The sequence below is a fragment of the Archangium violaceum genome (assembly GCF_016887565.1).
GTDB classification, from domain to species: Bacteria; Myxococcota; Myxococcia; order Myxococcales; family Myxococcaceae; genus Archangium; species Archangium violaceum_B.
On the sequence record NZ_CP069396.1, the window covers coordinates 3,958,847 to 4,014,522 of the forward strand.

The following is a 55,676-nucleotide window of genomic DNA, read 5'->3' on the forward strand; positions in this document are numbered from 1 at the left end:
CTGGGCGGCGTGCTGGGAGGGAGTTGGGGTCCGGTGAGGGGTGCGCACCAGGGCACGCTGCTCCCGTGCGGACTGGGCATTTCGGAAGCTCCAGACACCCGTGATGGCGGCCAGCGGGATCATGAGACCGCAGGCCCAGAGCAACTTCCGGCGAGCGGCGCGCTCTCCATTGAGGTCGGGGGTGAAGCCCTGTGAGGGCGGCGTGCGGTCCTTCATCGTGCGCGACCTCCCGTCGAGTCATCAGGAGTTCAACCCGCGCTGAGGAGCCTTCCAAGGCAACCAGAGGTGAGCCGTGTTCTTGACCAACACTTCAGCCGAAGAACCTGGTTCCTGATGTCGATAAACGCACGGCTGACGATCTCCCAGTGACTCATTCAATGGAGAGTGACGAACGAGTCTCCGAGAATTGCTGCCGATGCTTCGGGCTACGTATGCCTGAGCCGTCTCCAGGGAGGGTGCATGCAACGCTCGAGGAACATCGGTGCTGCGCGCTTCTTTTGGTTTCGCTCGGTTGCTACCGTTGCCGTGATTCTGACTACAGGGTGCTCGGAATCAGGCGAGGTTCCTGGTCGTGGTGGAGGAGATTCCTCCGAGCAGTGTCCCGCGCCGCTTTCCCACAAGGAAATCAAGGAGCGTTGTAGCGAGGGCTTCACGAAGTGCCTTGGTTCGCGGATTCAAAGCATCCCCAGTGGGACGGCAGGTCACAGCCTGTGTCACGTCTGTCAGGATGAGTGCATGCAGAATCAGGGCGAGTGGCCGGACTTTCTCGATGATGGAAGACCCTGCCGGTGATGCTGTCCAAGAGCTCGGAGCGTCGGTTCGAAGAAGTGGCACGGGCAATCGATCAACTGCTCGTGACAACCTTCAATGATGCCTTCGAGGTGCTCGAACCCAAGCTCGAGGCACTGGAGAGGCAGCTGTTGCTTTCTGTGGTGAAGACGGACTTCGAGCGGTGTGAGGTGAGACGGCGCATTGCCGAGACGCTCTTCACCGAGGCTTTTGGGCGGAATTGCCCATGGCCTGTCTTCGAGCGCACCTTGCGGCGCATCCAACGTTTGGGCTACTCCCATTCAGAGCGCCGTTACCACGTCGCATGTCTCTACGCGCAATGGTGTCGCTGGCACCCGGAACACGATGACCGCGAGGCCCGCCGGATGTTGGACGAGGCCGAGCAGCGCATTCGTCGGCTCCCTCGCGACCACTGGCGTCGCAAGGGCTTGTTGAAGAAACTTTCGCAGCTCCGGGCCCGGACCGGTTTCCAGTCCGGGCCGGGTGCCTAGCGCATCTGCGGGCGCGGCGGACCGAAGTTGGGCCGGTTGAAGAAGCCGGACAGGTGCGCCACGCGGAACTTCGGATCCGTCTTGTCCGTGGGCAGCATGGACAGGCCCGCGCCCAGCAGACCCAGCCGCTTCACGAACTCCGGCTCGGCGCGCAGCTTGAAGTCCATGTCCGGCTGGCTCACGTCCAGCCGCTGGCCCAGCTTCACCGTGCCCGACCCCTGCACCTCCAGGTCCTCGCTCTTGGCCTGCAGCGCCTCCACGGTGGCCAGACCCTTCTCGATGCGGATGCGCCCTTCGATGTCCCCCAGGGCGATCTTCGGCAGGTCCATCGGCGTGGGCTGACCGTACATGGGCACGGTGATGGTGCCGCCCTGAATCAGCAGCTCCTTCGTGTCCAGCGTGAGCTGGCCGTTGGCCTGGCTCAGGTCCGGCTGGCCTCGCGTCTTCGGCAGGGTGAGCGTGAGCGAGCCATTCAGCTTGCCCGTCAGGTCCATCCCGCTGAAGCCCTTGAGGTTGCCCTTCGAGGTGTCCAGGTCCGACAGCTTCACCACCGCTTGCACGTCACCCAGCCCACCCACGTTGCCGCTGACGCTGCCGCCCATCAGGTCCAGGTGGAAGGCCACTCCCAGCGGCAGCAGCGCGGGCCGCACCGCCACGGAGTCCAGGGTGAGCGGCTCGCCCAGCTCCTCGGGGCCGGGCAGCATGCTCGCGCCGCTGGCGAGCATGCTGTGCAACTCGGGCGTCATCCCGTTGGGCACCTTGCTGATGCGCACGTTGGTGGCCGTCAGCCCCCGCAGCCCCGGCCGCAGCGAGCCGATGCGCAGCGCGTACCCCGCGTCCGCCGCCGCGTCCACGGCGCGCCGCCGCAGCGTGTCGTACGGGAAGGTGATGAACAAGCACACGAAGAAGGCCACGAGCGAGAACGCCCCGTAGCCCAGGCCGAGTTTCCAGCGGGCGGTCTTGATCTCTGCAGCCATGGTCATTGCTTCAGCTTGTAGGTGGCGACGGTCGTCCACGCCGTCAGGTTCTCGGAGGCGGCGTGCGGCTCCAGGCGCAGGCTCTTCACCTTCACCACGCCCGGCCCGCTCTCCACCGACGACAGGAAGTCGTGCAGCTTGCGCAGGTCCACGTCGGTGAACGTCAGCTCCACCGAGCTCTCGATGATCTGCCCGTCACCGATGCCCACGTCGTTCTTGGGCGTCATGTTGGGCACCGTCAGTCCGGCCCGGGTGGCCTTGTCTTCGATGTAGCTCATCAGCCGTACGTTGCTGGCGGTGAGCTGCTGCTCGATGGCCTGCCGCGCCTGGGTGGCCTGCTGGTAGCTGGCCGCCAGCGTCTGGACCTCGCGCAGCTTGGCCATCTTCTGCTCCGTGCGCTTGCGGTAGCTGTCCGCGCTGTTCGAGAAGGAGAACAGGATGACGAACAGCACGAAGACCAGCACCGCGCCTCCGGTCGCCATCACCATCCGGCGCTCCCGGATGCTCAACCGCTCGAACCAGGTGCGGGCCTCGTTGAGGAGTCCTCGAATCTTTTCCATGTCTAGCTCTCCCCTCCCTGGACCTGCTCGGGGCACTGCACCTGGATGTCCAGGCGGAACGTCACCTTGTTGCCGTCCCGGGTCTTCTCCACCTTGCCCTCCTTCACTTCCTTGAAGCAGCGGTGGCCCTTGAGGGCGGAGGCGATGGTGTCGATCTGCTTGGAGCTGTCCGTCTCCCCGCGCACGCTGATGCGCTCGAGGTCGATGTCGATGCGGTCGAACGTCACCTGCACGTCCGCCGGCACCCGCTGCGTCATCTCCGCCAGCAGGTTGACGGCCGACAGCTTCGGCAGCGCCGCGGCGGGGCTCTCCACGCCCTTGAGCCGGTTGAGCGCGAGGTCATAGTTCTTCTCGCACGCGCCGAGGATGTTCTTGGTGACGGTGCACAGCACCTCGTCCACCTGGGCCTCGCGCCGCGCCAGCACCGAGTTGCGCACCACGCCGCTGGCGATGAGCAGCAGCAGCAGGGTGGCGGCGAACGAGGCGAGCAGTCCCAGCTTGTCCTTCACGTAGTCGTAGTCGCCCTTGAAGGCGAACTCGCCTCGGCGCAGGTTGAAGCGAGGCGCCCTGGCGCCCGTGGCCTGTCCGCGCAGCGCGAGCGAGTACGCCTGCATCACCGCCGGCTGCTCCGTGGCGGGCACCACGGTGGAGACCTCCTGCGGCAGCGCCAGTACGCGCGTGGGCAGCCCCAGGTCCTTGCCCAGCTGCTCGGCCAGACCCGGCATGCGCGCGGTGCCGCCGCACAGCAGCACGGCGCCCACCTGACGGCGGGTGCGCGCGGTGAAGGACTTGAAGGACGGACGCAGCTCGCGCAGCACCGGCTGCAGGCCGCGCACGAAGGCCGCCGCGGCGCGCTCCCCATCCGGCCCCTGGGCCTGGGCCGCGCTCGCCAGCGCTCCGTGCGACTCCTTCCAGTGGTGCGCCTCCGGCAGCGGCGTCTGGAACTCGGCGGCCAGCGCGCGGTCGAGGCCCTGTCCACCACCGGAGAAGGTACGCGCGAACTCCACGCCCAACCCGGGCCGGCCAATGGCCAGCGTCGTGCGCTCGTGGCCGATGTCCACGATGGCCACCGTCTCCGAGTCCAGGTCCGCCAGGAGGCTCGCCTGCTGCAGCAGCAGGTTCTGGTAGGTGATGCCCGGGTGCGTCACCACGCGCGGGTCCACCCCCGCCTCGTTCAGCACTCCCAGCAGCGTCGCGAGCTCCTCGCGGCGCACCACGCCCACCAGCAGCTCGCTGCCCTTGTCCTTCACCTGCGTGGCCACCTGGTAGTCGAAGACGGCCTCGCCCAGGTCGAACGGAATCTGGCTCTCCACCTCGAAGGGGATGGTGGCTTCGATCCGCTTGGGGTCGGTGAAGGGCAGGGAGAGCTGGTGCGTGGCCAGCGACTGACCGGGCAGCGACACCACCACCTGATCGGCGTGCTGCAGCTCCGGGTTCGCCAGCAGCTCGCGCAGGGCCGCGCGCAGCGTCTCCTGACGGTCACCCTCGGGGGCGCGGCGCACCTCGGCCCAGGCCTTCACGGCCGAGCTTCGCGTGTTCGCGTCGAGCAGCAACCCCTTCACGGAGTGGCTGCCCAGGTCCAGACCAAGAATCCGGGCCATTCGTTATTCCTCTCTCCAATACAGGAGCTTGCCAAGTCCGTCGTCGAGCTTGATCACGGCGCTGATGGTCTTCTGGACCGAGCCCGCTTCTCCGACGGACTTGATGCTGAAAGTGGTGCTCTTGTCGCCGAGCAGGCGGTTGCCGGCCACGTTCGCCTTGAGCGTCGGGTTGACGGCGATGCCCGCGCCCTCGATGGCCGTCACGAAGTCCGCCACGCTCGTGCCGAAGAAGCTGAAGGCACGCGCCGCGCGGATGCGGCTGATGAGCTCCTGGACGAAGACAGGATCCTTCAGCCGCGGGTCCGGCCGCGCCGGGTCCGCCGCCGACAGGATGGCCATGTACATCATCAGCGGGTCATCCGTGTTGACGTTGGGCTTGGAGTTGACGTCCGGGTACACCGTGAGCCGGTCCCGGAAGGCGGCCATGAAGCGGTCGTTCACCCCATGCACCCGGTACAGCTCGTCCATGCTGTCGAAGCGCGCGTTCTTCGGCTGGTAGCGCGGCTCGTAGCGGCTGTAGGGCCCGCCCTCGTCCGAGAAGCCACTGGAGAGCGGATTGACGGGATCGTTGAGGTTGATGGCCGACTGCACCTGATCCTCGTCCACCCAGTCCTTGAGGGCGATGACCACGTCCTGCGGCGAGACGCGCACGCCGTTGGCGTCTTCGCGCGAGAACAGGAACTCGAAGCGCTTGTCCCCGAGCAGGTCCATCAACCGCATGGCGGTGGGGAGCGCATCACCGCTGCCCGCGTTGAGGCGGTGCAGGTTGAGCTTCTCCTCCTCGTCGGAGATGGTGGCCAGGAAGCAGCCACTGAAGCCGCCGAAGGAGCGCCTCTCCGGCCCCAGCGCGAGCTCGGTTTCCGCCTTCTCGTCGTCCTCGTGGAGCGCGGGCCGATCGGAAACCTCCTCGCTCGCGCCCTCGCCCTCCGCGCCACCGCCCGCCACCATGCCCTTGAGCATGTGGCAGTCCACGCGCGCCAGCTTCCACAGCTGGATGTTGAGCGAGGATGCCGGCTGCTGGCCGCCGGGCGGCGTGGTGCCGCCACCGAGCAGGCTGCCGGCGATGGCCCCGAGATTCGGGATGGGCGTCTGGTCCACCTGCTTCTGGAAGCGCAGCAGCAGGCGCGAGAGCGCCACACCGGAGCGCGCCATGTACGTGGCCTGAAGCTCGTCGCGCTGGTTGGACGCCAGCTGGAGGTCCACGCGCGTGTTGTAGGCGAACTCCGTGGCCACGACGGTCAGCAGGGTGATGGCGACCACCGCGATGATGAGCGCCACGCCGCGCTGACGGCGGTGCTTGCGGGCATCTCGGCGGGGAGCGTCCACCCGCCGGGCCTTCTCGTGCTCGGGGCTCGTCATGGTCAGTACCTGGGCAGCTCCGTGTTGAGCATCACACGGGTCTGGGTGGTGTAGCGGACTTCCTTGTTGTCATCGTCGAGCGCCACCACGGTGATGCGCACGCGCGTGGGCAGCTTGGACTTCTGATCCACCCGGCGGGTGTCCCACTCGTCCACCCACTCCTTGCGGTCGGAGTCCCAGTACGAGAATTCGAGCTTCTTCACGCCCTCGAAGAGGACATCCGTCGTTCCGCCGCGATCCATCCGGTCCTCAACATTCGGATTCTCGCGTCGCATCAGGTCCTGACGGTTGCCGGCCCCTCGTTCCGAGGACGACTGGAGGGAGTACTCCACGATCGCCTGGTCGGACTCCTTGGCGTCCGTGTACATGCGCTGGTGCGCGAAGGTGGTGAAGAGCAGCCGGTCCTCGTCTCCCACGAAGTTGGTGGGCCGGTCGTTCTGGTCGCGGTAGCGCCGGGCGTCGTAGCGGTCGCTCACGAAGGCGGAGCCGATCTCCCGCGCCATGCGGTTCATGGCCACCCGCACCTCGCGGTAGTGGTCGGCCTCTCCCTCGACCACTTCCTTGGCGTGGAAGCCCGTCTGGAAGGCCATGGCCACCATCGCGCCCATGAGGGCGGTGATGGCCACGGCGATCATGACCTCCATCAGCGTGAAGCCACGCATCGAGCGCCTCATCGCGTCACTCCTCCGCCGGGAACCACGCCGCCGCCACCGTTGCGCTGCTGGAGCCAGTCGCTGCGCTTCATCAAGGGCTGACCGCTCGTCGGGTCCACCATCTGGCCGTTGGGGCCGGGCACGGGGTTGGGCACGATCTGGCCGGAGGCCGGGTTCACCCACTGGTTGTTCACGCTGTCGGGCTGCCTGCCCTGCTGCGGCGTGAAGGCGCTGCTGCCGTTGCGGTCCGAGCCGGGGCCCAGCGACACCACGTGCGTGACGACGTCCAGGCTCTCCACCTGCGTGCCCTCGCGCCAGTAGACGGTGAGGTGCACCTCGCGCACCGTCTGGGTGATCTGCTGCACCATCTGGGTGAACATGGGCTGGGCCATGCCCATCGCGGCGCCCGCCATGGGGTTGGCGGTGGTCTGCGAGGAGCCGCCCTTGTCGTCCTTGCCCCCGCTCCCGCCGAACATGGAGGCCAGGCCGCTCAGGTCCCCGCCCTCGCCGATGGGCAGGTTGAAGATGGCGCCGATGAGCTGATCCGGCGTCACACCCTCGGTGTTCGGGGCGATGATCTTCGCCCGCCACTTGAAGTTGTCCCAGCCCTCCTGGGAGAAGTCGCCGGACTCCTCCTTGTCGTCGTTGGAGAAGCCGTCGTCGTAGAGCTGCTGCTCCAGGTCCGTCATCTTCGAGCGGGCCAGGAGCGTGGCCACGGTGAGCTTCTTGGCGTAGGCGTGGTTGGCCACCGCGCCGGAGTTGATGTCGAAGATGGCCATGAGCGCCAACGCCAGGATGGCGAGCGCCACCACCGTCTCCAACAGGGTGAAGCCACGGGTGCGTCTCATGACCGAGGCACCTCCAGAGCCTCGCCCACGATCTCGACCTTGCCGGTCAGGGGCGAGACGGCGAGCGTCCAGACGTTGTCACCCTGGCGCACGTAGACCTGGGCCTTCTCCGTGTAGCCCTGGGGGAAGAAGTAGAGGTAGGCGACACCCTTCTCGACGGTCTCGCGCTGGTGGCGCGTCCACACGGAGACGGTGACGCCCGAGGGCAGCTCGCGCGGTTTGATCTCCTCGGCCGTGAAGGCGGAGAAGCGGGCGGCGTTCTCCACGCGGCCCTCCTCCTGCGCGAGGATCTCATCCAGGCCGGGCTCGTCATCGCTGTCACGCGCGTAGTTGCGGCGCGTGTCGGAGCGGCTCTGGTTGCGCTTCGCGTCCTCCTGCTCGCGCGCCTCGTCGCGCAGCATCGTGTCCCGGTCTCGCGCGGTGGTGACGTTCCCCGCGGCGCACTCGGCGCGGTAGCGCGTGGGCCCCTCTTCCTCGGCCTTCGGATCCGCCAGCTCGAAGACGAGCCGGCACGTCTTCCCGGAGAGCGCGGCGGTGTCGTACAGCGAGCGGATGGTGCCGGCCAGCTCGGCGGCGGACGCCTTGGCCTTGGCGCCGGTGATGGAGCCGATGGACAGGGTGACGGCGGCGAAGAGCACCGCGGCGATGCCCAGCGAGATGGACACCTCGATGAGGGTGAAGCCGCGCTCCCGCGCCCTGCTGCGTGCGAGCCCGCTCATGGCTGACCTCCCCGTGCCGCCTCCTGCTGCTGCTCGGGCGTGCCCAGGATGGCGTTGTTCAGCACGCCACCGCTGATGAGATCCGCGTCGTCACCGGAACCGCCGGGCAGGCCGTCGGCGCCATAGGACATGACGTAACCCTTCCCGCCGTCCATCCGGTACTGGTACGGGCGTCCCCAGGGATCCACGGGCATCTCCTTCAGCAAGCCCACCTGGACGAGGGGATAGAAGTTCTCCGCCTGGGAGGGGAAGCGGCCGGTGATGCGGTGGAAGGACTTGAAGTAGCCCTCCAGGCCGCGGATCTCCGCGCGCGTCTGACGCTGCAGCGGGCTGAGCGTCGAGTCGAAGGTGAGGCTGGCGATGCCGAAGGCGCCCGCCGTGGCCACGAGGATGACCCCGCCGACGAGGAGCCGTCCCACGCGGGACGGGCGCACCGTCGCTTCGGCCTGCTGCTGCGTGGGAGCGTGCTCTGGGGTCGTCATGGGGTCCTCTCGCGTTTCCTTGCTACTTCTGGGCCGCGCCGTCGCGCGAGGAGATGTCCGCGTCGGGACCCTCGCCGCCCTGCGTGCCGTCGGCGCCGTAGGAGATGATGACGGGCTTGCCGCCCTCGTTCATGTACACGTACTCGTGGCCCCAGGGGTCGGTGGGCACGCGCTCCAGGTTGTTCGTGTCCACCAGCGCCTTCAGGCCGGTGCCCGTGTCGGGGAACTTGCCCTTCTTCGTGTAGTAGAGCTTGAGGGCCTGCTGGATGTTGCCGATGTCCAGCCGGGCCGTGTCCTGCTTGGCCTCGTCCAGCTTCGGAATCACCGCCACGCCCACCGCGGCCATGATGAGACCCAGGATGGTGATCACCACCATGATCTCGATGAGGGTCATGCCGCGCTGGCGGCGGCGCTGCTGCTGGGTCTTCTTGTCGCTCATGTCTTTCCTCATGTTGTCAAAATGTCCTAGGGCTGAGTCGCGCTGCTGGTGGCCGCCGTGCCGGCCTCGGAGTTGGAGGAGTACAGCGCCACCCCCACGGTCAGCAGCGTCGCCGTCAGGGCGAGCAGCGCCGCCAGGGTGACGCGCTGGATCCACCGGTCGAGCGAGTCGTTCATCGTGAAGCCTCCGTCACCGGATGGCCGAGTTCACCTGCAGAATCGGCATCAGGACCGAGAAGGCCACGAATGCAATGATTACGCCCATGAACACGGTGAGGATGGGCTCGAGCATGGAGGTGAGGGCGCCGATGCGCACGTTCACCTGGTTCTCGTAGCTGTCCGCCACCGACAACAGCATGTCCTCCAGCTGGCCGGAGCGCTCGCCAATGGAGACCATGTGGTAGACGAGCGGCGGGAACTCGCCCGAGCGCTTGAGGGGCGCGGCGATGCTCTCGCCCTCCCGGACGGCGTCGCGGGCCTTCTCCACCACGTCGGACAGCACCGAGTTGGTCACCACCGCCTTGGTGATGTCCATGGCCGTCAGCAGGGGCACGCCGCTCTTGAGGAGCGTGGCGAGCGTGCGGGCGAAGCGCGAGATGGCCAGCAGGCGCAGCAGGCTGCCGAAGATGGGCGCCTTGAGGGCGAAGCGGTCCCACACCGGCCGGCCCTTCGGGCTGCGGAAGTACGTCATCAGCGAGAAGACGATGAGGCCGACGAGCGGGAAGAGGATGAACCACCAGTCGCGCAGGAAGTTGCTGCCCCAGATGAGGATGCGGGTGGTGATGGGCAGGGTGGCCTTCATCGTGGTGAAGATCTTCGTGACCTTCGGGATGACGACCACCATCAGCATGGTGAGGATGCCCGCGCCCACCAGCATCATGATGGCGGGGTAGGTCATCGTGCCGATGATCTTCTGCTGCAGCTTGGACTGGCTCTCGGTGAAGTCCGCCAGGCGCAGGAGCACCGTGTCCAGCGCGCCCGAGTGCTCGCCGGCGCGAATCATGTTCACGTAGAGCGCGCCGAACACCTTCTGGTGCACCGCGAGCGCGTCCGCCAGGGACGAGCCCTCGTTCACCCGGCTCTTCACCTCGGAGAGGATGAGCTTGAGCTTCTCCTTCTCCACCTGGTCCACCAGCGCGCTGAGCGACTCCACCAGGGTGACGCCCGCGCCCAGCAGGGTGGCGAGCTGGCGGGTGGTGATGGCGATGTCGTCGGTGGTGATGCGACCGCGCGCCATCTTGCCGAAGTTCACCTCGCGGTCGGCCTGGGCCGCGTTGGCGCCCTTGCGCACGCCGGCACGGCCGCCCTCGGCCTGACCGATGACCTCCGTCAGGAACTTGCCGTCCTTGCGCAGCTGGGAGCGCAGCGTCTTGGGCGAATCCGCCTCAAGCATTCCACGGATGGATTTTCCGGCCTGATCAAGGGCCTTGTACTCGAAGACTGGCATGGTGGCTCGCGCAGTAAAACCACACCCCGCGCCACTCCCTTCCGGGAGGGCCGGGGCGGGTGTGCTTTAGAGATCCTCCTGGGTGATGCTGAGGACCTCGGCGATGGTGGTCTCTCCCAGGGCGATCTTGCGTGCGCCGTCGTCCAGCAGCGTCTTCATGCCGCTGGCCACGGCGGCCTTCTTGATGGTGGAGGCGTCCACGTTCTTGAGGGCCAGCTGGCGCACGGTCTCGTCCACGAGCAGCAGCTCGTAGATACCGGTGCGGCCGCGGTAGCCGTTCTGGCCGCAGGAGGGGCAGCCGGTGGCCCTGTAGATCTTCTCCACCCCGTAGCGCTCCTTGAGCGTCGCGCGGGTGAGGGTGATCTCCTTGAGCTCCTCGTCGGTGGGCGTGTACTGCACCCGGCAGTCCGGGCACACGCGGCGCACCAGGCGCTGGGCGAGGATGGCCGTGAGCGAGGAGGCCACGAGGAAGGGCTCCACGCCCATGTCCACCAGACGGGTGACGGCGCTGGCCGCGTCGTTGGTGTGCACCGTGGAGAACACCAGGTGGCCCGTCAGCGACGCCTGGATGGCGATCTCCGCCGTCTCCTTGTCGCGGATTTCGCCCACCATGATGACGTCCGGGTCCTGACGCAGGAAGGAGCGCAGGCCCTGGGCGAAGGTGAGGCCGATCTTCGGGCTGATGGCCATCTGGCCGATGCCCTTGAGCTGGTACTCGACCGGGTCCTCGACGGTGAGGATGTTGAGGTCCGGGGTGTTGATGCGCGAGAGCGCGCCGTAGAGCGTGGTCGTCTTGCCGCTACCGGTGGGGCCCGTCACCAGGACGATGCCGTGCGGGCGGCGGATGACGTGCTCCATGCCCTCGAGCGTGTGGGCCGCCATGCCCAGCTCGGTCAGGTCCAAGAGCGTGGTGTTCTTGTCCAGCAAGCGCATGACGATGCGCTCGCCGAAGGTGGTGGGGATGGTGGACAGACGGATGTCGATGTCGCGGCCGGCCAGCTTGATGCGGATGCGGCCGTCCTGCGGCAGGCGCTTCTCCGCGATGTTCAGCTGCCCCATCACCTTCACGCGGCTGACGATGGCGCTCTGGTAGCGCTTGGGCGGCTTGATGATCTCCTGCAGCACGCCGTCCACGCGGAAGCGCACCATGAGCTCGCGCTCCATGGGCTCGATGTGGATGTCGCTGGCGCGCTCCTTGGCGGCGCGGAAGAGCACGGAGTTGACGAGCCGGATGATGGGCGCCTCGTCGCTCTCCGCGTCGAGGATGTCCTTGGGCTCGTCCAGCTCGTGGGCGAGCGAGTCCAGGTCCGTCGCCTCCAGCTCGTCCACCAGCTGTTCGGCCTCGTTGGTGGCGCGGTCATAGACGCTGTTGATGGCGTCCACGATGGTGGAGGCGAGCGCGATGCGCGGGTGGACGTTCTGCCCCAGCAGCATCCGCGCATGGTCCAGCACGGTGGTGTCCAGCGGATCCGCCACGGCCAGGGCCACCGCGTCCCCGTCCACGGACAGGGGGAGGATGCGCGCCTGCTTGGCGAAGTTGATGGGCACCCGCTTGATGAGCTCCGCGTCCACCTCCTCGAGGAAGATGCGCGCCAGGTAGGGCAGGTCCAGCTGGAGGCCGAGCGCCTTGGCCACGTCCTCCTCGCCGAGGGCCTTGATGCCCACCAGGATCTCCCCCAGCCGGCCGCCCTTCTCGGCCTGGAGCTGGAGCGCCTCCTGGAGCTTCTCCTCGGAGAGGCCACAGGTGTGGCGGAGGATCTCCCCCAGCGGTCGGCCGCACAGGTAGGCGGGACCGTGGGCGACGACCTGGGTGGCGGTGTCGGCGGGCTTGGCGAGCGGGGCGTCAGCGAGCAGGCTCATGGTCTATCTCTCGTTCCCCGAATCCGGCTGGATGCGCAGACGCTCCTGATCCTCCGCGGGAGGCGCAGGCGGAGGTTGTACGGGGGGCTCCTCCGACGGCACTGGGGATACGGAACCCTCCTGCGGGGGCGGGACTTCCCCGGCCCGGGTGGGCGCCGAGCCGGCGGACGAGGGGCCGGCGGGAGCCTGGGAGCCCTCGGGCCGGATGACGCGCTCGCCCGGCAGACCGGGGCCGCCGTTCTCCACCTTGCTCTGCTCGGTGTACAGCACCTGGCGCATGCGGCTCAGCGGTCCGGCCTTGCGGGTGAAGTCCACCGGCACGTCGTAGCCGGCCACCTGCCCGTAGAACTGCTCCACGAACTGCTGCCGCTCGGCCATCTTGCGCTCGAAGATGCGCCGGAAGTCCGACTGCTCGCGGATGATGTAGGGCGTGAGGAAGAGCAGCAGGTTCGTCTTCGTCTTGCGCGTGGTGGTGTCCCGGAAGAGGTGGCCGAGCAGGGGCACGTCACCCAGGATGGGCACCTTGACGACGGACTCGATGGTGCGGTCCTGCATGATGCCGCCGATGACCACCGTCTCCTGATCCTTCGCCACCACCGTCGTCTTGGCGCTGCGCTTGGAGGTGGTGGGACCGAGCACCTGATCCGTCGAGGCGATCTCCTCGGTCTGCTCGGTGATGGTCATGCGGATGAAGTCGCTCTCGTTGATCTGCGGCTTGACGGTGAGCTTGAGCTCCACGTTCTGGCGGGTGATGGGGGCGTAGAGGCTGCCCAGGCCGCCCAGGGCGCCCAGCAGCGAGGAGGAGACGCCGCCGGCGGTGCCCGTGGTGCCGATGCCGGTGCCCAGCGAGGTGGGCGTGAAGCCCGACTGGAAGGGCACGTTCTGGCCCACGGTGATCTCCGCCTCCTCGTTGTCGCTGGTGAGGATGTGCGGGGTGGAGAGCACGTTGGCATCCGAGCTCTGCTGCATGGCCTGCAGCACCACGCCGAAGGCGGGGATGTCGATGCCCAGGTTCTTCAGCTCGGGGATGACGGGGCCCTGGATGCCGGCGAGGAAGCCGCCGAAGCTGGCCAGGCTCGCCAGCGAGAAGGAGGGGGGCGTGCCGCTGGTGCTGTACTTGGTGCCGACGATGCCCGAGCCCTGGCCGAGCGGCGTGCTCAACGAGTAGCCGGTGTGGAGGTTGAGGCCGAAGCGGTTGCTGCGGTCCAGGTTGACCTCCATGATGACCGCCTCGACGAACACCTGGCGGCGCGGCTTGTCCAGCTGCCGGATGACCCGGACGAGGCTGCGGTAGTCGCTCTGGCTGGCGATGATGACGAGCGAGTTGGTGCCCTTGTCCGCGGAGATCTTCACCTCACCGGCGAAGAGCTCGGCGGCGCTGGTGCCGCCACGGGGAGCGCCCGGGGTGGGCGGGGCCGGGATGGGGTTGCGAGGCCGGGTGGTGCTGCCCTGCGACAGCGTCTGCAGCGTGCTGGCCATCTCCTCCGCGTTGGCGTTCTCCAGCGGGTAGACGTTGATGCGCTCGGTGCCGGCGGTGGGGATGTCCAGCTCGCGCACCAGGCTCTGGATGCGCTCGAAGGCGGCGGGGCTGGCCACGACGATGAGCTTGTTGGTGCGCTCGTCGGGGATGATCTGCGAGAAGGTCACCGGGCCGTTGGCCGAGCCCTCGGCGCCGCCGGGAGGGGGCACGCCCTCCATTCCGGGCGCGGGCTGACCGGGCATCACCGCGGGGGCACCCCGCTGGCCGGGGCGGCCACCGCCACCACTCTTCTGCTCGAAGAGCTTCTGCACCGTGCCGGCGACGTCCTGGGCGGTGGCGTACTGCACCGGGATGATGCGCACCTCGTCACTGGCCGCGCGCGAGTCGAGCTGGTCGATGAGACGCTCGAGCCGGTGCACGTTGGAGCCCACGTCGTTGATGATGATGATGTCCGGCGGGTACGGGATGGTGTCGCCGTCCTTGGACACCAGCTGCTGCAGCACGCCGCGGAGGGGCTCCACCTCCACGTTCTTGATGCGGAACAGCTTGGTGATCATCTGCTCGTTGGTGGTGTAGCTCGCGTCCGGATCCACCAGCGTGGGGATGGGGTTCTGCTTGGCGGCGCGCTTGTCGACGATCTTCAGGAAGCGCCCGTGCTGGTAGACGGACAGGCCGTTGGCGTCGAGCGCCGCGAGGAAGGCGGCGTAGAACTGGTCCGCGTCCACCTCCACCCGCCCGTTCTCCGGACCGATGATGGAGATCTTCCCGCGCACGTTCTCCGGGAGGATGAAGGTGCGGCAGGTGGCGTCCGACACCGTCTGCACCAGCTTCTCGATGTCCACCTTGTCGAAGTAGATGCCGTAGCGGGCGCGGCGACGCACCTCCTCGCACGTGGGCGTGGGCCGCACGGTGGCGGCGCCGGCCTCGGGGCCGTTGGCGTTCTGCGGGGAGATCTGCCGATCGCCCGTATCTCCGGCGGGAGGCGGGCCAGGGCGGCGCTGCGCCAGCGCGGGCATGCTGCTCAGCCCGAGGCACAGCAGGAGCAACCAGGACGGAAGCGTCTTCATGGAGGGGCGGGGTACTGCGGGTGGTGTTAGCGGATGGTGTAGTTCTTGCGGATGCTCGAGCCATTGCGCTCCAGCTCGATCTCGATCCGCGAGGCTTCCTTCAGCTTGGTGTAGACCTCGAGGGCCTTCTCCGGGCTGTTGAGCTCGAAGCCGTTGATGCGCTTGATGACGTCGCCGTTCTGGACGCCGATCTTCGAGTAGATGGAGTCCGGGCGGATGGAGAAGAGCTTGAAGCCCTGCGCCTGGCCGTCCTTGAAGGCCGGCACGATGCGCGCCTGCATGGCCACGTCGTTGAGGTTGGCCAGGGTGCGGTCGATCTCCGTGCGAGGCACCTCGTAGTCGTTCTCGCTGAGGGCCTTGATGCCGTTGCCCATGCCGTTGCCGGGCGGCGGCTGCACGGGCGTGGTGACGGGCGGGGTGTAGGCGGCCACGGGCGCGGCGCCATCCCCGGGCTGGCCGTCGATGAACTCCTTGCGGCCATTGTTGAGGATGATGACGCGCTCGCGCTCGATGTCGATCACCTCGGCGCCCTGGATGCGGTCACCCACCATGTACGTGGTGGAGCGCTGGTTGTTCATGTCCTGCACCGAGGCCACCGACCACAGCTTGTCGCTGGCCACCAGGGTGCCCAGCAGCTTCACCCTCAGGCCGCTCTTCACCGGCGCGGCGTCGGGATCCACCACGGGGGTGACGGGCTCGCTGACGATGGGGTCGGGCTCGGGCACGGCCACGCCGGTCAGGTCCGACACGCGCTTGAGATCCAGCGACGCCAACATCTCCAGGGGCTTCGCCTTCTGCGGCGCCGACACCTGGCCCGACGGCAGCGGGGTGAGGGCGGACTCCACGAACAGGTTCACCGTGCGCGCCGCCAGCAGTGCGACGAGCAGGATGAAGACCAGGTTCACGGTCCAGAAGTACTTGCGGAAGAAGAGTTCCATCACGCGTCCAGAAAAGGCCTGCTCGGGATTGAGCAAGTGGGGTGCCATCCACGAAGGGGAGCGGGCAACCCGAGCCTTACAGCCAAGTGCTTGAAATCATTCCGGAATAAGCCAGGCCGTCCGGAGCAGGAGTCAGGGCCGCGACGGCGTGGGACAAAATGTCAGCGGCCGGGAGGATGGCATGACGGGCTGTCACTCGGCCGGGTTGGAGCCGGGACCCTCGTCACCACCGCCGCCGGGGGAGCCGGAGGCCTCGCGCTCCAGCTTCCGGTAGATGGTGCGGGCGGCGATGCCCAGCAGACGGGCGGCCAGCGTCTTGTCCCCCTTGGTGTGGCGCAGGGTCTCGTGGATCACCCGGCGTTCGATCTCCTCCATGGGGGTGCCGATGGGGATGACGAGTTGTCCGGCCGAGCCCAGGGGCCCTTTGCGTACCGCCTCGGGGAGATCCGCCACCTCCAACACGTCACTCTTGGCGAGCACCACCGCGCGCTCCACGGCGTGCTCCAACTCTCGTACGTTGCCCGGCCAGGCGTAGTTCTCCAGGACGCTCACGGCGTCGGGCGAGAAGCCACGCAGGGCCTTGCCATTCTTGGCGGCGAAGCGGCGGAGGAAGGCATCGGCCAGCAGGGGGATGTCCTCGCGGCGCGAGGCGAGCGCCGGGACGCGCACCTCCACCACGTTCAGGCGGTAGTAGAGGTCCTCGCGGAAGCGGCCCTCGGCCACCTCGCGCTGCAGGTCCTTGTTGGTGGCGGCCACGATGCGGACATCCACCTTGACGGTCTGGGTGCCACCCAGCCGCTCGAGCTCCCCTTCCTGCAGCACGCGGAGGAGCTTCACCTGGGCGGACAGGGGCATCTCACCCACCTCGTCCAGGAAGAGGGTGCCCCCGTTGGCGCGCTCGAAGCGGCCCTCGCGGCGGGCCACCGCGCCGGTGAAGGCGCCGCGCTCCACGCCGAAGAGCTCCGCCTCGAGGATGCTCTCGGGGAGGGCGCCGCAGTTGATGGCGACGAAGGGTCCCCTGGCGCGGTTGGACTGCTCGTGCAGGGCGCGCGCGGCCAGCTCCTTGCCGGTGCCGGACTCGCCCAGCAGCAGCACCGTGGCGGTGGAGGGCGCGGCCTGGCGCAGGGTGTCCATCATCGCCCGGAAGGCGGGGGACTGGCCCACCATGGCGCGCCCACCGGCGTTGCCCATCTCCGCCAGCTTCGCCTTGAGGACGCGGTTCTCCGCGGCCAGCTCGTGCCGCTCCAGCGCCTTCTGCACCGACTTCACCAGCGAGTGGCGCTTGAGGGGCTTGGTGATGAAGTCGTAGGCCCCGTCCTTCATGGCGGCCACGGCCGTCTCCACCGTGCCGTAGGCCGTCATCAGCACCACCTCCACGTCTGGCCGGATGGTGCGCGAGGCCTTGAGCAGCTCCTGCCCATCCATGCCCGGCATCATCAGATCCGTCACCATCACGCTCACCTCGGGCCGGCGCAGCAGCTCCAGGGCCTCGGTGCCGTTGCTGGCGGTGAGTGTCTCCAGGCCCTCGCGCTGGAAGATGCGGGCGACGGAGTCCAGGTTGGCCCGGTCGTCATCGACGACCAGGACAGTGGTCGGGGGGGTGGTCATGGTGCTGGCGCCTTGCAATCCCTATTCCTCGTCCTCGGCCAGCAGGGGGCCACTCATGCGGCCGAGGTCCTCGCGGTTCACCTTGTCCAGGTTGAACCGCCGGGCGCTGGAGATCATCCGGGACACGGTGGGGTCGAACTCGGCGGTGCCCTCCTTCTTGAAGCGTAGGAAGTTGATGCGGGCCACGACGAAGTTCTTGAGGTAGGGGCTCTGCAGGCCGCGCTCCTTGAGGGAGGTCACCACGGAGGCCACGGCGTCATCCAGCTCCAGGAGCTTGTCGGCGCGGGCCTCGCGCACCCGGAGGGCCTCGGCCATGGGCAGTTCCAGGAAGGACTCCACCCGCTTGATGAAGGGGTTGTAGGCGCCCCCGGAGAAGCGCGGCCGCTTCTCGTAGGCGGCCCCGAGGGTGAGGAAGGCGGGCTCCTCGAAGAGGTGGGCGAACTCCGACTCCCGCCCGGCGCGCGCCCCGGTGAGGCCCCGGTGCATGCGGATGACCTCGAGCGAGCGCTCCTTCAGGTTGTGCGCCTTCTCCGTGTTGAGGGCGAGGATCTGATACGCCACGTCCTCGTCGGGCAGCACCAGGGCCATGATGGACTTGCCGCCCAGCAGCTTCGAGGCCTGGAGCCGGTGGTTGCCGTTGGGCGTCCAGTACCTGCCCTCCTTGCGGATGGCGATGATGGGATCCAGGAAGCGATCCAACCGCTCCATGGCGCCCGCGAGCCGCTTCACATGGGGCTCGGAGACGTCGCGCTGGTACGGGGTGGGCTCCACCTTGTCGATGGGGAGGGCGGCGAACACCACCGTGTGCCCGCCCAGGGGGTCCCTGTAGACGCTCAGCACCTCGCCACCATCCTCCGAGATGCCTTGAATCAGCTCGGGAGACGGCATGTAGGACTCGCTGGCCACCTGCGCGGGGGTGAGACCGCGGGAGGCGGGCTCGGCCTTCTTGCGGCGGGGCCGACGGGTGGTGGTGGTTGTCTTGCGCGCTGCCTTCGCTGCCATGGACGTCCCCCTCGTCAGGAGGCGGGGACTCTATGCCAGCCGGGCTTCGGGTCACATCCCGGATTGGGGCCGTCTGTCCTCATGGACCCCTCCCACCTCCGGGGAGGGCCTGAACATCGGAGCCACCGCCATGAAGAAGGAAATGATCGTCCGGGCCTGGAAGGACCCCGCGTTCCGCGCCAGCCTCTCCTCCGAGGAACGCGCCTCCCTCCCCGAGAGCCCCTCTGGAGAGTCCCTGTCCGAGCTGGATGAGACCGAGTTGCGTCGGATCATCGGCGGGGCGTTGGTGAAGGATACGGGGACCCTCCCCCCGGGTACGGGCTGTACGGACGGCCGCCTCACCTGCGGTATCATCAACTGCTCGTTCACGAAGGCGGAAGCCGCCATCTGAGCGCATGAGCGTATACGCACTGGTGGGGGCTCGACCTGCCGCCGAGCCCCGGCCGTGTCACTCGCCACCGAAGGGGTCGCTGAACCTCGGGTCGTTCACGAAGTCCGTGTCGGTGAGGCTCTCCAGGAAGGCGATGAGGTCGGCGCGCTCCTGGGCGCTGAGCTCGAAGGGGCGCACCAGCGGGTTCTTCAACGGGCTCGCCCGGCCGTCTCCCACGAAGGGGCCGATCGTCACGTCACGCCCACCGGCCATGTAGAACTCCAGCACTTCCTCCAAGGTGGCCACGCTGCCGTCGTGCATGTAGGGCGCCGTGAGGGCCACGTTGCGCAGGGCCGGCACGCGGAAGCGCCCCATGTCGCGCGGGTCGCGGGTGAACTCGAAGAGGCCGGTGTTGTCCCCCGGGTAGCCGCCCTGCCCATCCACGTTGTAGAGGCCCGTGTTCTGGAAGTCCCGCTGCAGCTGCTTCGTGTCCTTCGAGCGGAAGGAGTTCGTCAAGTGCGGCCCGCTGTGGCAGTGGTAGCACTCGGCGCGCTCGGAGAAGAACAGGTCCATGCCCCGCTTCGCGGCGCCGGACAGCGCATCGAGGTCACCCTGAAGGTAGCGGTCATAGGGTGAGCTGCCAGAGATCAACGTGCGCTGGAAGGACGCGAGCGCCTTCACGACGTTGTCCTTGCTGACGGGGTCCTCGTCTTCCGGGAAGGCCTCGTGGAACAGGGCGGGGTAGCGCGCGTCCTCGCGCAACCGTTGGAGCACCTCGTCCAGGTGCCCGTTCACACCCAGCTCCACCGGCACCTCGCCAAAGAGCGGCACCAGCGCCTGCTTCTCCAGCGTGTCGAGCACGGGGTTGGCCCAGGTGTACGTGGCGAGCCAGGCCACATTGGCCAGGCCCGGAGAGTTGCGCGCCACGTGCTCCCCCGTGGAGCCGGTGGGCGTCGTCTTGCCGTCGCTGAAGGCCCGCTTCTGCTCGTGGCAGCTCCCGCAGGACATGGTGCCGTTGCCGGACAGGCGCTTGTCGTAGAAGAGGTAGCGGCCCAGCGTCACCTTCTCCTCGGACATGGGGTTGTCCTCGGGGACGAAGGGCTCCGGGAAGCCCGCGGGCAGTTGCCACGCGTAGGGCTTCGTCTCCGCTCCACAGGCGGCGAGGAGGAGCACCGCCAGCATCGCGATGCTCCATGCTGAGAGGGGTCGGGATGGCATGTGCTCACCGGACGCGGATGAACGAGGCGGGCACGGTCTGCGCGGTGCCATCCGCCGCCAGCCCCACCTGCTCGAAGAGCGCCGGGCACTCGGGGTCGGTGGTGGACGACATGCAGCCGGCGACGAAGTCCGTCTTGTGATCGATGGTGTGATTCAGGTCCGTGTCGGCGTAGAGGGCCGCCAGGTCGAGCGCCACCTGGTTGTGCTCGGGGTTGAAGCCGCTCAGGGCCACCGTCGTCTGGTTGGAGGCGGCACAGGTATAGCCCTCGACCGTGTTGCCGGTGCAGCCGGACGCGCCCAGATGGAAGAAGAACTTGGGGTTCTTGCTCGTGCTCACGTCCAGGTGCAGGAACTTGTAGCCGTTCATCCAGCCCCACGACATGGCATCATTATTGAGTGGAGGTGGCGCCGTGGTGCCGTTCAGGTGGTTCAGTTCCTCGGGCACCCCCACCTTGAACTCCAGGCCTGTGTAGTCATCGAAGTCCGGTGCCTGGCCCACCACCTCGAAGCGCGTCTCCGGGGTGCCGGTTTCACAGGTGCCGGTGCGGTCCTCGAAGTCGAGCAGCGCGATGGCATCTCGCTGCCACGTCCCGTCCTGCTCCAATGCGAGCGCGTGCTTCTCCCCATTGGCGCGCACGAGCGTGACGTCCCTCACGTACATCTTGAAGTCGATGAGCCGCACCGTGGAGCCCGTCTTCCCGAGGCTCGGGTAGCTCGCATCGCAGCGCAGCGCCTGCTCGCCCACCTGGGGGCTGAACCTCACGGAGAACTTCTTTCCGGCGGATTCGCCTCCACAAGCCTGGAGGAGCGAGAGCGTTGAGAGCAGCAGGAGTGGCGGGAGGGGCTTCTTCGGGACCTTCATCGTGCACCTCGGGGCGTGCTGGATGTCTCCAACTCGGGAAGTGCCGCCAGCGATAGCAGGGGGCGCGCCGTCCTCCTCTGCGGCATGGTGTCGCATCGAGGTGTGCTTCGTTGGCTACCGGGTGGACGGGATTCAGGTCTTCCCAGGGCCACTTCCAGTCAACTGGAAGTGAAGTGTGATTTATCTTACATATTGGGTGTTCTTGCTTCCGGTCGACTGGAAGTCCGCTGGGAAGCCGCCTGCTTCCGGGGGCTTGGACGCGCTTCTGTCACCCCATGCACGTTTCCCTGGTGGAACTGGCGCTCTAAGATGCCGGGCCGCATGGCCCCTTCCCGCCGCCCGTCCCGCAAGCCCGCTGAGCCGTCCGAGGAGTCCGGTTCGGATCAGCAGAACACCCGTATCAAGGCCGCCAGCGCGGTCCGCCGCGGCGCTCCCCGCGAGGAGGAGGAGTACGCCGCCGAGGAGGAGAGTGACGAGGGCGACGAGGGTTCCTACGACGATCCGAGCACCGCCGAGGAATCGATGCCCTCCCTGGACGAGGAGGACGACAACCCGGACGCCACGCGCGCCGGCCCGCCCCTGAAGTTGGAGATCATCGAGGGCCCGGATCGCGGCCAGCGCAAGCGCTTCAAGAGCGTGCGCATGGTCATCGGGCGCGGGCAGGACTGCGAGCTCACGCTCACCGATCAGTCCGTGTCGCGCCGCCACGTGGAGCTGGTGTTCGGCGGTGAGAGCGGCGTGCTGCTGCGCGACCTGGGCAGTGGCAACGGCACCAAGGTGAACGACGAGCGCGTGGACGAGCGCAAGCTGGTCCACGAGGACGTCATCAGCCTGGGCCGGACGAAGATCCGCCTCATCGACCAGCAGGAGCTCATCAAGCGGATGCGCGCCGCCGAGGAGGAGGAGGCGCGCAAGAAGAAGGAGGCCGCCGAGCTCAAGGCCCGCCAGAAGGAGGAGGCCGCGAAGAAGGCCGCCGAGGGCGCATCGGCCGAGGGTGCGGCAGCCGCGGGCGCGGCGGCCGAGGGTGGCGAGCCCCAGGGCAACGGCGAGGAGAACAAGAAGACACAGGTCCGCTCCGTCCATGACATCCCGCGCCGCAATGCACCCAAACGCCGCATGGGGCTCATGGTGGCGGGAGCGCTGGTGCTCCTCATCGCCCTCCTCGGGGGCGGTGTCCTCTTCCTCAAGCGGGGCCCGCCGCCCCCGCCGCCTCCCAACCCGAAGGAGGTGCAGGCCCGGTCGCTGATGGATGACGCGCGCAAGGCCTTCCGCGCTGGCAACTACGAGGAGGCGGTGAAGCTGGCCGAGGAGGCCGAGTCCCTCTTCCCGGGCATCGACGCGGAGGGCTTCCTCCCGGTGGCACGCGCGGAGCTGGCCATCGTGCGTGCCTTCGCCCAGGTGCGCGCGCTGATGGACGAGAACAAGTTCGACGAGGCACGTGAGCTGCTGGAGCAGACGCCGCACGGCACCGCGCAGCTCACGGAGGAGATGCGCGAGAAGCTCGAGGCCGAGCTGGAGACGCGCGAGCTCGAGTACCTGGTGAAGCAGGTGGAGGCGGCGCTGGAGGCCCGCGACGTGGAGGGGGCCCGGGCGCTCATCCAGCGGTTGCCCATGGAGCAGCAGCCGCTCTACCTCGGGAAGCTGGCCGAGCTGGAGAAGCTGCTCGCCCAGGAGGCCGCCGACTCGCTGGCCAGGGACAAGGCGGCCAGGGCCGCCGCCGCCCGGCGGGCCAAGGAGCAGCGCGAGGCCTTCATCGCCGCCGCCTTCGGCGTGGTGGAGACGCGCTTCAACGCGAGCGACTTCCCCCGCGCGGTGCTCGAGTGCGACCGGGTCATCGACGCCAACCCCGGTGACAAGGAGATCCGCGAGCGGGCCAAGCTGCTCAAGAAGCTCATCCCCCAGTTCGCGCGCGTCTACCAGGACGCCCAGCGCAAGGTGCAGCAGAACGCGCTGGAGTCCGCGGCGCGTCCGCTGCGCTCGTCGGCGGAGCTGTACCGGCAGATCGGCCTCAAGGGCCCCTTCGGCGATATCATCAATGGCCAGCTCGCTGGCTCGTCGGTCGTCGCTGGCAAGGCGGCGCTCGCGCGCAACGACCTGGCCAACGCCGCCAGCTTCTTCGGCGAGGCGCTGCGCTTGCGCCCGGACGACCCCAAGGCCCAGGAGGGGATGGCCGCCATCCAGGGCAAGCTGGAGGACCTGTTCAAGCAGGCCTACTTCCAGCGGGACAGGGATCCGGAGGGCTCGGCGCAGAAGTTCCGGTTGATCCTCCAACTGGCGGCCGAGGGGTCCGAGGTGAAGACCAAGGCGCAGACGCAACTCGAGGCGCTCGAACAGCAGCCGTGATGGGGTAGGGTCAGCCCCCCAACAGGTTCGTGGAGGAGTGGGATGAACGAGTCATCTTTGCGGGAACTGGGGCTGGACCTCCTGGAGGACCGCCAGTTCGAACGGGCCCTCGCGGTGTTCGCCGAGGCGGTGCGCCGGGTTCCCGCGGATCACCGCTCGCGGATGATGGCCGCGCGGTGTCTGGTGGAGCTGGGAGAGCGCGAGCGGGCCGTCACGGTCTACCACGCGTGTGCCGAGGGTCTGCTGCGGCGTGACTACCTGCTGTCCGCCATGGCGGCGTGCAAGCTGGGCCTGGCCCTGGCGCCCCAGGAGAAGCGGCTGCGCGAGACGCTGGTGCGCCTGCATGCCCGCGCGGCGCGCAACGTGGCCAAACGCGCCTCGGTGCCCCCGCCGCTGCCCCCGGAGACGCTCTATGACGGCAAGGTGGACACGGACCTGATGGCCCTGTCCGGCGAGGAGCTGAGCGACCGCGCCATCGAGGTGCTCGCCGCGCCGGACCCCGGTGGAGCCGCCAACCCGAACGACCGGCCGCCCCTGCCGCTCTTCGCGGACCTGGAGCGCGATGCCTTCATCGAGCTGGTCATCCGCATGGGCTACCGCTCCGTCAAGCCCGAGGAGGCGGTGAGCACCGAGGGCGGGACCCTGGATGGGCTGAACGTCATCGTCGCCGGCAAGGCGGAGGTGACGCGGCGGGTGGAGGGCGAGGATCGGACGCTGGGCTTCCTCGGAGGCGGCTCCATCTTCGGTGAGCTGTCGCTGCTCACCGGCGCTCCGCCGACGGCCACCGTCACCGCCGTGTCCGACATGGAGGTGTTCGAGCTGCGCCGCGAGCACCTCAACGCGGTGGCCAAGAACTTCCCCTCGGTGCCGCAGGTGCTGGCCACCTTCGCGCAGAAGCGCATGGAGCGGAACCTGACGGCCACCTCGCCGCTGTTCCAGCCCATGCCCGAGTCCGAGCGTGACGCGCTCCTGCAGCGCTTCGCGTTCCGCTCGCTGCAACCCGGGGAGAAGGTGCTCATCGAGGGGGAGCACTCCTCGGGCCTCTTCCTGGTGCTCGCGGGCGAGCTGGTGGTGCAGAAGGACGATCCCGCCGGCGGCACCGTGCGTCTGGGCGTGCTGCGAGAGGGCGAGGTGGCGGGGGAGATCTCCCTCCTCACCGGCCTGCGCGCCACGGCCACCGTGGTGTCGCTGCGCAAGACGGCGACGGCCTTCCTCGAGCGCGCCTCCTTCAACGAGCTGGTGAAGACGTACCCTCACATCAAGAAGTACCTGGAGCAGCTCTCGGATCGCCGGCTGAAGCAGATTGGCGAGGCGCTGCGGCCCTCGGAGATCATCGACGCGGACGAGCTGTTGATGGAGAGCGAAGGCACGACGGCCTGAGGCCTGGGAGCGGATGATGACGCTGTCGAGAGGGCACGTGCTGGGGTTGGTGCTGGCGCTGCTGGCCGCGGGGGCGGTGCTGGCCTTGTGGCCCCAGGCGGAGCCCGGGGTGAAGGACGCCATCACGCGCAAGGTGGTGCAGATGACGGCCGCCGCCGAGCGCAAGGACATGGCCGAGCTGATGGACGGCGTCTCCGACAGCTTCCGCTCGGGCGAGGGATGGAACAAGCAGCAGCTCAAGGGCGTGCTGCTGGGCCAGGTGCTGCGGGGCAGCTGGGTCCGGGTCTTCGTGCGCGACCTGCATGTCACCGAGGTGAACCCCACGCGCGGTGACGTGCAGGTGAAGATCATCTTCGGCCGCTCGGAGGCCGAGCAGCTCGAGCAGCTCGCCCAGGACAGTGTGCTGAGCGCCTACCTCATCGAGGGCACCTTCGAGAAGCAGGACGACGGCGAGTGGCGGGTGGTGCAGGCGAAGCACCGCTCGCTGAGTCCCACCGAGCTCTTCTGAGTCTCTACTGGAGCAGCGCCTCGGCCTCGGTCCTCCAGGCCTTGGCGATGCTGGACTGGCCCGCGTCCACCAGGCGCTTCTCCACGTCCGAGACCTTCTCCTTCAGCGTCTCCCTGGGCATGCCCTGGAGCCGGGAGCGGCTCATCCCGAGGAAGTAGCTCTGGCAGCCATTGGCGAACTCGCCCTTGGCGAAGAGCAGGTCTCCCAGCGCCTCGTAGGCCTCGGGCATGCTGCCCATGCCGTTCTCCGGCGCCACCTCCACCAGCAGCGGCCGGGCGGCGTCATAGTCCTTGCGCGCCATCAGCAGCGACGCCTTCGCGTACTGCGCGCGCGCCATGCTCACGCCCCTCACCGCCAGGGCCCGGTCATACGCCGTCATCGCGTCGTCCGTGCGCGACAGTGCCTCCAGCACCCGGCCTCGCGCCAGCCAGTAGCGATCGTCCCGCTCCAGCGCCGCCACCGTCTTGCCCTCGGGCGCCGGCACCTGGACGTCGCGGAAGACGGCCTCGTACCCATCCAGCAACGCCAGCGCGCCCTCGCCATCCCCCGCCTGTTGCAGCGCTGGCGCACCGTCCAGATAGAGCAGGGGGGCCGTCCGCCGCTTCGCCACCGCCTCCTGGAAGGCCGCGCGAGCCCCCGGATCCTTGTTCAGCGCCAGCGCCCGCGCGCGGATGAAGAGGGCATGGTGCTCGTCCGGTGACGTGGCGAGCGCCTCCTCCGCGTCCTTCCGGGCCTCGTCCGTGCGCCCCTCGGCCAGCGCGAGCGCCGCTCGCACCGCACCTGCCCGGGCCTTCAGCGCCGGGGTGAGCTCGGCCTCGCGGGCCTTCATGTCGGACACCGTCTTCGCCGCCTCGTCCCGTCCCCCGCCCTGGTACAGCCGCGCGAGCGCCAGCGACAGCCGGGCGCGCAGGTGGTCCGGATTGGCCGACGTGGCCTTCTTCAGCGCCTCGGCGGCCTGGGCGTACATGCCCTCGTCGAGCAGGGCCTCGCCATGGGCCACGGAGTAGCGCGGCTCCCGCCACGCCGTCTCACTGGCCCGCGCGAAGGCCTGCCTCGCGTCCGACAGCCGCCCGCGCGCCAGCAGCGTCTGGGCCTCGGCGAGCGCCAGCTTGGGGCTCTTGGCGCCCTGCGTCTTCAATTCCTCCAGATACTTCTCCGCCTCCGTGGCCTTGCCCTCGGCCACCAGCAGCATCGCCCGCGCGCCGTAGCGCTCGCCCGAGCGCGAGTCCAACGCCTCCGCGCGCGCCAGGTGCTCCCGGGCCCGGGCCTCCGCCTCGGGCTGGCGGTGCTCCAGCCACAGCCGTGTGTTCACCTCGGCCGCCAGCGCCTGGGCGTCCCGCGCGTCCCCGTCCAATTGGAAGAGGGCCTCCAGCTCCGCCAGGGCCTTGCTCAGGTCCGCCGGGTTGTCGCGCTGGACCAGCGTCCGCGCCGCCTTCATCCGCGTGTCCACCTGCTGCCGCACCGAGCCCCGGTGCACCACGTACGCCACCGCGCCCGCCAGCAGCACGGCCACCACTCCCACCTGGAGGAGCGCGCTGGGCAGACTCTCCCGCCTCCGCCAGTCCCTCTGTCCGCCGTGGTTTCCGTCGGTCGCGGCCATGGAGGCGCCTCCAAAATGAAAATTGGAATGGTTTCAGCTGTTTAGGGGTGAAACGATGGGGTCGTCCGTAGATAGGCACGGTGCCCCGGGGTGTCAACGCGGGGGGCCGGCTCGGGGCGGCGGAGTGTGCCGCGGGAGAACATCATCATGGCGCTCTACACCACGCTGGATGCGGCGGCCTTCGCCCGGCTCTCGGAAGCCTACGGGTTGGGGACCGTGCACGAGTTCACGGGCATTCCCCAGGGCTCCATCAACTCCAACTTCCGGTTGGTGACGGCCTCGGGGCGCTACTTCGTGCGGCACACCACGGTGCGCTCGGCGGACGACCTACGCTTCGAGGCGGACCTGCTCTCGCTGCTCAACGAGTCCCACTGCCCGGCGCCGCGGCTCGTCTCCACGCGCGAGGGCGCGCCCTTCCTGGAGCTGGAGGGAGGCCGGGTGTGCGTCTTCGCGTGGCTGGTGGGCGAGGAGCTCACGCGCGCGCAGCTCACCACCGAGCACCTGGAGTCGCTGGGAATGGAGCTGGGCAAGCTGCACCGCATCACCCTGTCCTTCGGGGGCTCGCGCACCAACCCGTACGGCCCGGAGGTGGTGAGCGGCTGGCTGGAGGGGCTTAAGCGCAACCCGGACGCGGAGCTGTCCTCCATCGCTGGCGAGCTGGAGGGCTACCTGGCGCGGGCCGAGTCGGAGCGCGGAGGGCTGGAGCCGCGCGGTGTCATCCACGCGGACCTCTTCATGGACAACGTGAAGTGGCTGGGGGACCGGGTGAGCGCGCTCTTCGACTTCGAGATGGCGTGCCGGGACGCGTACGTGCTGGACGTGGCCATCACCCTCAACGCGTGGTGCTTCGACAACGGGGCGTACCGGCCGGAGCTGTGCCGGGCGCTGCTGCGCGGCTACCAGGTGGAGCGCGCGCTGCTGCCGGTGGAGCGCGAGCACCTCTTCGGGCACGCGCTCTTCGGTTCGGTGCGCTACACCGCCAGCCGCATCCGCGACTTCCACCTGTCCGGGCTGCCGCCTGACAAATTGGCACCGAAGGACTTCCGCACCTACCTGGCCCGGGCCCGGACCCTGGTGCGCCTGGGGTCCGAGGGCCTGCGCGCGCTCGCGGGCGTGTGAGCGCGCACCGCCCGTGTCACCGGCTCAGATGCCGGAGACGATCCGCCACTGGCCGTCTTCCTTCTGGAAGACCATCTGCTCCAGCTCGGAGTCGCGCTGGGACTTCTCGATCAGCCCGGAGGCGCGCCAGCTGACGTTCCAGTAGTAGATGACGGTGGCCGCCCCGTCGTTGCGCACGTTCACCGAGCGGATGTCGAGGTCCACCCGGGCCGACTCGAGCTGGGCGAAGAGGGCGGGGAGCGCCTGGGGCAGGTTGGCGTACGTCAGGTCATCCTGGGGATCCTCGGTGCCGCCATTGTCCCGGAAGGACTTGGAGACGAGCTGTTGGATGGCCTTGGCATCGCGCGCCTCGATGGCGGAGCGGTAGCGCTCCATCACGTCGAGGATGGCGCGGGAGTCACTGGTGTCGGGGATCTGCGTGCCGGGGATGTTGCGCGGGCCGCAGGCCACGAGCAGCAGGAGGGCACAGGCAGGGAGCAGACGGACGTTCATGATCGTGGAGTCTCCGTGAAGGGGCAACCGCGCATGGAGAGTTGCATTCCTCGTGCCGCATCTAGCGGAAAGACTCGCGGGGCACCAGGGGGCCGCCGAAGTGGCCGTCCTCGAAGTCGCAGCGCTCGGCCCATTCCTGGGCCACGGCACGGAAGCCGGGGCCGAAGTCGGGGAGTGCCCCCACTTCGTGTCTCACCGCCCCGCAGTCCCCCGCCAGGTAGGCCGCCTGCACCCGGAGGCGGAGGGCCTCGCGGCGGATGGCCTCGGGCAGCTCCCCCTCCAGGGCCCGGGACAGGTGCGTCAGGGCCAGGGCGGGGGCGTCCACCTGGAGCAGGCGCCGGCCGAGCAGGTAGTGGAGGTAGGGGTCCTTCGGCGCCGCCTCCAGGCCGTTGGCGAGCCTCAGCAGGCGCAGCTCCTCGCTCCTCTCCCGGAAGTAGGCCTGGATGGGGCCGGCGCGGACGTCGGACTCGAGCGCGGCGAGCTTCACCTGGGCGGTGCGTGTCACCTCGGGGCCGGGGGTCAGTGTGAGGACCTGGCCGAGGAAGGCCCGCGCCTGCTCCTTGTTCCCCCGTCGCGAGGCCACGTCCGACCGGGCCAGGGCCACCTCCGCCTCCAGGGAGGGCTGGCCCTTCACCTGCTCGAACAGCGCGGCCAGGACCTGGTCGGCGTCGTCCGGACGCTCCAGCCGCTCCAGCGCGGTGGCCTGGCCCAGCAGGAAGGAGGGCTCCTGCGGTTGGAGGCGGGCGGCGCGCTGGTACAGCTCGAGCGCCTGCTGCGGATCGCTCGCGAGGTAGTCGCGGGCCTCCTCCTGGAGGAGGGCCACCTCGCGGGCGCACGCGCGGGAGAAGAGGCTGCCGGTGCGGAAGCGCAGGAAGGCGCGGCTCACCGTGGCCTCGTCCAGTGGCAGCGCGTCGACGTATTGCTCCCACTCGGTGGCGAGCGCGTCCAGCGGGCGGCCGTAGGCGCCCTCGAAGTCGCCATGGGCGTAGAGGGCGCGCAGCTTCTCCGGGCCGTAGGTGTCGGCGAGGTGGCGCAGGAAGGAGCCGACGAGGGTGTACGCGCGGGCGGGGGCCGACTGGTAGAAGCCCTCGGGGCCCACCAGCTTGCGGATGTCCGGGGCCAGCTTCTGCCGGCGCATGCCCGCGGCCCACTCGTGCAGGGTGAGGTCTCCCTGGACGGGGTTGTCCGCGGCCACCGCCAGGCCCTCGATGACGCCCATGAGGGGCCACACGCCCAGCCGGGTGGTGACGCGGAAGGGGGCGCTGCCCGCGGGGGCCGCCATCACGTGCGCCATTTCGTGCTTGAGGGTGGAGTGGGGGAAGTCGTGCCCCCCGTTGATGTGCAGCTCCAGGCGCCAGGGCTTGGCGAACTGGGTGCGGCCGGCGCCCACCAGTGCCTGCTTCTCCTCGTCCGAGCGGTACAGCCACACGCGGATGCGGCCCTCGGGCGCCCCACCGAGGAAGCGCGAGAGCTGGGCGTAGCGGAACTCGAGATCCCTCACCATCCGGTCCACCTCCTCGCGGGGCTCGCCGCGGGGATGGATGAGCTGGAAGTGCTCCGTTTCACGCATCCCACCGAGCCGCGCCATGAGGGCCGAGTCCGTCATGCGCAGACCCAGGTCGGTCCCGTGCGCCTCGATGAGGAGGACGGGGACGAGGGTCAGGCCCAGCACGGCGAGCGCACCGGCGCGGAGGCTCGGGCGGCGCAACCGGGCCTCGGAGACGTCCAGGCAGAGCGCGGTGAGCGCCCAGACGGCGAGGGCGAGCAGCAGCGTCTCCAGCCGGAACCAGAGGAGGCCGGAGGAGACGGAGAGCGACTCGTCATAGAGGGGGCCGGGCAGGTGGCCCAGGAAATGGTTGAAGGCGTAGACCTGGGGCCCGAAGACGATGGGCCAGCCGGTGCCCACCCCCGAGAGGAGGACGAGCCCCACGTAGAGCAGGACGGCCCGGCCCCAGCGGCGGGTGGCGAAGCCGCAGAAGACGCCCACCGCCGAGGCCAGCACCGCCGAGGGGAGGGTGAGCAGGGGGTAGAAACCCACCAGGGCGAAGGGGTCGCACCGGGTTCCAATCAGCGCGTACAGGGTGGCGGCGAGGAAGGGGGGGACGAGGACGGCCAGGTTGATGAGCAGGGCGGGGGCGAGTGCCCGCCACACCCATGTCCCCGGGGTGTCCGTGGAAGCCCCGGCGGCAGCCTGGCCGGCGAGCAGGCGGCGCTCCTGATGCACCGCGGCGATGCCCGTTCCTCCCCCGAGCAGGCCGATGGCGATGGAGAGGGTGAGGCCCAGCTCGAAGCCGGGGACGCCATAGAGGGGAAGCAGCACGAGGGCCGAGCCGCCGACCGCGAGGGCCCCGGCGAGCACCAGCACCGGGGGGCGCCGGACGAGGTCTGTGGCACGGAAGAGGACTTGCCGCATGGCCTTCTCCTATACTCCGCACTGTATGGCCGAACAGAAGACAGGCTCTGAACACCGCCAACATGCTCGTGCGCCCATCGAGCTGAAGGTGGACTACAAGAAGCTCAACTCGTTCTTCGCCGATTACACGAAGAACATCTCGAAGGGTGGGACCTTCATCAAGACGAAGAAGCCGCTGCCCATCGGAACGCGCTTCCTGTTCAAGCTGACGGTGCCCCAGCGCGAGGCGCCCTTCGAACTGCTCGGCGAGGTGGTCTGGTCCAAGGGCGATGCCGAGGAGCCCGGCATGGGCATCCGCTTCATCTACAACGACGAGCGCCAGCGCGGCGAGTTCGAAGGTGTGGTGGAGCGGCTGATGGCGGACAGCCTGGGGACGCAGCTCACGGAGAAGCTGCTGAACAAGCAGCTGCACCTGGGATGAGGGGCCGGGGGCTGAGGGGACTCTGTGCGGTGCTGCTGCTGGCGGCCTGCGAGGCTCCCGAGGCCAAGGGCAGACCGCCCGCGCCGGCGGGGAGGGTGGTGACGGACGTGAGCGCGGAGGATTACGTGGGGCCCACGCTGCCGCGAGCGAGGGTGCTGCTCAAGGATGCCTACGGAGGCGTGCACCGGGTGGACGTGGAGGTGGCCGCCACGTCCGACACGCGCACGCGCGGGCTGATGTGGCGCAAGGAGCTGGCGGCGGGCAAGGGCATGCTCTTCGTCTTCCCTCGCGACGAGGTGCAGAGCTTCTGGATGCGCAACACGCTCATCCCGTTGGACATGCTCTTCATCAACGCGGCGGGGCGCATCGTGGGCATCATCGAGAACGCCGAGCCGCGCACGCTCACTCCGCGCACGGTGGGGGTGCCGGGGCGCTACGTGCTGGAGGTGCCCGGCGGTTGGTGCCAGAAGGTGGGCATCACGCGTGGGAGCTCCGTGGAACTTCAAGGGTTGGAGTCCATCCAGGTCGTGCCCTGAGCGAGCGCCAGGGGGAGCAATTGTGCCGATTGTGTCACGCGCTCCTTGCCTGGAACCCACCCGGCACCGGTAGCATCCGTCGCCATCACTTCCAATCGTGAGGTCACGATGCAATCGGGTTATTCGTGGTGGGAGCGCCGGATGGGGCGTCTGGTGCTGGCGTCCCTGACCGCGCTCGCGCTCTCCTCGTGTACAGGGGAGACAGGAGCGGCGGGACCCAAGGGGGACACCGGCGAGCCGGGAGCTCCCGGTCCGGTCGGCAATGTCAAGTCGCTCAGCTTCACGCCGGTCAATGCCGCGCGCACGGACGCGGAGAAGCGGGCCGTCTACGCCAGCTCCAAGGCGAACGTGAATGGCAAGGACGTCTCCATCCAGTACGAGACCGTGCTGCGCTCCGGTCAGACCGTGGGCGAGCACGTCTTCGGGCGGATGATCCAGAAGGACGGCAAGCCGGTGAAGAACACGGACGGCTCGGACTTCATCTCTCCGTCCAATGATTTCTCGGCGCTCATCCAGACGGGCAACAAGATCTTCGAGCTCACCCAGTTCGAGACCACGCCCGCGTCGATGTACCTCTCCGAGCTGCGTCAGGATCCGAACGGCAAGCTCACGGTCATCAGCTCCCGGCCGATCGACTTCTCCGGAGTGGAGGGCTACTGGATTCCCTGCGCGGGCAGCGTGTCTCCGTGGAACACGAACCTGAGCAGCGAGGAGTACCCGTCGGATGCTCGCGCCTTCGAGAAGGCGAGCACGGTGAGCGCGCTCCCCTCGGCGGATCGGTCGATGCTTCGCTACTGGGGGCTCGATCCGACCACGGCCACCATCGAGGAGGCGAAGGCCGTCTATTCGCCGTACCGCTATGGCTTCGTGGTCGAGGTCGCGGTGGACGGCTCGGGCACCACCACCGTCAAGAAGCACTACGCGGCGGGCCGGCGCGCGCTCGAGCTCGCCTATGTGATGCCGGATCGCAGGACCACCTACCTGAGCGATGACGGCACCAACGACGGCTTCTACATGTTCGTGGCGAAGCGGGAGGGGGACCTGTCCGAGGGCCAGCTCTACGCGGCGCGGTGGTTCCAGACCACCGCTTCGGGCCAGCCCTCGGGCCGGGCGGACATCTACTGGATTCCGCTGGGCCCCAGCGCGACGAACGCGGAGGTGAAGGCGCTGATCGACGGTGGCATCAAGTTCTCCGACATCTTCGAGGTCGAGGACCAGAGCGCCGATGGCACCTGCCCGAGCGCGGCCTCCGGGTTCCGCGCCATCAACACCGAGACCGGCCGCGAGTGCCTGCGGCTGAAGCCCGGTCAGGAGCTGGCGGCCTCCCGCCTGGAGAGCCGCCGTTACGCGGCCTACGTCGGCGCCACCACCGAGTTCCGCAAGACCGAGGGGATCACGTACAACGTGGCCGCCCACCGGCTCTACGTGTCCTTCAGCGAGCTGAACAACGGGATGATCAGCGACCCGACGAACAGGGATCTCGGCGGGCCCAATCACGTCCAGGTCGCCCGCAACGACTGTGGCGCGGTCTACGAGATGGTGGTGTCGCGCAACGCGGACATCGGCAGTGACTACGTGGTCGAATCCGCTTCGCCGCTGGTCGAGGGCGTGTGGCTGAAGGCTCCTGGCGCCAGCCTCTACCCGAGCAACAGCCCCTACTACGATCCCACCTTCACGTCCGTGAACAGCAGCGGCGTCTCCCAACCGGGGATCGCGAACGTGTGCAGCGTGAACGGCATCGCCAATCCCGACAACCTGTCCTTCATCAACGGGTACAACACGCTGCTCATCGGCGAGGACACCGTCGATGGCCACCAGAACGACATGGTCTGGTCCTACAACATCGTCACGCGTGAGCTGACCCGTATCTTCTCCGCTCCCTATGGTTCGGAGACGACGGGCGTCTACTTCTACCCGGACATCAACGGCTTCGCGTACATCAAGGCGCAGGTGCAGCACCCCTACGGCGAGTCCGATGTCGAGAAGCTGGGGGCGGATCCGGCCGAGGCGCGGCGCCTGAGTCAGTCGTACACCGGTTACATCGGCCCGTTCCCGGCGATGAACTGAGCAGCCCCGAGGGGCCTTTCCGGGAGGAGTCTCGGGAAGGTCCCTCGGTTTTCATCTTCTTGGGAGCAGGACATGGGCCGCCGGAAGGCGACAGGGGTGGTGCTGGCAGCGGGGTTGTTCGTGGCTGGAGCGGCCGTGGTGTGGCGTTCGGGCGGTGCGCGTCCTCCGACACCCGCGCCCGCGCCGGTCGACCAGGTACGGGCGGCACTCGAGACCGCCATGCCGGAGAACGCGAGGGTGCGCCCCCAGCTCTCGAATCCGGCGGCCTACCTGCCGGCGCAGTGCTACGCGGCCACCCAGGACACCCCGGGCGGACGGACTCATAACGGCTGCTTCGCGTGTCACCAGACGCCGCGCCCGCCCAACTTCATCGAGGACGACACCGTCCAGACGGTCCTCTCGGTGGCTCGCTCCGCCGAGGAGAATCGCTGGACGAACGTGCTCCAGCCGCCGCCGCCCGTCGAGATGCCGGACGCCGAGCTGCTGGCCTGGGTGCGGTCGAGCAATTACGTGGATGAGCGCGGAGGGCTCCGGCTCGCCGCGGCCCTGGCGCATCCGCCCGCCGCCTGGGACGCGAACGGGAATGGCCAGTGGGAGGGCTACACCCCGGACTGCTGGTTCCAGCCAGACGCGGAGGGCTTCGATCATTCCCCGGATGGGGCCATGACGGGCTGGCGTTCGTTCGCCTATGCCCCGTTCCCGGGCATGTTCTGGCCGACCAACGGGAGCGCGGGAGACGTGTTCATCCGCCTTCCCGAGGCGTTCCGGAAGGATCGGGCCGGGCGCGAGAGCAAGACCGTCTACCGCATCAATCTCGCCATCCTGGAGGCATTCATCCGCCGGGTGGATGTGCCACTGCCTCCCACGGACGAGCGCGAGCTCGGTTCGGATCTCGATGGAGACGGGGTGTTGGGGACGGCGAGGCGCGTGGCCTTCGTGTGGCCGCCCAAGCCCGAGCGTCCCTTCGGCTACGTGGGCCAGGCGGCCGGGTTGGATCGTGCGCGGGAGGGCTGGCCCGCCGCCGGCCTCTACCCGCGAGGCACCGAGTTCCTGCACAGCTTGCGCTACCTCGACGTGGAGGGAGAGCAGGTCCGCATGGCCGCGCGGATGAAGGAGCTGCGCTACATGCGCAAGACCCGCTGGCTGACGTACAGCGACCTCCAGCTGACGGCCGAGGCGGAGGTCCGGGAGAGGATGAAGCACCCCGACAAGCTGAAGACGGTGCTCGCGGACGCGGAGCGCGGGGTGGGCACGGGCTCCGGCTGGTTGATGCAGGGCTTCATCGAGGACGCGGGTGGAGCGCTGCGCCCCCAGAACGTCGAGGAGACCACGGCCTGTATCGGGTGCCATGGCGGCGTGGGCGCGACCACGGACAGCACCTTCAGCTTCGCGCGCAAGCTCGATCCGCGCTCGGCCTTCCAGGAGGGCTGGTACCACTGGGAGCAGCGGGGGCTGAAGGGCATCCCGGAGCCGAAGCGCGCGGATGGACAGGGCGAGTACGCCCACTGGCTCGAGCAGGTGGGGGGAGGGGACGACTACCGGAGCAACGACGAGGTCCAGGCGCGCTTCTTCCAGCCGGACGGGACGCTCAGACCCGACGCGGTGAAGGCGCTGACGAAGGACATCTCGGTGCTGCTCGTCCCGTCACCGGGCCGGGCGCTCCAGCTAGACCGGGCCACGCTGGCGCTGGTGAAGGCCCAGCGCTTCGAGCGCGGGCGGGACGTGGTGGTCGGGTCGCCGCCGAAGGTGAAGGCCCGCCTGGAGCAGGATGGGGCGACGGGAATCGTCGAGCCCGTTCTTCCCGGTTGGGTGGGCCCGAGGAAGACCGCTTCGCGCTGAGATGGGCGGGGTGGTTTCACGCGGACGCGTTTTCAAGTATGCCACTGCGCGTCCATGACCCATTCCCACTCTGCCTCTTCGAGTGCGCGGGGACGTTCCCGCGCCTTCAAGTTCCTTGGAGCGCTCGCCTTTGGCTCCCTGCTCATCGCGTATCCCGGCTGCGATCCCGAGCCGACTCCGGAGCCCCCGCCGATCCGCGTCCAGATCCTGGCCTTCAACGACTTCCACGGCAACCTGGAGGCCCCCACTGGCAGCAACGGTCGCATCGCGACGACCGGCAGTGATGGTGGCACCGTCGACGTGAACGCCGGCGGCGCGGCCTTCCTCGCCCACCACCTCCAGCAGCTGAGGGCGGAGAACCCGGAGTACACGGTGGTCGTTTCGGCGGGTGACCTGATTGGCGCCTCGCCGCTGGTCTCCGGCATCTTCCACGACGAGCCCACCATCGAAGTGATGAACATGATGGGGTTGGACCTCAACTCCGTGGGCAACCACGAGTTCGACGAGGGCGCCACCGAGCTGCTGCGCATGCAGAATGGCGGCTGCCACCCGGTGGACGGGTGCCTGGCGAGCACGTCCTTCACGGGCGCGAAGTTCAAGTTCCTCTCGGCCAACGTGTTCACCGACGTGGCCGCCCGGAAGACGCTCCTGCCGGCCTACGACATCCGCGAGTTCCAGGGCGTGAAGGTCGCCTTCATCGGCATGACGCTGGAGGGGACGCCGCTCATCGTCAGCCCGTCGGGTGTGAAGGGGCTCACCTTCCAGGACGAGGCGGACACGGTCAATGCGCTCATCCCCGAGCTGAAGCAGCAGGGCGTGGAGGCCATCGTGGTGATCATCCACGAGGGTGGCGTGCAGCCGGGGCGTTATGACGATTGCAACGGCATCTCCGGCCCCATCAAGGACATCGTCGAGCGGCTCGATGACGAGGTGGACGTGGTTGCCTCGGGCCACACGCATCAGGCGTACAACTGCGTCATCGACGGCAAGCGCGTCACCAGCGCGGCCAGCTATGGCCGGCTCATCACCGACATCGACCTGGTGTTGGATCCCGTCTCCCGTGACGTGGTGGAGACGACCGCGCGCAACGTCATCGTCACGCGCGACACCGTGCAGCCCACCGTGGACGGGTTCGTCAAGGAGATCGTCAGCAAGGCCGCGCCCCAGCGGGACAGGATCATCGGCAACACCACCGGTGAGCTGAAGGCCCCCGTGCGGCCGATTCCCGCGGGCTCCTCGGGCGAGTCCACGCTCGGCAACCTCGTCGCGGACGCGATGCTCGCGGCCACGCGCGACCCGCAGACGGGCGGGGCCGTCATCGCCTTCCAGAACCCGGGCGGCGTGCGCGCGGACATCAACGCCGGTGACATCACCTTCGGTGAGGTCTTCTCGGTGCAGCCCTTCGCCAACAACCTGGTGACGCTGACGATCACCGGCGCGCAGATCGACACGCTGCTGGAGCAGCAGTTCCAGCCGAGCGGCACCTCCGTCCTCCAGGTGTCGCGGGGCTTCTCCTTCTCCTGGTCGGCCTCGGCGCCGCGGGGGAGCAAGGTGGACCCGGCGTCCATCACCTTCAATGGCGTGACCATCGACCCGGCGGCGAGCTACCGCGTCACGGTGAACAACTTCATGGCCTCCGGTGGTGACGGCTACGCGGTGCTGACCGAGGGGAAGGATCCTCTCACGGGGCCGATCGACGTCGACGCGCTCGACGCCTACCTGCGCACCAGCAGCCCGGTGTCCCCGCCGGCGCTGGGCCGCATCACGCTGCTCCCGTGAAGCCACGCCTCTCCCCCGAGCCCCGGGCCGGGGGAGAGGTGGATTCCGGTCGGGACCACGCCTCGGCGCGTGGTCCCGGATTGACTCGGAGGGCTGGGGGCGTGGACGATTCCCGGTGCGTGGACACTGAACGGACATCGCCCCCTCCGATGTGGCGGAACTGGCGCGTGTGGGGACTGGTCTTCGCGGGGTGGACCCTCTTCTGGCTGCTGGGCGTGGCGCAGTCCTGGATGCAGGTCTGGGCCGACGGTCTTGCCCCGGAGGATATCCGCTGGGTGCTGGGGGACCTGCTGAGCCTGTGGCTCTGGGCGCTGATGACGCCCTTCCTCTTCGTGTTTTGCGACTCCTTCCCGCTGCTCGGTCCCCGATGGGTGCGCAACCTGGGGGTCCATCTGGCGCTGTTCGTCGTCATCCTGTTGGGGAAGGTGGAGATCGGAGTCCTGGTCTCTCCATGGCTGGGCGCACCTTCTCCCGTGTCCTTCCTGGTGCGCACGTCCAGGAGCATCTTCATCACGGTCTTGAGCTACTGCGCCGTGATCGGCGTGGGTCACGCGCTCCGTTTCCACCGCTTGTATGTGGAGCGCCTAGTGCGCGCCTCGGAGCTGGAGTCCCAGCTGCTGCGCGCCCAGTTCCTGGCGCTGCAGATGCAATTGCGCCCGCACTTCCTCTTCAATGCCCTCAACACCATCACGGGCCTCATCCGCACCGGGAACGCGCGAGGCGCCGTCCAGATGACTGCGGGTCTGGCGGACCTGCTGCGCGCGGTGTTGCGCGGCGACGGCACCCAGGAGGTGCCCCTGCGTCAGGAGCTGGACTTCGTGGAGAGCTACCTGCGCATCGAGCAGCTCCGCTTCCAGGAGCGGCTGCACACCCGAATCCACGTGGACCCTGAAGCGCGTGATGCGCTGGTCCCCCACCTGCTGCTGCAACCCCTGGTGGAGAACGCTGTGCGCCACGGTTCGCGGGACGAGGCGGAGAACCGGGTGGACATTCACGTCACCCTCGAAGAGGACATGTTGTGGCTGCGGGTGCGTGACACCGGGGACGGCCCGGTGGCGCGTGAAGGCTCGAGTCCCGAGCCGGGTGTGCCCGACGAAGGTGGCATCGGCTTGACCAACACCCGTGCCCGGCTGCGTCACCTTTATGGCGAGGCGCACCGGCTGGAGCTGTTGCACGCCGAGGGAGGAGGGGCCCTGGCCCAGGTGGCCATTCCCTTCCGCCGGGCGGGGACGGAGTCGCGGCAATGAGCGCGCTACCGGCCTCCGCCCCCATCCGCGTGCTGGTGGTGGATGACGAGCGCATCGCCCGGCAGGGCCTGCGCGCGCTGCTGGCCGCCGATCCGGAGGTGGAGGTGGTGGGCGAGTGCGCCAGTGGTACCCAGGCGGTGGAGGCCCTGCGCCAGCACCCGGTGGACGTGCTCTTCCTGGACGTGGAGATGGCGGGCATGGATGGCTTCCAGGTGCTGCGGGAAGCCGGTCCCGAGCGCACCGCCGCCGTCATCTTCGTCACCGCGTACGACACCTATGCCCTCAAGGCCTTCGAGGTGCACGCGCTCGACTACCTCCTCAAGCCCTTCGACGACGAGCGCTTCGCCCGGGTGCTGGCCCGGGCCAAGGATCACGTGCGAGGCGGGCGCATCCAGACGCTGGCGCGTCAGCTCGCCGGACTCCTGGGCACCGCCGCGCCTCCACCCGCCCCCTCCGCTCCGGCGCCGGCACCCGCGGCGCCGGCCTACCTGGAGCGGTTGGTGCTCAAGGACGTGGGCCGCGTGGCCTTCCTCGCCGTGGACGAGGTGGATTGGCTGGAGGCCGAGGACTACTACATCCAGGTTCACACGGGAGGGCAGACCCACCTGGTCCGCCAGTCCCTGCGCGAGATGGAGGCGCAGTTGGATCCCCGCCGTTTCGTGCGCATCCATCGCTCCACCATCATCAACGTCCAGCGCGTGAAGGAGCTGCGGCCGCTCTTCCATGGCGAGTACCAGGTCCTCCTGCACGATGGCACCAGCCTGAAGCTCAGCCGCGGCTACCGGGACCGGTTGGACACGCTGCTCGGCAGGACCTGACGGGCGGGCGCACGCCGCCCCGCTGGGGGAGCAGACGGGGAGGGCTGCCCAGGTTACGCCAGCAGCCGCTGATGGCGCGGGTCACCGTGTCTTCCACCCCTTGTCGAACCCGGGTAGGATTGTCGAGGGGACAACCGGATGGAGACGAGCTGCACCCCAGAGGCTCCCTTTCCGTGACAACCCCCTCACATTTCTGGATGGCTGGGTCACAAGATGGGGCTCAGGGGTCGGGTATACGCCAGCCCCCGCAAGGAGGGCTCGGGATGGAAGGGCAGCTACAGCGGCGCATTCTGGTGGTGGACGACGACCCGACCATCCTGAATGTCTGGCGCAGGGTGCTGGGGCCCAAATGGCGCCGGCCCGCGTTGGACAACCTGGAGAAGAAGCTCTTCGGTGCCACCCCGCCCGCCGCGGCCCCTGAAGTGGCCTTCACCATCGACACCGCCTCTCAGGGGATGGAGGGCTTCCAGAAGGTCGTCAGCGCGCTGGCCGAGGGGCGTCCCTACAATTTCGCCCTCGTCGACATGCGGATGCCGCCTGGCTGGGACGGGTTGGAGACCATCCTGCGCATGCTGGAGAAGGACCCTCAGCTGGAGGTGGCCATCTGCAGCGCCTTCTCGGACATCTCCCGGGATGAGGTGGTCAAGCGCGTGGGTCGGTCGGACCTGCAGTGGCTCAAGAAGCCCTTCGAGCTCGAAGTGGCCCGCGAGCTGGCCTGGAAGTTGAGTGAGCAGGGCGTCCATCGACGCCAGTCCCGCTAGAAGCTGATAGGGGAGGGGCGCATGACGAGCCCCCTTCCGAGCTCCTCTCGCGCCGCTGCCCTCGCCGTCGTCCTCGTACTCGGGCTGCTGGCGGTGCATGCGGGCATGGCCTCTCCTGGAGGAGACCTCTCCCACCACTACACCGACCACCTGCGGCACATGGCGGAAGCGCAAGCGCTCGTGGAGCGTGGATTCTCCGTCTATCGACTGCCGTATGCCGAGTCCGCGCGCGGGCTGTACCCCTGCGCGGCGCACGAGGGGCTGTTTCCCGAGCGCACGGCACCGTATCCGCCGCTCGGGCTCCTCCTGCACTGGCCGCTGGGCGCGCTGGAGCGCTCGGGGCTCCTGGCGCCTTCGCTGGCCCACCGGGGGATGACGCTCCTGTTGCTCGCGTTGGGTCTGGCCGCCAGTGCGGCGGGACTCGTCCTCCTCCGTCCCCAGGGCCGGTGGGCGCTCGCGGGGGGCGTCCTTCTCCTGGTGCCCCTGCTCGTGGGCTCGGGGGCGAACGGCTTCTATGACGTCACCTATGTGCTCGCCGGCACCCTGGGACTGCTGGCCCTCGCCCGTGGCCGACCCCAGGCGGCGGTGGTCCTGCTGGGGGTCTGCGCTGCGCTGAGCTTCCGCGCCCTGGTGTTCGCACCCGTGGGGCTCTGGGCGCTCGTCGAAGCGTGGCGCCAGGGGCGGCGGAACACGGCCCTCTCTGGTGCCGTGGCGGCGGTGCTCGTCCTCGGCGCGGCGGCCAGCGCGGCGGCGCTCCAGGGAACGCTCGAGACCATTCCCGCGGACAACCCCGCGCACGTCTCGCACCTGCTGCGCGGCAAGCCCGCGCCGCTGCTCTTCGTGCTCGTCTCGGCCGCCACCGCAGGCTACCTGCTCCGCACCCGTCACGTGTGGACCGCGCTGTCCGTGCTCTCGGCGGTCCTCGTCGCCCTCCTGGATCGCTCGCACGGCTACTGGCACGCGCTTCCGCTGCTGGTTCCCCCGCTGGTGCTCGCGGCCGAGGGCTCTCCCTCGGCGCCACTCCCGCCGCGCCACTGGCAGGTCGCCTGGGGCTGGGTGGTGGCCGCCACGGTGCTCGCGTTCCGTTATCCCCTGACGCCCTATTGGCAGTGGCTGGTGGACGTGGCGAGGGGCAGGGTGGTGTGACGCCGCCGTCTACGTCTTGTCGCGGGAGATGGGCCCGAGCTTGCCCTTGGTGACGCGCAGGTAGTCCGCGGGGGACAGGAGGAGCTGCGTACCCCGTACGCCCGCGGAGACGGAGACGACGTCGAACAGCTCGAGCGTCTCGTCCACGAACACGGGGTACTCCTTCTTGCCGCCAATGGCGGTGACGCCGCCGCGGATGTAGCCCGTGAGCGGCTGGAGCTCCTTGAGCGGCACCGTGTCCACCTTCCGGTCCCCGCTCAGCCGCGCCAGCGCCTTCAAATCCAGCTCGCCGTTGCCGGGCACCACGGCCATGAGCACGCCGGTCCGGTCCCCCCGGGCCACGAGCGTCTTGAAGACCTGCTCCGGAGGCATCCCCACCTTGGCGGCCACCGTCTCGGCGGAGAGGTCCTCCGGGTCCACCTCGTACTCGCGCAGCTCGTAGTGGACGCCGAGCGAGTCCAGCAGCCGTGCCGCGTTCGTCTTCATGGATTCACGCTCCCAGGGCCTGGCGGGCGGCCTTGATGCGGGCCAGCGCCTCCTCGGGCGTGGTGCCCACGGCGGACAGGTGTCCCATCTTCCGGCCCTTGCGCGCCTCGCGCTTGCCGTACAGGTGCAGGCGCACGCCCGGCATGGCCAGCACGGACTCGAACTTCGGCCCGCCCTCGCGCAGCCACAGGTCGCCCAGCAGGTTGACGATGGCCGCGTGCCGCACCACCTCCACCGAGCCCAGCGGCAGGTTGCACACCGCGCGCACCGCCTGTTCGAACTGGCTGGTGAGGCACGCCACCTCCGTGGCGTGGAAGCTGTTGTGCGGGCGCGGCGCCAGCTCGTTGACCAGCAGCCGTCCGTCCTTCAGGAGGAACATCTCCACCACCAGCAGACCCTCGACCTCGAGCGCCGTGGCCATGGCACGGGCGATCTCCGTCGCCTGGGTGGCTACCTGGGGTGACACCTGTCCTGGCAGCAGCGACCAGTCGAGGATCCGCTCCTCGTGGTGGTTGTAGGCCGGCGGGTACACCACGACTTCTCCCCGGGGGGAGCGCGCCACCAGCACGGACAGCTCGGCCTCCAGGTCCAGCGCGGCCTCCACCACCACGGGGCTCCGGCCCAGCTCGCGCCAGGCCTCGGGGGCCTCGGAGGCGGACTTCACCTGGTACTGGCCCCGTCCGTCATAACCCCCCTCGCAGGACTTCACGAAGCAGCGCCCGCCCAGCTCCGTCGTCGCCGTGGCCAGGGCCTCCTCCAGGTCGGCCTGCTTCCACGGCCCCTGGGGGAAGCCGTGCTTCGCGAGCCAGGCCCGCTGCCGCCCGCGGTTCTGCACCACCTCGAGCACGTGGGGGCCCGGCCGCAGGGGCGCGTGCTGGGCGGCGGCGCGCAGGGTGGCGAGGGGAATCTTCTCGATCTCCAGCGTCACCACGTCACTGGCGCGCGCCAGCCGGCTGGCCTCTTCCATGTTGCCGAAGTCGGCCGTGTAGCACTGGTCCACCACGAAGCGGGACGAGCACGCGGGGTCGGGATCCAACGCCTGCACCTGGTAGCCGAGCGTGCGCGCGGACAGGGCCATCATCCGGCCCAGCTGCCCACCGCCGAGGATGCCGATCGTCCCACCCGGCAGGATGGTCTTCGTGTTCATGCGAGCTCCCGATCCCGGAGCACCTCGTCGGTGCGGGCCTGACGCCAGGCGCCGAGCCTGGGGCGCAGCTCCGGGTATTTGAGGGACAGGATGGAGGCGGCGTACAGCGCGGCGTTGATGGCCCCCGGCTTGCCGATGGCCATGGTGCCCACCGGCACGCCCTTGGGCATCTGCACGATGGACATCAGCGCGTCGAAGCCGTTGAGCACCGTGGCGGGGATGGGGACGCCGAGCACCGGCAGCAGGGTCTTGCTGGCCACCATGCCCGGCAGGTGGGCCGCGCCTCCCGCCGCCGCGATGATGACGGACAGCCCGCGCGACTCCGCCGTCTCCGCGTACTGCATCATCCAGTCCGGCGTGCGGTGGGCGGACACCACCCGCACCTCGTGCGGGATGCCCAGCTCCTTCAGCACGTCGATGCCCGGGCGCAGGTGCTCCAGGTCACTCTTGCCGCCCATGATGACGCCCACCCAGGGTGTTTCCGCGCTCAAGCTCTCGCCTCCCGTACGCCCTCCTGGTGAGGCCAGGAGGTGCGGAGAACGCGGAGATAGGGTGGGGGGATTCCGCCGGTCAACCGGAAGCGTACGGGGGCGGGCGGAATTTCAGTAGGTGGAGCCGATCTTCCCGAAGCTCTTCATGGCCCGGGCCTTCGTCCGCTTCACCGCCGAGCCCACCGACTCGCTGTCGGACGCCTGCTCGTAGTCCTGGAGGACCGCCTGCTGCTCGGCCAGGTCCGCCGCCACCGCCGAGGGGCTGGCCACCGTACCCGCCTCCTGGAAGAGCGCCTGGTTCTGTATCACGTAGCCCTTGGCCTCCTCCTTGCGCCCGTCCCGCAGGGCCTCGGCCGCCAGCTTCAGGTTCTTCGCGCTCAGCGCCCGCGTCGCGTACACCGTGGCGTCCTTGTCCTGGCGCGCCAGCACCTCCTCGCGCCGCTCCGTCACCATCGCCGACAGGCTCGCCGCGCTCTCCACCCCCGCGTCCTTCAGCAGGTCCGAGTACGCCAGCTTCAGCCCCGTCACGTCCACCGTGCTCCCCGGCCGGGTGCCCTCCACCGTCAGCCGCGCCACCACGCGCTCCACCTGGCCCGAGGAGAAGTCCGGCAGCGGCACCCGCACCGTGTTTCCCGCCTGGTGCGCGCGGTAGCCCAGCACCTCGCCCAGCCTCACCCCCGCGGGCAGCTCGAAGGACAGCTCCACGCCGCGCGCCACGCTGGTGGCCGCCTGCCGCAGGTCCTTCTGGAAGAGCGTGGCCAGCTGCCCCGCGTCCTCCAGGAAGCCGTACGCCCCCGCTCCGTACTCGGCGAAGCCCTGCATCAGGTCCTCGTTGAAGTCCGTGCCCACGCCGATGGCGCTCACGGTGATGCCCTCGGCGCGGATGTCCTTCACCACCTGGGTGAGGCCCGCGTCGTCGGTGATGCCCTCGGTGGGCTGGCCGTCGCTCAGCAGGATGATGCGGTTGACGGTGTAGCCGCCCCGGGCGGCCGCCACGTGCGTGCGGCCCGTGTGCAGCCCCGCGCCGATGTTGGTGCCGCCATCATCCCAGATGCCCTCGACGTACTGGAGCATCCGCTCCCGGTTGCCGGGCGTGGCCGGCAGGCTCGGCAGGCTCTTCACGTCCGAGCCGTAGTGCACGATGGCCAGCCGGTCCTCGGGTCCCAACTGCCCCACGAGGTGGCGCGCGGCCTGCTTCGCCTGTTGCAGCTTGTAGCCGCTCATGGAGCCCGAGCGGTCGATGACCACCGCCAGGTTCACCGGGGTGCGCTTGGAGCCCGGCACCTCCACGCCGGTGATGTCCACCGTGACGAAGAGATCCGAGGTTCCCGGGGTGATGTAGGGGTGCGACAGCCGGCTCGTCATCGTCAACGAGCCGTTGCTGGCGGTGGCCGGCCTGGGGGTCGGCACGGGGGTGGCACCGTGCGGCGGTGCCATGTGCGGCAGGCCCAGCACCAGGGCGGTGAGGGCCAGTCCGGCGGTCAGGGAGACGAAGGCGACCGTCTTGTTCATGACAGAGGGCTCCTTGCGGCGAGGGCCCCACTGTCCACGTCCGGCGCGCGAAAAAGTTCTAAGCCGCGCGCGCGAAAGGCGTCAGTTGCTCGCGGACTCGACGGCGCCGGCGCAGAAGTAGGGCGAGTTGTTCTCGCCGAACGTGTTGCGGTAGGCGACCGGATCGTTCACGCGCATGTCGTCCATCGCCTGCTGATCCAGCAGCAGGGCGCGGCAGACCATGCGATCCTTCACGCTCGCCTCCGCGTCCGAGGCGTTGACGGCGCAGTCATTCTGGAGGCTGTCCGTCACGCACGACTTGCTGCAGTAGCCCCGGGCCAAGCCGTCTTCCTCGGGGGGCTCCGCGTAGCTGGTGTCCCGCACGCAGATGAGATCCTCGCACTCCGTCATGCCGAAGGAGATGAAGTCCTGGCCCGGCTTCAGCTCGGTATACTTGATGGGCCGGGTCTTGCCGAGCTCCGGATGGGCCGCCAGCTCGTCGGCGGTGGCCTTGCGCACCAGTGTGCACCGCCTCCCGATATCGGACTTGATCTCGCACCCACCACACAGCAGGGCCGCAGTCACCAGAAGAGCCAGACGCGCAGACATCGACTTGCACCTCATGAAACGCATGTGGGCGGCCACCGTAACACAGTGCCTCCCCATGCCAACCCGCACCGTGGTCGCACGGATGGCCGCTCTGCGAGTGCCTCGGGTACCCTCTCTGCAAGAATACCGAGTGGATACACAAAAGGGCCCGGGAGACCTACTCCAGCGCATACACAGGGAGCAGGCGAGCTTTGATCGGTTGATGGGTTGCGAGCGGGACAGATAGGATGCGCAGCGCCTCAGCCTCCGATTCTGAACGCATCGGCGGGCGGACGCCCAACCACGGAGCTTCCGGAAGTGAAACGCCTCCAGGCCATTCTGCTCGCGCTGTGCCTCGCGCCAGTGTCGGCACTTGCCCAGAACCAGCAAGACCCGGGGCTCGGACTCGATCTGAGCGGTGATCCCAACAAGCCGCAGGAAGAGACCGAGACGAACGCGGAGACGCCCGCGGAGGAGCCGCCCCCGCTGCCCTCCACGGTCGCGGAGACGCCCCCCGACGAACCCCTCTCTCCGGCCGAGCGCGACGTCACGCTCGATGACCGCGTGAAGAGCGTCCAGCGCAAGGTGTACCTCAAGAAGAACCGCTTCGAGCTGGCGCCCTTCATCACCCTGTCGGTGAATGACCCGTACTACACGAAGGTGGGCGCCGCGGTGCGTGGGGCGTACTACCTGGCGGACACGCTGGCCCTGGCCGGGCGCGTCTCCGTGATGCAGGTGCTGCCCGAGGACGATGTGCGCATCGCCAAGAGCACCTTCGCCAGCCGCATCTTCTACTCGGTGCCCCAGTGGTCGGCCATGGGTGACGTGGAGTGGAGCCCGCTCTACGGCAAGGTGGCTTTCCTCAACTCCATCCTCCACTTCGATGCCTACCTGCTGGGCGGCATGGGCGTGGTGAACACCCAGGTGTCCAAGGACCGCGGTGGCCCCAGCCTCGCCGCGGACCTCGGTCTGGGCCTGCGCTTCGTGGCCCGTGACTTCCTCGCGGTGAACGTGGCGGTCATCAACACGTCCTACGTGGATCAGCCCCTCAACAGCAGCAAGGGCGCCACCCAGAACATCATGACCCTCAACGCCGGCATCTCCGTCTTCTTCCCGCTGAAGTCGACCGGTCGGGAGTCCGAATGAAGACCGCCACTCGTCGTCTGTTGCTCGCGCTCTGCCTGGCGCCCGTGCCCGCCCTGGCCCAGCAGCCGGCGCCCGCCGCGCAGCCGGCGCCCGCCGCGCCCGCCGCCAGGCCCGCGCCCTCCAGCTCCGGCTCCTCCGAGCAGGAGGCCGGTGACGTGTCCGAGGTGGACAAGGATCGCCTCGGCCCCCTGCGCGATCGCGTCACGCCCGTCTCCGGCCACCTGTTCCTCAAGAAGGGCCGCCTCGAGTTCAGCCCCTCGGCCACCCTGTCCGTCAAGGATGCCTTCTTCACCAAGTACATCCTGGGTGGCGTGCTGACCTACCACCCCACGGAGACGCTGGGTTTCAGCCTGCGTGCCGGCTATGCCATCCCCACGGTGGCGGGGGCCGCGCAGATCTGCACCTTCTCCGACAGTGAGGGCGGCACCGCCACCCGGGGTTGCCGCAGGCCCTCCTTCGAGGAGCTCAACGGCGCCGCCCCCGGGCAGCTCACCCTGACGGGCGGGCTCGACGTGCAGTGGGCTCCCATCTACGGGAAGATCTCCCTGCTAGCCGAGCAGTTCGTCCACTTCGACCTGTACGGCATCGCCGGCGCCTCCGCGGTGCAGTACATCGGGCCCACCCGGAACGCGGAGTTCACCGCTGGCGGCAACGTCGGCGTGGGCATGCGCTTCTTCCTCAACCGCTGGATGACGCTGCGCACCGAGTTCCGCGACCTCATCTACGTCGAGAAGGCCATCAACCCGACCACTACGTTGCGCAACCAGTTGCTGTTCGAGCTGGGTGTCTCCTTCTTCTTCCCCTCCGCCCCTCCCGAGTCATGAAACGTCTGCTCCGGCCTCTCTGCCTCGCCACCCTCGGGCTCACCCTGGCCTGGGCGACTCCCTCGCCCGCGCAGAGCTTCGAGGGCCTGGATCTCTCCCAGTCCGCGAAGAAGAAGAAGAAGAAGCCCACCCGCAAGCCAGCGCGCGGGAAGAAGCCCACGGCCACCCAGGCCCAGGACGATGACTCCGACTCGGATTCGAGCTCGGATGCCAGCGCTTCCAGCGACACGTCCGCCCCGGCCCCCGCTCCCGCCGACACGGGCACGGCCTCCACTCCGGCCGCCCCGGCCGGCGACGCCGCCTCGTCCACCCCCGCCATGGGGTTGGATCTGACGGCCGAGACGCCCAGCGCTCCCAAGGCCGCGCCCACCATGTCCTTCGACGCGGTGGACGTGTCCGGCAAGAGCGGTGATCGCCAGCGCCTGGACGTGGCCATCGCGCTCTTCAAGAACGAGGAGTACGAGAAGGCGGCGATGAGCTCCTTCGAGATGCTCCAGGACGCCAAGCTCGCCGGCCTCCACCTGGAGGCGCGCTACGTGCTGGCCAAGGCCCTCTACCGCATGGGCCTGTACCACTCGTCGCTGGGCGAGTTCTCGAAGATCCTCGCCGTCGGTCCGGAGACGAAGTTCTTCCGCACCAGCCTCGAGTGGCTCTTCTTCATCAGCCGCAAGACGAAGAACGAGACCGTCATCCTGGATGAGATCGCCAAGTACGCCAACCAGGAGTTCCCCGAGCGCTTCCGCAACGAGTTCCACTACCTGCTGGCCCGCTACCACTTCGTGCGTGGCAAGGCGCTGGACCAGGTGGGCCGCCCGGAGGACGCGGACAAGAGCTTCAGCGAGGTGAAGCGCCTGGCGCTGCTCATCCCGAAGACGGATCCGTTCTACCCGAGGACCAAGTACCTCGAGGGTCTGGCCTACTTCCGCTTCGGCAACCAGGCCAAGAACGCCGCCGAGAGGCGCGTGGACATCAACACCGTGGGCGCCATCGACGCGATGAAGGAGATCGTCCGCGTCACCCGCTCCACGGCCGGCCTGGACGCCGAGCAGGTCGCCTTCAACCAGAAGCTGCGCGAGCTGGCCTTCATGCAGCTGGCCCGTACCCACTACGGCATGCAGCAGAACCGCTACGCGCTCTTCTATTTCAACAAGGTGGAGCGCGGCACCTCGCAGTGGCTGGAGGCCATGTTCGAGGCCAGCTGGGCCAACTACCGCGTGGGCCAGTACGAGCAGGCGCTCGGCAACCTCATCACGCTCTCCTCGCCCTTCTTCCGCGAGGAGTACTTCCCCGAGGCGATGATCCTCAAGGCGGTCATCTATTACGAGAACTGCCGCTACCGCGAGTCCAGCCTCATCCTCCAGGACTTCGAGCGCACCTACCTGCCCGTTCATGATCAGCTCGAGCTGATCACCAAGAAGCAGATGAACGCCAGCGAGTACTACGGCGTGCTCTCCGACGTGCAGAAGAAGAACAAGGAGGGCCTGGAGAAGCAGACGGACGTCATCCTCGAGCGCATCCTGCGCCTGGCCCTCACGGATCAGGACCTCAAGAAGACGAACGACTCCATCCTCGAGCTGGAAGGGGAGATGGACGTCTTCGGGGAGAAGGGTGACACCTTCCGCTACTCCGAGCTGTCCAAGCAGCTGCTGGAGGGCCTGAAGACCCAGCGCACCGTCCTCATCGAGAAGGCCGGCACCATGGCCAAGGGCAAGCTGGAGACGGAGCTGGTCGGCCTCAAGCAACTGCTGGCCAACGGCCTGCGCATCAAGTTCGAGACCGTCTCCAAGGAGAAGGAGTTCCTCGAGGAGCAGCTCAAGGCCGGCGGCAGCGTGTCCGTCGTGAAGAAGTACCGCTACTCCGTGGCGGTGGCGGACGATCAGCTCTACTGGCCGTACGAGGGTGAGTACTGGCGCGACGAGCTGGGCACCTACCAGTACACGATGACCAAGGGCTGCATCCAGCGCGACACCGCGAACCGGACGATCCAGGCCAGCGAGAGCAACTGAGCCCGGACCCCAGGCGGCTCCCGCCACCCGGTGGGAGCCTCCCGGCACCGTCCTCCACCGGGGGCTGGATCCACTCGGATCCGGCCCCCTCGTCTTTCTACAAACCTGTAAGATGGTGCTCTCATGGCCACCAAGCTCGTCACCATTGCGTTCGACGTGATGGGGAGCGATCACGGCCCCGCGGAGGTAGTCAGGGGGGCCGCGCAGCTCTCGTTGGAATCACCTCACATCCACACGTTGCTGGTGGGGGACAGGGCTGTCATCGACAATGCGCTCGCCGAGACGAAGCACAACGGCGAGCGCATCTCGGTGCAGCACGCCTCCGAGCAGATCTCCATGGACGAGAAGCCCGGCGAGGCGCTGGCGCGCAAGCCGGATGCGTCCGTGTCGGTGGCGGCGCGGCTCGTGGCCGAGGGCGAGGCGGACGCGCTCGTGTCGGCCGGAAACACGGGCGCGTGCGTGCTGTCGTGTGCCCGGCACTTCCAGCTGCTGCCGGGAGTGCGGCGCGCGGCGCTGGCCTCGGTGTACCCGACGCGCGCGCGCCGGGGCGACAAGGATGATCCGTTCTCGCTCATCCTCGACGTGGGGGCCACGGTGGAGGCCACCGCGGACGACCTGGTGACGTTCGCGGTGATGGGGGCGGCGTACGCGCGCATCATCTCACGCAACGAGAACCCCAAGGTGGCGCTGCTCTCCAATGGCACCGAGCCCAACAAGGGCCCGCGCCAGGTGGTGGAGGCGCACGCGCGGCTGGCGGGCCTGCCGGGGCTGCAGTTCATCGGGAACGTGGAGGGCGTGGACATCCCCAAGGGCACGGCGGACGTGGTGGTGACGGACGGCTTCGTCGGCAACGTGTGCCTGAAGATGCTGGAGGGGGTGCACGAGACGGTGGTGGAGCTGGCCCAGTACGCGTACAAGGAGAGCCTGCGCTGGAGGGCCGGGCTGGCGATGCTGTCCGGTGGCATCCAGCGCATCAAGGACGTCACCGACTGGGAGCAATACGGGGGAGCACCGGTGCTGGGGTTCGATCGCATCTTCATCAAGGCCCACGGACGCTCGAAGTCGCGGGCCATCGCCAACGCGGGCAAGGTGGCCGCCAAGGCGGTGTCCCATGAGCTGGGCAAGGCCATCCAGGAGGGTCTGGCGCGGTGAGCCTGCCGGACCGCATCGATCCCAGGCCCCCGCGGCGCATCTACCGCTGGGACCTGGACAAGACGTACCTGCAGACGGAGTTCGACTCGCTGCGGGACCTGCTGCGCACGGCCTTCCAGAAGGCCCACGAGAAGCAGGCCGTGCCAGGTGCGTCCGCGCTCATCCGCGAGCTGGCGGCCAACGGGGACACGCGGCTGTGCATCGTCTCCGGAAGCCCCAAGCAGATGCGCTCGGTGCTGGAGGAGAAGCTCAAGCTGGACGGGGTGGTGTGGGACGAGTTCGTCCTCAAGGACAACGTGGGCAACCTGATGCGCGGGCGCTTCCGGGCGCTGCGCGGACAGGTCGGCTACAAGCTGCCCGCCATCATGGAGAGCCGCGCCAACGCGCCCGTGGAGGCCGAGGAGGTGCTCTTCGGGGATGACGCCGAGGCGGATGCCTTCATCTACTCGCTCTACGCGGACATGATCGCCGGGCGCGTGGACGAGCGGGTGCTGAACCAGATTCTCGAGGCTGCCGCGGTGTACCCGGACGAGGCCGAGCGGGTGCGCACCGCGTGGAAGAAGATTCCGGTGTCCGACCCCGTGCGGCGCATCTTCATCCACCTGGATCGGCTGACGCCGCCGGCGCACTTCGCCAACTACGGCCCGCGCGTGGTGCCCATCTTCAACTACTTCCAGGCCGCGCTGGTGCTGCTGGCCGATGGGCACCTGACGGCCCCGCAGGTCATCAAGATCGCCGTGGAGATGGTGCAGACGGCGGGGCACAACATCATCACGCTGTCCAACTCGTTCCAGGACCTGCTGCGCCGGGGCCTGCCGCTGCAGCATGCGGCCGCGGCGCTGGTGCAGGCGCTGGAGGGGCCCAACGCGCTCCTCCAGGCGCTGCGGCCGGTGCCGGACATCATCTCGGCCTTCACCAAGCGGCTCGCCGCCCTGGGGACGCCGCCGCCCCCGCCGCCGGTGCAGGCGGTGGACTACCTGGATCTCATCCACCACGCGCTCCCCCGGACGCACAAGGCGCGCAAGACGCATTAGGCGCGGGGCCTCGCGCGCGGGAGACACGGGAATGAGAGCCATCGTCACGGGCGCCAATGGCACGGTCGGCTCGCGGCTGTGCGAGTACCTTCGGCGGCTCGGTGTCGAGGTGGTGTGCTGGGACCGCGACCGCGTCCCGCTGGACGACTACTGGGCCATGGAGGGGTTCGTGCGCTCGGTGGCCCCGGAGGCGCTGTTCCACCTGGCGACGGCCTCGCGCCCCACGGGCCGGCCCAACGAGTCGTGGCTCGTCAACTACGAGTGGACGAGCGAGCTCGCGTGGATCTCCCGTCAGCTGGGCGTGCGGTTCGTGTTCTCCAGCACGGCGATGGTGTTCTCGGACCATGCCCCCGGGCCCTTCACGGTGGACTCGGTGCCGGAGGCGCCCGAGGGCTACGGGTACGAGAAGCGGCGCGCGGAGGAGCGGGTCTTCCAGCAGAACCCCGAGGCGCGCGTGGTGCGGCTGGGCTGGCAGATCGACGACCGGCCCTCGGGCAACAACATGCTCGCCTCGCTGGAGGCGCAGATGCGCGAGCGGGGCAGGGTGGAGGCGAGCACGCGGTGGTATCCGGCGTGCGCCTTCCTCGATGACACCGTGAGGGCCCTGCTGGCGCTCGCGTGGGCGGAGCCGGGGCTCTACATGCTCGACGCGAACGAGCGGTGGTCCTATTTCGAGATCGTCCGCGCCCTCAACGCGCGGTACGGCGGCCGGTGGCACGTGGAGCCCACGGAGAGCTTCGTGTTCGATCAGCGCATGATGGACGACCGGGTGGTGCTGCCCTCGCTCAAGGCACGGCTGCCGGAATTGCGCTGATGTTCTAGCGTCACTCCTCCCTCGCAGCCCCGGGAGTGACCGTATGCGGATCCTGAAACCCGTTGCCTCTCTTGTCGCCGTCCTCGCGCTGTCGGCCTGTGGTGCGCCCGACACCCAGGAGGAGCCGCTCGCCACGAGCTCCGCCGCGCTGACCTCGGGCGTGTCGCGGGGCTGCACCTTCTACGTCTCGTCCCAGCAGAAGCCGGGCACCTTCCCTCCCCAGTACGAGGTCCGCGTCAACCGGGTGGCCTCGTCCACGTGTGCCTGGGGCGGCGGGAGCGTGGTGATCGGCACCACGTACAACAGCCCCTCGCTGTCACTCGCGGCCAATGACCTCGGGGTTGCCGCCAGCTTCACGTACAAGGGGACGCCGAGCGGCTCCGCCGCCGTCGTCGTGTACGTCGACCACGTGGCGCCGGACACGCTGTCCATCGTGCGCACCACGGGCCTCGGCGCGATGAACCCCGGCTACGCGGGCTACGTGTACGGTGGGGAGCTGTCCATCCTGTCCGATGGCACCACCCTGGAGGTCCGTGGCACCAAGAGCGGCACCATCCCGGGCGAGACCGGCGGCGGCTCCAACTACACCGCCACCTACCCGGACTTCTTCACCAGCACCACGCCGCCCACCGTCGTGGCCTCCTGAGCCCCCTGGGCGCGAGGGGCGTCGTCATCCCCAGGAGAGCTCGTACTCGGTGTCGAGCGACTCGAGCGGATGCGCGCGCACCGTCAGTCCTCGTATCGCCGTGACCTCGAACGTGCCCTGAAGCGAGCCCTCCATGTAGGGGTAGGGGAGGATGTCGCGCGTGATGAGGATGACGGCGCTGGTGTGCCCCGTCCACCTCACCTTGCACGTTCCCACGTTCGTGGTCATCCGGTAGGCCGCCGGCAGATTCTCGAGCAGCCGCCGGGGCTGCCCGAGAATCTGCCGAAGCATGATCTGTCCCATGGAGGTGGTGGCGAAGCTCCTGGCCGACAGATAGCCCATCTGTCGCATCACCTCTTCGAAGTTCCGGCTGTCGTTGCTCAGGCGCCGCGCACCGGCATAGGACATGCGCAGCAGGGTGCTGACCGGATAGTTGAAGAGCGCCACGAAGCGCGTCTCCCCACTTTCGTCCAGACAGTGCCGCACCGTGGCCTCGTCCCCCAGTTGGCGTACCACCTCCAGCACACTGTTGAGGAAGATGCCGCGCGTGGTGTCCGCGGGTGTCACGTAGGTCAGCCGTCGCCGCAGCTCCTCCTCGGAGCCGAGAGAGTGCGAGCTGCCCGTGTCATCCCCCATGGCCTCCCCCTTGTCGCGAGTCTGTCGCCCCTCCTGGGAAGAGCGCCATTCCGCATGGGGGAGGATCCAGTGGCCACCCGTTCATGACAAGGGGGTTGTACGGGCTTATGTGGCCTGCTTCGCTTCCGGGTTCTCTTCGCCGTGCCCGGCGTGCGAGGCCGCGAGCTGGCCGCTCAGCACTGGCAGTGCCACCTTCACCGCCACTGTCAGCACCATCAGCCCGAAGGCCCATATTCCCGCTGTAATCTTCCATTCGGTGACGGTGGGCACGTACTCCACCAGCTCGTGCAGGGTGCTCGGGACGAAGCCGGGAATGATGAGGCCCATTCCCTTTTCGATCCAGACACCCGCGAACGCCAGCGCGCACGCCAGGTTGAGCAGCCACACGTGACGCCGCGTGGCCGGCAGGTGCACCACCACCGCCGAGGCGATGTTGAGCGCCACCGCCGTCCAGATCCACGGCACCAGCGCGTGGTGCCCGTGTGAACCGAAGAACAGGTAGCGCACCGCCGTGGCGTGCGTCCCACCCGTGTAGAAGGCCGTGAACAGCTCCGAGCCCAGCATGAACAGGTTGAGCAGCACCGTCACCCGCATCACCGACATCAGCGTGCGCAGCGGCCCCTCGCCGATGGGCAGCCCCGTGAAGCGGCGGATGGCCTGCAGCAGCACGATGACGAACGCCGGGCCCGTGATGAACGCCGACGCGATGAACCGCGGCGCCAGCAGCGCCGAGTTCCAGAACGGCCTGCCTCCCAGCCCGCTGTAGAGGAACGCCGTCACGCTGTGGATGCTGATGGCCCAGAAGATGGAGAGGAAGACGAACGGCAGGTACCACTGCTTGCGCGGCTTGCGCCCCAGGAAGCGCATGTAGATGAGATAGCCGCAGATGTGCAGGTTGATGAGCAGGTAGCCGTTCAGCACCACCACGTCCCAGGTGAGCATCGAGATGGGCCAGTTGAACCGCCCAATCCCCGGTATCAGGTGCCACGCCCGCTCGGGGTGCCCCATGTCCACCACGATGAACAGCAGGCACACGAAGATCGCCGCCACCGCGAGCAGCTCGCCAATCAGCGTGACGTCGTGCATCTCATGGTCGTGGTACAGGTACGCGGGGATGACCATCATCACCGCGCCCGCCGCCAACCCCACCCCGAAGGTGAAGTTGGCGATGTACAGGCCCCAGGACACGTGGTCGCTCATCCCCGTGAGCGCCATGCCCTCGGCCAGCTGGTGCGCATAGGCGTTGGCGCCCACCAGGGCGATCGCCGAGAGCACCGTCATCCACGTGTAGAAGCGCCAGCTCCCATCCGTGCTCATCCAGAGCAGCCGGCCGAGGAACCGCGGGTAGTCGAGCAGGTGACGGGAAGCAGCCATGGCTCACTTGTCGAAGAAGTAGAAGAAGCGTGGCCGCGTCCCGAGCTCCTCCTTGAGCACGAAGACGCGCTTGTTCTCGAGCACCCAGCGGATGGGGCTCTTCGGATCCAACAGGTTGCCGAACACCCGCGCCCCCGTGGGGCACGCCTCCAGGCACGCCGGCAGCCGCCCCGCTCGCGTGCGGTGCAGACAGAAGGTGCACTTCTCCACCACCCCCTGCGGGCGGATCCGGTTGGAGAGGTATCCCTGGTCCGGGTTGATCTCCTCGGGAGGAATCTCCGGCTTCGCCCAGTTGAAGCGCCGCGCGTGGTAGGGGCACGCCGCCTCGCAGTACCGGCAGCCGATGCACCAGTTGTAGTCCACCACCACGATGCCGTCCGGCTCCTTCCACGTGGCCTGCACCGGGCACACCTTCACGCACGGCGCGTTGTCGCACTGGTGGCACTGCACCGGCAGGTAGTACTTCCCCTCGGCCGGCACCGGGTGGTCGTAGTTCGCGTTCCCGTGCTCCAGGTCCAGGCTGCCCTGCTCCATCTCCAGCACCCGGATGTACGAGTTCCCCGTGCGCCGGTCGTGGTTGTTCTCCTGGTGGCACGCCTCGGC

The 55,676-nt window shown here is 68.6% G+C and carries 52 protein-coding genes (2 of these 52 running past the window's edge); 22 read left to right on the forward strand and 30 right to left on the reverse strand.

Annotated elements, in window-relative coordinates; translation table 11 throughout:
• A protein-coding gene (locus tag JRI60_RS16350; protein ID WP_204226794.1) for a hypothetical protein crosses the window boundary here: on the reverse strand, positions 1-216 show its beginning. The gene continues 1,176 nt to the left of window position 1, outside the view; only the first 216 of its 1,392 coding nucleotides appear in the window; it begins with the start codon at positions 214-216; its stop codon lies beyond the left edge, outside the window.
• Positions 217-788: 572 nt separating this feature from the next.
• Here JRI60_RS16350 and JRI60_RS16355 point away from each other — a divergent pair.
• Positions 789-1,280, forward strand: coding sequence for a hypothetical protein (locus JRI60_RS16355; RefSeq protein WP_204226795.1), 492 nt, complete (start codon positions 789-791; stop codon positions 1,278-1,280).
• Here the strand turns inward: JRI60_RS16355 and gspN are convergent.
• The 16 genes from gspN to JRI60_RS16435 all read right to left on the reverse strand — a co-directional run bounded on the left by gspN (position 1,277) and on the right by JRI60_RS16435 (position 18,319).
• On the reverse strand, positions 1,277-2,257 hold the full coding sequence (gene gspN / locus JRI60_RS16360) for a type II secretion system protein GspN (RefSeq protein WP_204226796.1): 981 nt from the start codon (positions 2,255-2,257) through the stop codon (positions 1,277-1,279). The genes JRI60_RS16355 and gspN overlap by 4 nt on opposite strands.
• 2 nt (positions 2,258-2,259) lie before the next feature.
• A complete protein-coding gene (gene gspM / locus JRI60_RS16365) occupies positions 2,260-2,817 on the reverse strand; it encodes a type II secretion system protein GspM (RefSeq protein ID WP_204226797.1) in 558 nt (185 codons plus the stop codon).
• 2 nt (positions 2,818-2,819) lie between these two features.
• A complete protein-coding gene (locus JRI60_RS16370) occupies positions 2,820-4,418 on the reverse strand; it encodes a type II secretion system protein GspL (protein WP_204226798.1) in 1,599 nt (532 codons plus the stop codon).
• 3 nt (positions 4,419-4,421) lie between these two features.
• Positions 4,422-5,777 carry a general secretion pathway protein GspK gene (locus tag JRI60_RS16375; RefSeq protein WP_204226799.1) on the reverse strand — a complete coding sequence of 452 codons (1,356 nt, stop codon included), beginning with the start codon at positions 5,775-5,777 and terminating at the stop codon, positions 4,422-4,424.
• A 2-nt stretch (positions 5,778-5,779) separates the two neighbouring features.
• Positions 5,780-6,451 carry a type II secretion system protein GspJ gene (locus JRI60_RS16380; protein WP_204226800.1) on the reverse strand — a complete coding sequence of 224 codons (672 nt, stop codon included), beginning with the start codon at positions 6,449-6,451 and terminating at the stop codon, positions 5,780-5,782.
• Positions 6,448-7,278, reverse strand: a complete 831-nt coding sequence (locus JRI60_RS16385) for a prepilin-type N-terminal cleavage/methylation domain-containing protein (RefSeq protein ID WP_204226801.1) — start codon at positions 7,276-7,278, stop codon at positions 6,448-6,450. The genes JRI60_RS16380 and JRI60_RS16385 overlap by 4 nt, the downstream gene beginning before the upstream one ends.
• The gene (locus tag JRI60_RS16390; protein WP_204226802.1) at positions 7,275-7,997 is read right to left on the reverse strand and encodes a pilus assembly FimT family protein; all 723 of its coding nucleotides are present in this window, start codon (positions 7,995-7,997) and stop codon (positions 7,275-7,277) included. The genes JRI60_RS16385 and JRI60_RS16390 overlap by 4 nt, the downstream gene beginning before the upstream one ends.
• Positions 7,994-8,479 carry a type II secretion system protein GspG gene (locus tag JRI60_RS16395; RefSeq protein ID WP_204226803.1) on the reverse strand — a complete coding sequence of 162 codons (486 nt, stop codon included), beginning with the start codon at positions 8,477-8,479 and terminating at the stop codon, positions 7,994-7,996. Before JRI60_RS16395 ends, JRI60_RS16390 begins: the two co-directional genes overlap by 4 nt.
• A 22-nt stretch (positions 8,480-8,501) precedes the next feature.
• Positions 8,502-8,918 (reverse strand): type II secretion system major pseudopilin GspG, encoded by a 417-nt coding sequence (gspG, locus tag JRI60_RS16400; RefSeq protein WP_430384383.1) that lies wholly within the window; start codon positions 8,916-8,918, stop codon positions 8,502-8,504.
• A 26-nt stretch (positions 8,919-8,944) separates the two neighbouring features.
• On the reverse strand, positions 8,945-9,094 hold the full coding sequence (locus tag JRI60_RS16405; protein WP_204226805.1) for a hypothetical protein: 150 nt from the start codon (positions 9,092-9,094) through the stop codon (positions 8,945-8,947).
• Between the two features lie 13 nt (positions 9,095-9,107).
• Positions 9,108-10,364 (reverse strand): type II secretion system inner membrane protein GspF, encoded by a 1,257-nt coding sequence (gspF, locus tag JRI60_RS16410; protein ID WP_204226806.1) that lies wholly within the window; start codon positions 10,362-10,364, stop codon positions 9,108-9,110.
• 66 nt (positions 10,365-10,430) lie between these two features.
• Entirely contained in the window at positions 10,431-12,224 is a 1,794-nt protein-coding gene (gspE, locus tag JRI60_RS16415) for a type II secretion system ATPase GspE (protein ID WP_204226807.1), read from the reverse strand.
• Between the two features lie 3 nt (positions 12,225-12,227).
• On the reverse strand, positions 12,228-14,771 hold the full coding sequence (gene gspD / locus JRI60_RS16420; protein WP_204226808.1) for a type II secretion system secretin GspD: 2,544 nt from the start codon (positions 14,769-14,771) through the stop codon (positions 12,228-12,230).
• 26 nt (positions 14,772-14,797) lie between these two features.
• Positions 14,798-15,757 (reverse strand): type II secretion system protein GspC, encoded by a 960-nt coding sequence (gene gspC, locus JRI60_RS16425; RefSeq protein ID WP_275439302.1) that lies wholly within the window; start codon positions 15,755-15,757, stop codon positions 14,798-14,800.
• A gap of 144 nt (positions 15,758-15,901) precedes the next feature.
• Positions 15,902-17,317: a sigma-54-dependent transcriptional regulator gene (locus JRI60_RS16430; protein WP_204226809.1), complete on the reverse strand. Its 1,416-nt coding sequence runs from the start codon at positions 17,315-17,317 to the stop codon at positions 15,902-15,904.
• 21 nt (positions 17,318-17,338) lie between these two features.
• Complete coding sequence (locus JRI60_RS16435; RefSeq protein WP_204226810.1) at positions 17,339-18,319, reverse strand: ParB/RepB/Spo0J family partition protein; 981 nt, start codon at positions 18,317-18,319, stop codon at positions 17,339-17,341.
• 130 nt (positions 18,320-18,449) lie between these two features.
• On the opposite strand from JRI60_RS16435, the gene JRI60_RS16440 reads away from it, so the two are divergent.
• Positions 18,450-18,710 (forward strand): mersacidin/lichenicidin family type 2 lantibiotic, encoded by a 261-nt coding sequence (locus JRI60_RS16440; RefSeq protein WP_204226811.1) that lies wholly within the window; start codon positions 18,450-18,452, stop codon positions 18,708-18,710.
• A gap of 57 nt (positions 18,711-18,767) precedes the next feature.
• Here the strand turns inward: JRI60_RS16440 and JRI60_RS16445 are convergent, their stop codons facing one another.
• Complete coding sequence (locus JRI60_RS16445) at positions 18,768-19,871, reverse strand: methanobactin export MATE transporter MbnM (RefSeq protein ID WP_204226812.1); 1,104 nt, start codon at positions 19,869-19,871, stop codon at positions 18,768-18,770.
• A gap of 40 nt (positions 19,872-19,911) precedes the next feature.
• Complete coding sequence (locus tag JRI60_RS16450) at positions 19,912-20,769, reverse strand: MbnP family copper-binding protein (protein WP_204226813.1); 858 nt, start codon at positions 20,767-20,769, stop codon at positions 19,912-19,914.
• Between the two features lie 321 nt (positions 20,770-21,090).
• On the opposite strand from JRI60_RS16450, the gene JRI60_RS16455 reads away from it, so the two are divergent.
• The 3 genes from JRI60_RS16455 to JRI60_RS16465 are packed head-to-tail and all read left to right on the forward strand — an operon-like array spanning position 21,091 to position 25,000.
• Complete coding sequence (locus JRI60_RS16455; RefSeq protein WP_204226814.1) at positions 21,091-23,112, forward strand: FHA domain-containing protein; 2,022 nt, start codon at positions 21,091-21,093, stop codon at positions 23,110-23,112.
• Positions 23,113-23,154: 42 nt separating this feature from the next.
• On the forward strand, positions 23,155-24,492 hold the full coding sequence (locus JRI60_RS16460; RefSeq protein WP_204226815.1) for a cyclic nucleotide-binding domain-containing protein: 1,338 nt from the start codon (positions 23,155-23,157) through the stop codon (positions 24,490-24,492).
• 16 nt (positions 24,493-24,508) lie between these two features.
• Positions 24,509-25,000, forward strand: coding sequence for a hypothetical protein (locus JRI60_RS16465; RefSeq protein WP_343213410.1), 492 nt, complete (start codon positions 24,509-24,511; stop codon positions 24,998-25,000).
• Between the two features lie 4 nt (positions 25,001-25,004).
• Here the strand turns inward: JRI60_RS16465 and JRI60_RS16470 are convergent, their stop codons facing one another.
• Positions 25,005-26,600: a tetratricopeptide repeat protein gene (locus tag JRI60_RS16470; protein WP_204226817.1), complete on the reverse strand. Its 1,596-nt coding sequence runs from the start codon at positions 26,598-26,600 to the stop codon at positions 25,005-25,007.
• 147 nt (positions 26,601-26,747) lie between these two features.
• Between JRI60_RS16470 and JRI60_RS16475 the strand changes: the two genes are divergently transcribed.
• The gene (locus tag JRI60_RS16475; RefSeq protein WP_204226818.1) at positions 26,748-27,719 is read left to right on the forward strand and encodes a homoserine kinase; all 972 of its coding nucleotides are present in this window, start codon (positions 26,748-26,750) and stop codon (positions 27,717-27,719) included.
• Between the two features lie 24 nt (positions 27,720-27,743).
• Here JRI60_RS16475 and JRI60_RS16480 read toward each other — a convergent pair whose 3' ends face one another.
• Both JRI60_RS16480 and JRI60_RS16485 read right to left on the reverse strand, forming a co-directional pair.
• Positions 27,744-28,211: a nuclear transport factor 2 family protein gene (locus JRI60_RS16480; RefSeq protein ID WP_204226819.1), complete on the reverse strand. Its 468-nt coding sequence runs from the start codon at positions 28,209-28,211 to the stop codon at positions 27,744-27,746.
• Between the two features lie 61 nt (positions 28,212-28,272).
• Complete coding sequence (locus JRI60_RS16485) at positions 28,273-30,624, reverse strand: hypothetical protein (RefSeq protein ID WP_204226820.1); 2,352 nt, start codon at positions 30,622-30,624, stop codon at positions 28,273-28,275.
• A 25-nt stretch (positions 30,625-30,649) separates the two neighbouring features.
• Here JRI60_RS16485 and JRI60_RS16490 point away from each other — a divergent pair, with 25 nt between their 5' ends.
• The 9 genes from JRI60_RS16490 (at position 30,650) to JRI60_RS16530 (ending at position 41,238) form a co-directional block, all read left to right on the forward strand.
• Positions 30,650-31,045 carry a TIGR02266 family protein gene (locus JRI60_RS16490; RefSeq protein WP_204226821.1) on the forward strand — a complete coding sequence of 132 codons (396 nt, stop codon included), beginning with the start codon at positions 30,650-30,652 and terminating at the stop codon, positions 31,043-31,045.
• Between the two features lie 29 nt (positions 31,046-31,074).
• Positions 31,075-31,581 carry a DUF192 domain-containing protein gene (locus JRI60_RS16495; protein ID WP_430384384.1) on the forward strand — a complete coding sequence of 169 codons (507 nt, stop codon included), beginning with the start codon at positions 31,075-31,077 and terminating at the stop codon, positions 31,579-31,581.
• Between the two features lie 108 nt (positions 31,582-31,689).
• Positions 31,690-33,648 carry a PhoX family protein gene (locus tag JRI60_RS16500; RefSeq protein WP_204226823.1) on the forward strand — a complete coding sequence of 653 codons (1,959 nt, stop codon included), beginning with the start codon at positions 31,690-31,692 and terminating at the stop codon, positions 33,646-33,648.
• Positions 33,649-33,720: 72 nt separating this feature from the next.
• Entirely contained in the window at positions 33,721-35,487 is a 1,767-nt protein-coding gene (locus JRI60_RS16505) for a hypothetical protein (RefSeq protein ID WP_204226824.1), read from the forward strand.
• 54 nt (positions 35,488-35,541) lie between these two features.
• On the forward strand, positions 35,542-37,266 hold the full coding sequence (locus JRI60_RS16510) for a bifunctional metallophosphatase/5'-nucleotidase (RefSeq protein WP_204226825.1): 1,725 nt from the start codon (positions 35,542-35,544) through the stop codon (positions 37,264-37,266).
• A gap of 149 nt (positions 37,267-37,415) precedes the next feature.
• A complete protein-coding gene (locus JRI60_RS16515; protein ID WP_239470553.1) occupies positions 37,416-38,513 on the forward strand; it encodes a sensor histidine kinase in 1,098 nt (365 codons plus the stop codon).
• Positions 38,510-39,331 carry a LytR/AlgR family response regulator transcription factor gene (locus tag JRI60_RS16520; RefSeq protein ID WP_204226826.1) on the forward strand — a complete coding sequence of 274 codons (822 nt, stop codon included), beginning with the start codon at positions 38,510-38,512 and terminating at the stop codon, positions 39,329-39,331. The genes JRI60_RS16515 and JRI60_RS16520 overlap by 4 nt, the downstream gene beginning before the upstream one ends.
• A 263-nt stretch (positions 39,332-39,594) precedes the next feature.
• A complete protein-coding gene (locus tag JRI60_RS16525; RefSeq protein ID WP_204226827.1) occupies positions 39,595-40,092 on the forward strand; it encodes a hypothetical protein in 498 nt (165 codons plus the stop codon).
• Positions 40,093-40,113: 21 nt separating this feature from the next.
• Positions 40,114-41,238: a hypothetical protein gene (locus JRI60_RS16530; RefSeq protein ID WP_204226828.1), complete on the forward strand. Its 1,125-nt coding sequence runs from the start codon at positions 40,114-40,116 to the stop codon at positions 41,236-41,238.
• 9 nt (positions 41,239-41,247) lie between these two features.
• On the opposite strand, the gene ybaK is transcribed toward JRI60_RS16530, so the two are convergent.
• The 5 genes from ybaK to cglC form a co-directional block, all read right to left on the reverse strand.
• Positions 41,248-41,724: a Cys-tRNA(Pro) deacylase gene (gene ybaK / locus JRI60_RS16535; protein WP_204226829.1), complete on the reverse strand. Its 477-nt coding sequence runs from the start codon at positions 41,722-41,724 to the stop codon at positions 41,248-41,250.
• Positions 41,725-41,728: 4 nt separating this feature from the next.
• Complete coding sequence (gene purK / locus JRI60_RS16540) at positions 41,729-42,871, reverse strand: 5-(carboxyamino)imidazole ribonucleotide synthase (RefSeq protein ID WP_204226830.1); 1,143 nt, start codon at positions 42,869-42,871, stop codon at positions 41,729-41,731.
• Positions 42,868-43,329, reverse strand: coding sequence for a 5-(carboxyamino)imidazole ribonucleotide mutase (purE, locus tag JRI60_RS16545; protein ID WP_204228964.1), 462 nt, complete (start codon positions 43,327-43,329; stop codon positions 42,868-42,870). Before purE ends, purK begins: the two co-directional genes overlap by 4 nt.
• A 144-nt stretch (positions 43,330-43,473) precedes the next feature.
• Positions 43,474-44,874 (reverse strand): vWA domain-containing protein, encoded by a 1,401-nt coding sequence (locus JRI60_RS16550; protein ID WP_204226831.1) that lies wholly within the window; start codon positions 44,872-44,874, stop codon positions 43,474-43,476.
• A gap of 81 nt (positions 44,875-44,955) precedes the next feature.
• Positions 44,956-45,462, reverse strand: coding sequence for an adventurous gliding motility lipoprotein CglC (gene cglC / locus JRI60_RS16555; protein WP_204226832.1), 507 nt, complete (start codon positions 45,460-45,462; stop codon positions 44,956-44,958).
• A 297-nt stretch (positions 45,463-45,759) separates the two neighbouring features.
• Between cglC and JRI60_RS16560 the strand changes: the two genes are divergently transcribed.
• From JRI60_RS16560 to JRI60_RS16590, 7 genes are all read left to right on the forward strand, one after another.
• The gene (locus JRI60_RS16560) at positions 45,760-46,587 is read left to right on the forward strand and encodes an outer membrane beta-barrel domain-containing protein (protein WP_204226833.1); all 828 of its coding nucleotides are present in this window, start codon (positions 45,760-45,762) and stop codon (positions 46,585-46,587) included.
• A complete protein-coding gene (locus tag JRI60_RS16565) occupies positions 46,584-47,411 on the forward strand; it encodes an outer membrane beta-barrel domain-containing protein (RefSeq protein ID WP_204226834.1) in 828 nt (275 codons plus the stop codon). Before JRI60_RS16560 ends, JRI60_RS16565 begins: the two co-directional genes overlap by 4 nt.
• Positions 47,408-49,417: an adventurous gliding motility protein GltC gene (gene gltC / locus JRI60_RS16570; protein WP_204226835.1), complete on the forward strand. Its 2,010-nt coding sequence runs from the start codon at positions 47,408-47,410 to the stop codon at positions 49,415-49,417. Before JRI60_RS16565 ends, gltC begins: the two co-directional genes overlap by 4 nt.
• 123 nt (positions 49,418-49,540) lie before the next feature.
• Positions 49,541-50,569 carry a phosphate acyltransferase PlsX gene (plsX, locus tag JRI60_RS16575; RefSeq protein ID WP_204226836.1) on the forward strand — a complete coding sequence of 343 codons (1,029 nt, stop codon included), beginning with the start codon at positions 49,541-49,543 and terminating at the stop codon, positions 50,567-50,569.
• Entirely contained in the window at positions 50,566-51,603 is a 1,038-nt protein-coding gene (locus JRI60_RS16580; protein ID WP_204226837.1) for a phosphatase domain-containing protein, read from the forward strand. Before plsX ends, JRI60_RS16580 begins: the two co-directional genes overlap by 4 nt.
• Before the next feature lie 31 nt (positions 51,604-51,634).
• Entirely contained in the window at positions 51,635-52,417 is a 783-nt protein-coding gene (locus tag JRI60_RS16585; RefSeq protein ID WP_204226838.1) for an NAD-dependent epimerase/dehydratase family protein, read from the forward strand.
• 43 nt (positions 52,418-52,460) lie between these two features.
• A complete protein-coding gene (locus tag JRI60_RS16590) occupies positions 52,461-53,063 on the forward strand; it encodes a hypothetical protein (RefSeq protein WP_204226839.1) in 603 nt (200 codons plus the stop codon).
• Positions 53,064-53,087: 24 nt separating this feature from the next.
• Here the strand turns inward: JRI60_RS16590 and JRI60_RS16595 are convergent, their stop codons facing one another.
• The 3 genes from JRI60_RS16595 to JRI60_RS16605 all read right to left on the reverse strand — a co-directional run.
• Entirely contained in the window at positions 53,088-53,699 is a 612-nt protein-coding gene (locus tag JRI60_RS16595; RefSeq protein ID WP_204226840.1) for a TIGR02265 family protein, read from the reverse strand.
• A gap of 105 nt (positions 53,700-53,804) precedes the next feature.
• Positions 53,805-55,073, reverse strand: coding sequence for a sulfate reduction electron transfer complex DsrMKJOP subunit DsrP (gene dsrP, locus JRI60_RS16600; RefSeq protein ID WP_204226841.1), 1,269 nt, complete (start codon positions 55,071-55,073; stop codon positions 53,805-53,807).
• Between the two features lie 3 nt (positions 55,074-55,076).
• Positions 55,077-55,676 carry the 3' portion of a 4Fe-4S dicluster domain-containing protein gene (locus JRI60_RS16605; RefSeq protein ID WP_204226842.1) on the reverse strand. The gene runs 306 nt beyond the window's last position, so 600 of the gene's 906 nt are visible here — the last part of the coding sequence; the start codon falls outside the window, past its right edge — the gene reads right to left on this strand; its stop codon occupies positions 55,077-55,079.

What these genes read in the sequence shown, in the direction of transcription:
- gspN (WP_204226796.1), bottom strand. Translation starts at nt 2,257, where the DNA reads ATGGCTGCAGAGATCAAGACCGCCCGCTGGAAACTCGGCCTGGGCTAC.
- gspM (WP_204226797.1), bottom strand. Translation starts at nt 2,817, where the DNA reads ATGGAAAAGATTCGAGGACTCCTCAACGAGGCCCGCACCTGGTTCGAG.
- JRI60_RS16370 (WP_204226798.1), bottom strand. Translation starts at nt 4,418, where the DNA reads ATGGCCCGGATTCTTGGTCTGGACCTGGGCAGCCACTCCGTGAAGGGG.
- JRI60_RS16375 (WP_204226799.1), bottom strand. Translation starts at nt 5,777, where the DNA reads ATGACGAGCCCCGAGCACGAGAAGGCCCGGCGGGTGGACGCTCCCCGC.
- JRI60_RS16380 (WP_204226800.1), bottom strand. Translation starts at nt 6,451, where the DNA reads ATGAGGCGCTCGATGCGTGGCTTCACGCTGATGGAGGTCATGATCGCC.
- JRI60_RS16385 (WP_204226801.1), bottom strand. Translation starts at nt 7,278, where the DNA reads ATGAGACGCACCCGTGGCTTCACCCTGTTGGAGACGGTGGTGGCGCTC.
- JRI60_RS16390 (WP_204226802.1), bottom strand. Translation starts at nt 7,997, where the DNA reads ATGAGCGGGCTCGCACGCAGCAGGGCGCGGGAGCGCGGCTTCACCCTC.
- JRI60_RS16395 (WP_204226803.1), bottom strand. Translation starts at nt 8,479, where the DNA reads ATGACGACCCCAGAGCACGCTCCCACGCAGCAGCAGGCCGAAGCGACG.
- gspG (WP_430384383.1), bottom strand. Translation starts at nt 8,918, where the DNA reads ATGAGCGACAAGAAGACCCAGCAGCAGCGCCGCCGCCAGCGCGGCATG.
- JRI60_RS16405 (WP_204226805.1), bottom strand. Translation starts at nt 9,094, where the DNA reads ATGAACGACTCGCTCGACCGGTGGATCCAGCGCGTCACCCTGGCGGCG.
- gspF (WP_204226806.1), bottom strand. Translation starts at nt 10,364, where the DNA reads ATGCCAGTCTTCGAGTACAAGGCCCTTGATCAGGCCGGAAAATCCATC.
- gspE (WP_204226807.1), bottom strand. Translation starts at nt 12,224, where the DNA reads ATGAGCCTGCTCGCTGACGCCCCGCTCGCCAAGCCCGCCGACACCGCC.
- gspD (WP_204226808.1), bottom strand. Translation starts at nt 14,771, where the DNA reads ATGAAGACGCTTCCGTCCTGGTTGCTCCTGCTGTGCCTCGGGCTGAGC.
- gspC (WP_275439302.1), bottom strand. Translation starts at nt 15,757, where the DNA reads ATGGCACCCCACTTGCTCAATCCCGAGCAGGCCTTTTCTGGACGCGTG.
- JRI60_RS16430 (WP_204226809.1), bottom strand. Translation starts at nt 17,317, where the DNA reads ATGACCACCCCCCCGACCACTGTCCTGGTCGTCGATGACGACCGGGCC.
- JRI60_RS16435 (WP_204226810.1), bottom strand. Translation starts at nt 18,319, where the DNA reads ATGGCAGCGAAGGCAGCGCGCAAGACAACCACCACCACCCGTCGGCCC.
- JRI60_RS16440 (WP_204226811.1), top strand. Translation starts at nt 18,450, where the DNA reads ATGAAGAAGGAAATGATCGTCCGGGCCTGGAAGGACCCCGCGTTCCGC.
- JRI60_RS16445 (WP_204226812.1), bottom strand. Translation starts at nt 19,871, where the DNA reads ATGCTGGCGGTGCTCCTCCTCGCCGCCTGTGGAGCGGAGACGAAGCCC.
- JRI60_RS16450 (WP_204226813.1), bottom strand. Translation starts at nt 20,769, where the DNA reads ATGAAGGTCCCGAAGAAGCCCCTCCCGCCACTCCTGCTGCTCTCAACG.
- JRI60_RS16455 (WP_204226814.1), top strand. Translation starts at nt 21,091, where the DNA reads ATGGCCCCTTCCCGCCGCCCGTCCCGCAAGCCCGCTGAGCCGTCCGAG.
- JRI60_RS16460 (WP_204226815.1), top strand. Translation starts at nt 23,155, where the DNA reads ATGAACGAGTCATCTTTGCGGGAACTGGGGCTGGACCTCCTGGAGGAC.
- JRI60_RS16465 (WP_343213410.1), top strand. Translation starts at nt 24,509, where the DNA reads ATGACGCTGTCGAGAGGGCACGTGCTGGGGTTGGTGCTGGCGCTGCTG.
- JRI60_RS16470 (WP_204226817.1), bottom strand. Translation starts at nt 26,600, where the DNA reads ATGGCCGCGACCGACGGAAACCACGGCGGACAGAGGGACTGGCGGAGG.
- JRI60_RS16475 (WP_204226818.1), top strand. Translation starts at nt 26,748, where the DNA reads ATGGCGCTCTACACCACGCTGGATGCGGCGGCCTTCGCCCGGCTCTCG.
- JRI60_RS16480 (WP_204226819.1), bottom strand. Translation starts at nt 28,211, where the DNA reads ATGAACGTCCGTCTGCTCCCTGCCTGTGCCCTCCTGCTGCTCGTGGCC.
- JRI60_RS16485 (WP_204226820.1), bottom strand. Translation starts at nt 30,624, where the DNA reads ATGCGGCAAGTCCTCTTCCGTGCCACAGACCTCGTCCGGCGCCCCCCG.
- JRI60_RS16490 (WP_204226821.1), top strand. Translation starts at nt 30,650, where the DNA reads ATGGCCGAACAGAAGACAGGCTCTGAACACCGCCAACATGCTCGTGCG.
- JRI60_RS16500 (WP_204226823.1), top strand. Translation starts at nt 31,690, where the DNA reads ATGCAATCGGGTTATTCGTGGTGGGAGCGCCGGATGGGGCGTCTGGTG.
- JRI60_RS16505 (WP_204226824.1), top strand. Translation starts at nt 33,721, where the DNA reads ATGGGCCGCCGGAAGGCGACAGGGGTGGTGCTGGCAGCGGGGTTGTTC.
- JRI60_RS16510 (WP_204226825.1), top strand. Translation starts at nt 35,542, where the DNA reads ATGACCCATTCCCACTCTGCCTCTTCGAGTGCGCGGGGACGTTCCCGC.
- JRI60_RS16515 (WP_239470553.1), top strand. Translation starts at nt 37,416, where the DNA reads ATGTGGCGGAACTGGCGCGTGTGGGGACTGGTCTTCGCGGGGTGGACC.
- JRI60_RS16520 (WP_204226826.1), top strand. Translation starts at nt 38,510, where the DNA reads ATGAGCGCGCTACCGGCCTCCGCCCCCATCCGCGTGCTGGTGGTGGAT.
- JRI60_RS16525 (WP_204226827.1), top strand. Translation starts at nt 39,595, where the DNA reads ATGGAAGGGCAGCTACAGCGGCGCATTCTGGTGGTGGACGACGACCCG.
- JRI60_RS16530 (WP_204226828.1), top strand. Translation starts at nt 40,114, where the DNA reads ATGACGAGCCCCCTTCCGAGCTCCTCTCGCGCCGCTGCCCTCGCCGTC.
- ybaK (WP_204226829.1), bottom strand. Translation starts at nt 41,724, where the DNA reads ATGAAGACGAACGCGGCACGGCTGCTGGACTCGCTCGGCGTCCACTAC.
- purK (WP_204226830.1), bottom strand. Translation starts at nt 42,871, where the DNA reads ATGAACACGAAGACCATCCTGCCGGGTGGGACGATCGGCATCCTCGGC.
- purE (WP_204228964.1), bottom strand. Translation starts at nt 43,329, where the DNA reads ATGGGCGGCAAGAGTGACCTGGAGCACCTGCGCCCGGGCATCGACGTG.
- JRI60_RS16550 (WP_204226831.1), bottom strand. Translation starts at nt 44,874, where the DNA reads ATGAACAAGACGGTCGCCTTCGTCTCCCTGACCGCCGGACTGGCCCTC.
- cglC (WP_204226832.1), bottom strand. Translation starts at nt 45,462, where the DNA reads ATGTCTGCGCGTCTGGCTCTTCTGGTGACTGCGGCCCTGCTGTGTGGT.
- JRI60_RS16565 (WP_204226834.1), top strand. Translation starts at nt 46,584, where the DNA reads ATGAAGACCGCCACTCGTCGTCTGTTGCTCGCGCTCTGCCTGGCGCCC.
- gltC (WP_204226835.1), top strand. Translation starts at nt 47,408, where the DNA reads ATGAAACGTCTGCTCCGGCCTCTCTGCCTCGCCACCCTCGGGCTCACC.
- plsX (WP_204226836.1), top strand. Translation starts at nt 49,541, where the DNA reads ATGGCCACCAAGCTCGTCACCATTGCGTTCGACGTGATGGGGAGCGAT.
- JRI60_RS16585 (WP_204226838.1), top strand. Translation starts at nt 51,635, where the DNA reads ATGAGAGCCATCGTCACGGGCGCCAATGGCACGGTCGGCTCGCGGCTG.
- JRI60_RS16590 (WP_204226839.1), top strand. Translation starts at nt 52,461, where the DNA reads ATGCGGATCCTGAAACCCGTTGCCTCTCTTGTCGCCGTCCTCGCGCTG.
- JRI60_RS16595 (WP_204226840.1), bottom strand. Translation starts at nt 53,699, where the DNA reads ATGGGGGATGACACGGGCAGCTCGCACTCTCTCGGCTCCGAGGAGGAG.
- dsrP (WP_204226841.1), bottom strand. Translation starts at nt 55,073, where the DNA reads ATGGCTGCTTCCCGTCACCTGCTCGACTACCCGCGGTTCCTCGGCCGG.